We start from the raw sequence: 57,671 nt of genomic DNA, 5'->3' as shown, positions 1-57,671 counted from the left end.
AGACCACGCTGATCCTGCCGATGCTCAAGGACTACAGCATTCCGCTGGGCGCAGGCTTCATTGTCCTGACCTATTTCGTGATTGTCGGCTCGAGCAACGCGGTCAACCTGACCGACGGCCTCGACGGCCTGGCGATCATGCCGACGGTGATGGTTGGCGGCGGCCTGGGCATCTTCTGCTACCTGTCGGGTAACGTGAAGTTCGCCGAATACCTGCTGATCCCTTATGTACCGGGCGCTGGTGAACTGATCGTGTTCTGTGGCGCACTGATCGGAGCCGGCCTGGGTTTCCTCTGGTTCAACACCTATCCGGCACAAGTCTTCATGGGTGACGTCGGCGCACTGGCGCTGGGCGCAGCCCTGGGCACCATCGCGGTGATCGTCCGCCAGGAAATCGTCCTGTTCATCATGGGCGGCGTGTTCGTGATGGAAACCCTGTCAGTCGTAATTCAGGTCGCCTCTTTTAAACTGACCGGTCGCCGCGTGTTCCGCATGGCGCCCATTCACCACCACTTTGAACTCAAGGGCTGGCCCGAGCCACGTGTGATCGTCCGTTTCTGGATCATCACCGTGATTCTCGTGCTGATTGGCCTTGCCACCCTGAAGCTGAGGTAGAAACTCGTGTCTCTGATCGCTTCTGACCACTTCCGCATTGTTGTCGGCCTCGGCAAGAGCGGCATGTCCCTGGTTCGCTTCCTGGCGAACCGGGGCGTGGCGTTTGCCGTGGCCGATACGCGGGAAAATCCACCGGAACTGGCCACGCTCAAGCGTGACTATCCGCACGTGGAAGTGCGTTGTGGCGAGCTGGACGTCGAGTTCCTGTGTCGTGCCGACGAACTCTACGTCAGCCCCGGCCTGGCGCTGGCGACCCCGGCCCTGCAGGCCGCCGCTGCCCGTGGCGTGAAACTGTCCGGCGACATCGAGCTGTTCGCGCGTAACGCGAAGGCGCCGATCGTGGCCATCAGCGGTTCCAATGCGAAAAGCACCGTGACCACGCTGGTCGGCGAAATGGCGGCGGCGGCTGGCAAGCGTGTTGCCGTCGGCGGCAACCTCGGTACCCCGGCGCTGGATCTGCTGCGCGACGACGTCGAGTTGTACGTGATGGAGTTGTCGAGTTTCCAGCTGGAAACCACCGATCAACTCAACGCCGAAGTGGCGACCGTGCTCAACATCAGCGAAGACCACATGGACCGTTACAGCGGTCTGCCGGCCTATCACCTGGCCAAGCACCGGATTTTCCGTGGTGCCAAACAGTTCGTGGTCAATCGTCAGGATGCCCTGAGCCGGCCACTGATGGGCGAGGGCCAGCCGTGCTGGACCTTCGGTCTGAACAAGCCTGATTTCAAGGCATTCGGTCTGCGCGAAGAGAATGGCGAGAAGTACCTGGCCTTCGAATTCCAGAACCTGATGCCGGTGCGCGAATTGAAGATTCGCGGTGCTCATAACCAGTCCAACGCCCTGGCGGCCCTGGCCCTGGGCCATGCGGTCGGCCTGCCGTTCGATGCCATGCTGTCGAGCCTGCGCACCTTCGCCGGTCTCGAGCATCGCTGCCAATGGGTCCGCGACCTCGACGGCGTGGGCTATTACAACGACTCCAAGGCCACCAACGTCGGTGCTGCACTGGCGGCCATCGAAGGCCTGGGCGCGGACATCGACGGCAAGGTCGTGCTGATCGCCGGCGGCGACGGCAAGGGTGCCGAGTTCAAGGACCTGCGTGACCCGGTGGCGGCCAACTGCCGCGCCGTGATCCTGATGGGCCGCGACTCCGACAAGATCGGCGAGGCCATCGGCGATGCCGTACCGCTGATCCGCGCCGGCTCCCTGGTCGAAGCTGTCGAGCAATGCCGCGCAGCAGCCCAGCCGGGCGACGTGGTGCTGCTGTCGCCTGCCTGCGCCAGTTTCGACATGTTCAAGAACTACGAAGACCGTGGTCACCAGTTCGTCCAAGCCGTGGAGGATCTGGCATGAGCCTGAGAGGCATCATCAAGCCGTATCCATCGCCGCTCATCACCGGGCGCGGTATCGACCTTGATTTCCCGATGCTCGCCGGTTGCCTGACGCTGCTCGGCCTGGGGCTGATCATGATTGCCTCGGCATCGACCGAAGTGGCGGCCGTTCAGTCGGGCAGCGCCCTGTATTACATGATCCGTCACCTTATTTATGTGGTGCTGGGCCTGGGTGCCTGCATCGTCACCATGATGATCCCGATCGCCACCTGGCAACGCCTGGGCTGGCTGATGCTGCTGGGTGCATTCGGCTTGCTGGTGATGGTGATCATTCCGGGGATCGGCCGTGAGGTTAACGGCTCGATGCGCTGGATCGGCTTCAGTTTCTTCAACGTCCAGCCTTCCGAGATCGCCAAGGTGTTCGTGGTGATCTACCTCGCCGGTTATCTGGTACGTCGCCAGAAAGAAGTGCGCGAAAGCTGGATGGGCTTTTTCAAGCCGTTCATCGTGCTGCTGCCGATGGCGGGCCTGCTGCTGATGGAGCCGGACTTCGGTGCCACCGTCGTGATGATGGGGGCGGCGGCGGCGATGCTGTTCCTTGGCGGTGTCGGGCTGTTCCGTTTCTCCCTGATGGTGGTCCTGGCTGTCGGCGCGGTGGTGCTGTTGATTCAAATGCAGCCCTATCGAATGGCGCGTCTGACCAACTTTGCCGACCCGTGGGCCGACCAGTTCGGTGCCGGTTATCAGTTGTCCCAGGCATTGATCGCTTTCGGTCGCGGCGAATGGCTGGGCGTTGGCCTGGGCAACAGCGTGCAAAAACAGTTCTACCTGCCGGAAGCCCACACTGACTTCGTGTTCTCGGTCCTGGCCGAAGAGCTGGGTGCGGTGGGTTCGTTGTGCACCGTGGCACTGTTCGTATTTGTGTGTATTCGTGGCATGTACATCGGTTTGTGGGCTGAAAAGGCCAAGCAGTTTTTTGCAGCTTACGTGGCATACGGGCTGTCGTTCCTGTGGATCGGCCAGTTCCTGATCAACATTGGTGTAAACGTCGGCCTGCTGCCAACCAAGGGGCTGACCCTGCCGTTCCTCAGTTATGGCGGTAGTTCGTTGGTGATCTGCTGTGCCTGTCTCGGTTTGTTGCTGCGTATCGAGTGGGAAAGTCGAACCCACCTGGGCAGTGAAGAGATTGAGTTCCATGAAAGCGACTTCGCCGAGGAGCCGCACCATGGGCGCTAACGTCATGATCATGGCTGGCGGCACTGGTGGCCACGTGTTCCCGGCGCTGGCCTGTGCTCGCGAATTCCAGGCGCGCGGCTATACCGTGCACTGGCTCGGTACCCCGCGTGGTATCGAAAACGATCTGGTGCCGGCGGCCGGTATCGAGCTGCATCGGATCAACGCCAGCGGTCTGCGCGGCAAGGGCAAATTGTCCCTGCTCAAGGCTCCGTTCATGTTGTTCAAGTCGGTCTGGCAGGCGCGGGCGATCATTCGCCGTCTGCGACCGGTCTGCGTCGTGGGATTTGGTGGTTTTGTGACCGGTCCTGGAGGTGTCGCGGCCAAACTGGCTGGTGTGCCGGTAATCGTTCACGAGCAGAACGCCGTGGCCGGTACCGCCAATCGGTTGCTGGTGCCGTTGGCCGCCCGAGTCTGTGAAGCATTCCCCGACACCTTTACCCTGTCGAGCAGCCGTCGGACCACCGGTAATCCGGTGCGCACCGAACTGTTCCTCGAGACATCGCGACCCGCCCTGGCCGGTCGCAAGGCGCGTTTGCTGATCCTGGGCGGAAGCCTGGGCGCAGAGCCGTTGAACAAGTTGCTGCCTGAAGCCCTGTCGCAAGTCGCTGCCGACTTGCGTCCGGAAGTGTTCCATCAGGCCGGCAAAAACCACGATGAAGTGACTGCAGAGCGCTATCGCGCGGCTGGCGTCGAGGCGCAGGTGCAGCCCTTCATCAAAGACATGGCCCAAGCCTACAGCTGGGCCGACCTGGTGGTATGTCGCGCAGGCGCGCTGACCATCAGTGAACTGGCCGCTGCCGGTCTGCCCTCGATGCTGGTGCCTTTGCCTCACGCCATCGACGATCACCAGACCCGCAACGCCGAATATTTGGCCCGTGAAGGCGCAGCCTTCCTGATGCCGCAAAGAACGACTGGCGCAGCGGATCTTGCCGCTCGCCTGACAGAGGTCCTGATGCAACCACAACGACTCAACGAAATGGCTACCGCGGCACGCCGCCTGGCCAAACCCGATGCCACCCGTAACGTTGTCGATAGCTGCCTGGAGGTGGCCCATGGTTGAGAGTCAGAAAGCCATGCCACAACCGGAAATGCGCCGCATCCGTCGCATCCACTTCGTCGGTATCGGCGGTGTGGGCATGTGCGGGATTGCCGAAGTGTTGCTGAACCTGGGTTATGCCGTGTCCGGCTCCGACCTGAAGGCGTCCCCGGTCACCGAGCGCCTGGAGTCCTTCGGGGCGCAGATCTTTATCGGCCATCGCGCCGAGAACGCCGCTGCTGCCGACGTGCTGGTGGTGTCGAGCGCGGTGAACACGTCCAACCCGGAAGTCGCTACCGCGCTGGAACGCCGTATCCCGGTGGTGCCGCGTGCCGAAATGCTGGCTGAGCTGATGCGCTATCGCCACGGCATCGCCGTTGCCGGTACCCACGGCAAAACCACCACCACCAGCCTGATCGCTTCGGTGTTCGCCGCCGGTGGCCTGGACCCGACGTTCGTGATCGGTGGCCGCCTGAATGCCGCGGGCACCAATGCCCAGCTCGGCACCAGCCGCTACCTGATCGCCGAAGCCGACGAAAGCGATGCCAGCTTCCTGCACCTGCAGCCGCTGGTGGCCGTGGTCACCAACATCGACGCCGATCACATGGCGACCTATGACGGCGACTTCAACAAACTGAAGAAAACCTTCGTCGAGTTCCTGCACAACCTGCCGTTCTACGGTCTGGCGGTGGTGTGCCTGGACGATCCGGTGGTGCGTGAAATCCTCCCACAGGTCAAGCGCCCGACGGTCACCTATGGCTTCGGCGAAGACTGCGACGTGCGCGCCATCAACGTGCGCCAGCAAGGCATGCAGACCTTCTTCACCGTGCTGCGTCCTGACCGCGAGCCGCTTGATGTTTCGGTGAACATGCCGGGCAACCACAACGTATTGAACGCGCTGGCGACCATCTGCATCGCCACCGACGAAGGCGTCAGCGATGAGGCGATCGTCCAGGGCCTGTCCGGGTTCCAGGGTGTCGGTCGACGCTTCCAGGTCTACGGCGAACTGCCGGTGGACGGCGGTAACGTGATGCTGGTCGATGACTACGGTCACCACCCGACGGAAGTCGCGGCGGTGATCAAGGCCGTACGCGGTGGCTGGCCGGAGCGCCGTCTGGTGATGGTCTACCAGCCGCACCGCTACAGCCGCACCCGCGACCTGTACGACGATTTCGTCAATGTGCTGGCCGACGCCAACGTACTGCTGCTGATGGAAGTCTATCCGGCTGGCGAAGAGCCGATTCCGGGCGCCGACAGCCGCAAGCTGTGCAACAGCATCCGTCAGCGTGGCCAGCTCGACCCGATCTACATCGAGCGTGGTGTCGACCTCGCGCCAGTGGTCAAGCCGCTGCTGCGCGCCGGCGACATCCTGCTGTGCCAGGGCGCCGGTGATATCGGCGGTCTCGCACCAAAACTGTTGAAAAGTGAGTTGTTCGCCGGTGCTGTTGCCGCGCCGGTGAAGGGGACGTTGAAATGACTGCTGCCTACGCCAACCTGGTCTCAACGATCGCGCCGAAAGACTTCGGCCGCGTCGCCGTGTTGTTCGGCGGCAAGAGTGCCGAGCGCGAAGTGTCGCTGAAGTCAGGCAACGCCGTTCTCGATGCGCTGCAAAGCGCCGGTGTGGATGCGTTCGGTCTCGACGTGGGCGATGACCTTCTGCAGCGTCTGCTCAATGAAAAAATCGACCGTGCCTTCATCATCCTCCACGGTCGTGGCGGTGAAGACGGCAGCATGCAGGGCCTGCTCGAATGCCTGGGCATTCCGTACACCGGCAGCGGCATCCTGGCTTCGGCACTGGCCATGGACAAACTGCGCACCAAGCAGGTCTGGCACAGCCTGGGCATTCCGACGCCACGTCACGCGGTACTGAGCAGCGAGGCCGATTGTATTTCGGCAGCGACGGAACTGGGCTTCCCTTTGATCGTCAAACCGGCCCATGAAGGTTCAAGTATCGGGATGGCCAAAGTGAGTTCCGCGTCTGAATTGATCGACGCCTGGAAAGCGGCCAGTACCTACGATTCGCAAGTGTTGGTCGAGCAATGGATTCAAGGTCCGGAGTTCACCATCGCCACCCTGCGTGACCAGGTGTTGCCTCCGATTGCCCTGGGCACGACGCACAGCTTCTACGACTACGACGCCAAGTACATCGCCAACGATACCCAGTACCGCATTCCGTGCGGTCTGGACAGCGCCAAGGAAAAGGAACTCATGGACCTCACGGCGAAAGCCTGTGAAGCGCTGGGTATCGCCGGTTGGGGCAGGGCAGACGTGATGCAGGACGCCGAAGGGCAGTTCTGGTTCCTTGAAGTCAACACCGCACCGGGCATGACCGATCACAGCCTGGTGCCGATGGCGGCCCGTGCCGCCGGTCTGGATTTCCAGCAACTGGTTCTGGCCATTCTGGCCGAGAGCGTTGCCGGCAACACTGCCGGTAACCAAGAGTCGACGAGAGGTTAAGGCCATGCAAGGCGCTCAGCTCAGACATCAGCCTCCCGCACCCGGCCGCAAGCCGGTGCCACGGGGTGCCAGCCGAATGGTGGCCAAAGAGCCGATGTCCGTGCGCCTGCCGAAAGCCAACTTCGGTTTTCTCAAAGCATTGTTCTGGCCGGTGCTGCTGGTGGCTTTGGGGTTCGGTACTTACGAAGGCGCGACACGGTTGTTGCCGTATGCCGACAGGCCGATCACCAAAATCAACGTGCAGGGCGACCTGAGTTACATCAGCCAGCAAGCGGTGCAGCAGCGGATCGCCCCGTACGTGGCGTCGAGCTTCTTCACCATCGACCTGGCGAGCATGCGCACCGAGCTGGAAACGATGCCATGGATTGCCCACGCCGAAGTGCGCAGGGTGTGGCCGGATCAAGTGGTGATCCGCCTGGAAGAACAACTGCCGGTGGCCCGCTGGGGCGACGAGTCGCTGTTGAACAACCAGGGCCAGGCCTTCACTCCGCGTGAGCTGGCGAACTACGAACACTTGCCTCAGCTGTTCGGCCCGCAGCGGGCTCAGCAGCAAGTGATGCAGCAATACCAGGTGCTGAGCCAGATGCTCAGGCCGCTGGGCTTCTCGATTGCACGCCTCGAACTGCGTGATCGTGGCAGCTGGTTCCTGACCACCGGCCCCGGCAGTGCGGGTCCCGGGATCGAACTGCTGCTGGGACGCGGCAACCTGGTGGAAAAGATGCGCCGCTTCATCGCCATCTATGACAAGACGCTCAAAGAACAGATTACGAACATTGCGCGCATCGATCTGCGCTACGCCAACGGCCTTGCTGTTGGCTGGCGGGAACCTGTAGCGCCCACGGCAGCCCAACCCGCTGTCGCGAAGAATTAAGAAGAGGCAGGACCCATGGCAAACGTGCAAAGCGGCAAAATGATCGTCGGTCTCGATATCGGCACCTCCAAGGTGGTGGCGCTGGTAGGCGAGGTCGCGGACGACGGCACGCTGGAAATCGTCGGAATCGGCACCCATCCGTCCCGTGGCCTGAAAAAAGGCGTGGTGGTGAACATCGAGTCCACCGTGCAATCGATCCAGCGCGCCATCGAAGAAGCGCAGCTGATGGCTGGTTGCCGCATTCACTCGGCGTTCGTCGGCGTGGCTGGCAATCACATCCGCAGCCTGAACTCCCACGGCATCGTGGCGATTCGTGATCGCGAAGTCAGCTCGGCCGACCTTGAGCGTGTGCTCGACGCCGCCCAGGCCGTGGCAATCCCGGCTGACCAGCGCGTGCTGCACACCCTGCCGCAGGATTACGTGATCGATAACCAGGAAGGCGTCCGCGAGCCGCTGGGCATGTCCGGCGTGCGTCTGGAAGCCAAGGTCCACGTGGTCACTTGCGCCGTCAACGCCGCACAGAACATTGAAAAATGCGTGCGTCGCTGCGGCCTGGAAATCGACGACATCATTCTCGAACAACTGGCTTCCGCGTACTCGGTGCTGACCGATGACGAGAAAGAGCTGGGCGTGTGCCTGGTGGACATTGGTGGCGGCACCACCGACATCGCGATCTTCACCGAAGGCGCGATCCGTCACACCGCTGTGATCCCGATTGCCGGTGACCAGGTGACCAACGACATCGCCATGGCGTTGCGCACCCCGACCCAGTACGCCGAAGAAATCAAGATTCGCTACGCCTGCGCCCTGGCCAAACTGGCCGGTGCCGGTGAAACCATCAAGGTGCCAAGCGTTGGCGACCGTCCACCGCGCGAACTGTCCCGCCAGGCCCTGGCCGAAGTGGTCGAGCCGCGTTACGACGAGCTGTTCACGCTGATCCAGGCCGAACTGCGCCGCAGCGGCTACGAAGACCTGATCCCGGCCGGCATCGTGCTGACCGGCGGTACGTCGAAGATGGAAGGCGCGACCGAACTGGCCGAGGAAATCTTCCATATGCCGGTGCGCCTGGGCGTGCCGCATGGCGTGAAAGGTCTGGATGACGTAGTACGCAACCCGATCTATTCCACCGGCGTCGGCCTGTTGATGTACGGCCTGCAGAAGCAGTCCGACGGCATCTCGTTCTCGGGCATCGGCAGCCGCGACAGCTACAGCAACGAAGAGCCACAGGCTCCGCTGCTGGACCGCCTGAAGAAGTGGGTCCAGGGCAATTTCTGAAGATTTACCGCAACACCGTTACACCGAAGCACGCAGTAGGCGAAAAAACTAGAGAATGTAAAGGAGAGGGAAAATGTTCGAACTCGTAGACAACATCCCCGCAAGCCCGGTAATCAAAGTTATCGGTGTCGGCGGTGGCGGCGGCAACGCTGTCAACCACATGGTCAAGAGCAACATCGAAGGCGTCGAATTCATCTGCGCCAACACCGATGCTCAAGCGCTGAAAAACATCGGCGCGCGCACCATCCTGCAACTGGGCACCGGCGTGACCAAGGGCCTGGGCGCTGGCGCCAACCCTGAAGTCGGCCGTCAAGCCGCCCTGGAAGACCGTGAGCGCATTGCCGAAGTGCTGGCCGGCACCAACATGGTGTTCATCACCACTGGCATGGGCGGTGGTACCGGTACCGGTGCTGCGCCGATCATCGCCGAAGTGGCCAAGGAAATGGGCATCCTCACCGTTGCGGTGGTGACCCGTCCGTTCCCGTTCGAAGGCCGCAAGCGTATGCAGATCGCCGACGAAGGCATCCGCATGCTCTCCGAAAGCGTCGACTCGCTGATCACCATTCCCAACGAGAAGCTGCTGACCATCCTCGGTAAAGACGCAAGCCTGCTGTCGGCTTTCGCCAAGGCTGACGATGTACTGGCCGGTGCCGTTCGCGGTATCTCCGACATCATCAAGCGTCCGGGCATGATCAACGTCGACTTCGCCGACGTGCGTACCGTGATGAGTGAAATGGGCATGGCGATGATGGGCACTGGCTGCGCCAGCGGTCCGAACCGTGCACGCGAAGCCACCGAAGCGGCCATTCGCAACCCGTTGCTGGAAGACGTGAACCTGCAAGGCGCTCGCGGCATCCTGGTGAACATTACCGCCGGTCCGGATCTGTCCCTGGGTGAATACTCCGACGTGGGTAGCATCATCGAGGCATTCGCTTCCGAGCACGCGATGGTCAAGGTCGGTACCGTTATCGATCCGGACATGCGCGACGAGCTGCACGTGACTGTCGTCGCTACCGGTCTGGGCGCAAAAATCGAGAAGCCTGTGAAGGTCATCGACAACACCGTCCACACTTCGATGGCTTCGCAGCCACAACAACAGGCCCCTGTTCGTCAAGAAGCTCCAGCGGTGAACTACCGTGACCTGGACCGTCCGACCGTCATGCGCAACCAGGCCCAGGCCGGTGCTGCGACTGCCGCGAAGATGAATCCGCAAGATGACCTGGACTACCTGGACATCCCGGCATTCCTGCGTCGTCAGGCCGATTGATGAAATGTATCAGGGCTATGAAGGTGATTGGTGTTCAGCAAAGGCGTGGTCTGCTATCATCGCCAGCCTTTGTTGATACCAGTTCGCAATTTGCGCTGAAGCGGCCCATGCCATGATTAAACAACGCACCCTGAAGAATATTATCCGTGCCACAGGTGTCGGCCTGCACTCCGGGGAGAAGGTCTACCTGACCCTCAAGCCAGCGCCTGTCGACACCGGCATTGTGTTTTGTCGCGCCGACCTCGACCCCGTGGTGCAGATTCCTGCCCGCGCGGAAAACGTTGGTGAAACCACTATGTCGACCACGCTCGTTAACGGTGACGTCAAAGTGGACACGGTAGAGCACCTGCTCTCGGCCATGGCAGGCCTGGGCATCGATAACGCCTACGTCGAGCTCTCCGCGTCCGAAGTCCCGATCATGGATGGTAGCGCTGGACCTTTCGTATTCCTGATTCAATCGGCTGGCCTGGAAGAACAGGACGCCGCCAAGAAGTTCATCCGCATCCTGCGTGAAGTGACAGTGGAAGATGGCGACAAGCGCGCTACTTTCGTCCCTTTCGAAGGGTTCAAAGTGAGCTTCGAGATCGATTTCGATCACCCGGTTTTCCGTGACCGCACCCAAAGTGCAAGCGTGGATTTTTCCAGCACTTCGTTCGTAAAAGAAGTCAGCCGCGCCCGTACCTTTGGTTTCATGAGTGACATCGAGTACCTGCGCAAGCACAACCTCGCACTCGGCGGCAGTGTTGAAAACGCAATTGTGGTCGACGCCGATGGCGTACTGAACGAAGACGGCCTTCGCTATGAAGACGAATTCGTGAAGCACAAGATCCTCGATGCAATTGGTGACCTCTACCTGCTGGGCAATAGCCTGATTGGTGAGTTCAAGGGCTTCAAGTCCGGCCACGCACTGAACAACCAGCTGCTGCGCAAGTTGATTGAGCAGACAGATGCCTGGGAAGTCGTGACGTTCGAAGACGCCAGCACTGCACCGATCTCTTACATGCGCCCGGTTGCGGCCGTGTAAGCAAAAAACCTCTCTAGTTTTTTAAAGGCTACCTTCGGGTGGCCTTTTTTTATGTCCTGAAGTTTGTAGTGCTTGGGCTGGCGTCATCGCGAGCAAGCTCGCTCCCACAGTGGGCTGTATTCCCTTGTGGGAGCGAGCTTGCTCGCGATGACGCCCGTCCATCCAACAAAAAAATCAACTGGCCCACACCACCCGGTTACGCCCCCGCTCCTTGGCCTGATACAACGCCTTGTCCGCGTTGAACAGTAATTGCTCCAGTTTGATATCGCTGGCCGCCGTCCAGGTTGCAATACCGATACTCACGCTCATTGGCGACTCATCGGCGTCCACCAGTGACAGTTTTTGCACCGCCTCCCGGATATGTTCGGCGATCTGCTGCGCGCCTTCACTGCCAGTTTCGGCCAGGACTACCGAAAACTCTTCGCCACCATAGCGAGCCACCAGGTCCGCCGGGCGATGGACACTGGCGCGGATGACTTCGGCCAGTGCCCGCAAGGCTTCGTCACCCGCCTGATGCCCGTGCCGATCGTTGAAGGCCTTGAAGTGATCGGCATCGATCATCAGTAACGACAACGGCTTGCGGCTGCGCTGCGCACGAAACCATTCATGGCGCAGGGCCTGATCAAGGGATCGGCGGTTGGCCACGCCGGTCAAGGCATCGGTGGCCGCCAGTTGCGCCAGTTCCTGCTCGGCACATTGGCGCAGGCGCAGCTCGCGGCAAAGCAGCCAGGTCAGCCACAACAGACCGATGCACAAAACCCCGGTTGCGCCGCTGATCACATAGGCCGTGCGGTTCCAGGTGGCGAACACTTCATCGATGGAAAGGGCCACGATGACGGTCAGCGGCAGATTGCCGACCCGGGAGAAGGTGTACAGGCGCCGTTGATGGTCGACGCTCGACACGCTTTCGAAGGTGCCACTGCGCTCCTGCAGCATGCGTACGACGTTGGGGCGGCTGGAGAAGCTTTTGCCGATGGAATTTGGTTCCCGGTACGGTTTCTGCGCCAGGAGAACCCCGTCATTGTTGATGATGCCCAGCGTACTGCCGGTGCCGATGTCGAGGCTGTTGAACAACTGATCGAAGTAGCTCATGCGCATCGAAGCTACCGCGACCCCCTGAAACTCACCCGTGGGCGAAGAAATGCGCCGGCTGAAACTGATGCGCCATTCGTCGCGGTCATCGCAGTCGCAGCTCGGCTTGAACGGTCGGCTGATAAACATGCCGGTATCGCGATTGAAGACATGGGCCAGGAAATAATCGCGGTCAGCGAAGTTGCCCGGTTTCGGTTCGATCAGTGATGAGTCGGCCAGCACGTCGCCGTGCTTGTCCAGCAGCAGGATGTCGCCCTTGTAGCGCGCGGTGGCGGAGCGATCGAACAGCACCAGATGGCGGATCTGCGCAGAAACCTGTTTCAGATCGTCCCGTTGGGCGGCGGCGATCAGGCCTTGCAAGGTCAAGTCATAGAGCTCGACCGTACGCAGGACATCGGCATCGATCAGTTGTGCAATGGTGGTCGCACTGCGTGTAGCGGTTTGCTGGGCGTAGGCGTGTTCGCGGATCAGCAGAAAAGTGACGATGCACAGGATCGAGATGACTGTCAGGGTGCTGCCGACGATCACCATGATCTCCGGTCGCCCGGTTTTGCCTGAAAATTGTGGGGTTCGGCTTGCGGTCATAAGACAGACGTCTGCTGGAAGGACCTTGTAAGCGTAGTTCCATAAACGTAACAGCCGAATGATTCGTTCCGGTTGCTCAAACGATTAATCAATGGTGTGGGCGTCAGTGACTTTCGTTGCAAAAATTGCAAAGAAGGTTGAGTCGCCACTATAAAAAAAGCCGCTGAAAACAGCGGCTTTGAGGACAACTTTTCAAAGGGAAGAGCCGATGAAAAGTGTCGAGGGAAACAGGCGTGACAGGTACGGATCAGCTGTCATTCTCGGCCCGTGGCTGGGCCTGAGTGCTGGATGCTTGCGGGGCTTGGGTGTCTTGCGCAGCCTTGGCTGTCATCTCGATCTGATGCTCTTCGAGCGTTGCAGCGCGTGCGGCGTTATGCGCGACGAAGGTCTGCGATTCTTCCGCCATCGCCAATGGCGACAGGAACAAAGAGGACAAAACGAAAGCGCTGGCAATACCCATACTGTTGGACATCTTTAAAACCTTCTTGCTTGGCAAGTGCTGTTTGGTGCGGGCAAAGATAAGGATATGGGGCGAGGGGAAAAAGAGCGGATTCATGAAAGGACTGTTGCTGTTATGGCAACAGTTGGTTGGCCGCACACTTGTGTTCAACCCGGAATCAATGTGGGAGCGAGCTTGCTCGCGATAGCATCACCTCGGTTCAGAAGTTGCACCGAGTCGCCTGCATCGCGAGCAAGCTCGCTCCCACAAAGGAAGAAGAGGGTCAGACGGGCAGGTGTATGCCGAAGGTGTTCATCCCATGGTCACTGCGCACGAACACATCGCCGCCATGCATCAACGCAATCGCCTTGACGATGGCCAGACCCAGGCCGTGATTGTTGCCGCTGTTGCTGCGCGAAGCATCGACCCGGTAGAAGCGTTCGAACAGCCGTGGCAGGTGTTCACGGGCAATTGGCGAACCGGGGTTGGCTACGCCGATGCTGACTTGATGCTCCCGGGCTTCGATCCGCACTTGAATCACCTGCCCGGGCGCGGTGTGCTGCACCGCGTTGTTCAGCAGGTTGATCAATGCCCGGCGCAAATGGGCAATCTCGATGCGTACTTGCGCGTCACCACTGACCTCAACCCGGACCTGAGCGTCTTCGAGAATGAAATCCAGATATTCCAGGGTCGTGGCCACTTCGTCCGCCAGCGATGTGGACGTCAGTTTGGTCGCCTTGCTGCCCTGATCGGCACTGGCGAGGAATAGCATGTCGTTGATGATCGACCGCAGTCGCTCAAGCTCTTCGAGGTTCGATTGCAGTACTTCGAAGTAGTGCTCGGCGGAGCGTCCGCGGGTCAATGCGACCTGGGTCTGGCCGATCAGGTTGGTCAGCGGCGAGCGCAGTTCGTGGGCGACGTCGGCGTTGAACGATTCAAGGCGCGAGTAGGCCTGCTCGACCCGTTCCAGGGTCGAGTTGAACGAGCTGACGAACTGATCAAGCTCCGGCGGCAACGGTGACAATCGCAAGCGCCCCGAGCGCAGCGGCGGGGCCAGGCGTTGGGCTTCCTGGGACAGTTTGATCAGCGGCTTGAGCCCGATCCGCGCCACCCAGTAACCCAGTGCCGAGGCCAGTAACACGCCGACAATCGCCAGGCTGATCAGCGCGATCAACAGTTGATGCTGGGTCTGGAAAAACGTTTCGGTATCGATGGCGATCATGAAGCGCAGTGGGGGGCGCTGGTCTTTGGCGGGGAATTCGCTGACCAGCACTTTCAGCGGATACGGGTGATCCGGCAGTTGCATGTCGCGCGTGCCCAGCGGCCCTTGGGCAAAGGCACGGATCGCCGGTGTCAGGTTGCCGTATTCGTAGTGCGGATCGCCGCTGATGATCCAGAAACTGATGCGCTTGTCTTCTTCGCTCAGTAGATTGAGCTTGTTGTTGATCTTCACCCAATGCTCGGGCGTGCCGTATCGGCCGACCGTGGATTCGAGCACGCTGTAGCGCGCGTCCAGCTCGGCTTCGGGCAACAGGCCCAAGCCTTTGTCGACCTGCTGGTACAGCGCCCAGCCAATCAACAAAAACACCAACAGCGCCACCAGCGTGAACATGCCGCTGAGGCGCAGGGCGATGGAGTTACTGGACACCGCGGCTCTCCAGCACATAACCCATGCCGCGGATGGTGTGCAGCAGTTTCTCTTCGAACGGCCCGTCGAGCTTGGCCCGCAGGCGTTTGATCGCGACTTCTACGACGTTGGCGTCGCTGTCGAAATTGATGTCCCAGACCATCTCGGCAATGGCGGTTTTCGAGAGGATTTCACCCTGGCGCCGGGCCAGTACGCTGAGCAGCGAGAATTCCTTGGCGGTCAGGTCCAGCCGTGCACCGCCTCGGGTCGCCTTGCGGCTGATCAAATCTATCCACAGGTCGGCAATGCTCACTTGCACCGGTTCATGGCCACCACTGCGTCGGGTCAGCGCTTGCAGGCGTGCCACCAGTTCAAGGAAGGAAAACGGTTTGCCCAGGTAATCATCGGCACCGTCACGCAGGCCTTTGATGCGATCTTCCACACGCTCGCGGGCGGTCAGCATGATCACTGGGGTTTGCTTGCGCGCACGCAGGGCGCGCAGCACGCCGAAGCCGTCGAGGCCCGGCAACATCACGTCGAGGACGATCACCGCGTAGTCGCTCTCCAGCGCCAGGTGCAGGCCTTCGACCCCGTCCCGCGCCAGATCCACGGTGTAACCCTGTTCCGTCAGGCCGCGGTGCAGATAATCCGCGGTTTTTTCCTCGTCTTCGATAATCAGAACGCGCATGACCCCGCCTCAGTCTGTAGTCGCCAGCGCCGGTACTGGCGAGGGTTTTGGCCGATGGAACAGCCGCTCCAGCCACAAGTATATGACCGGTGTGGTGAACAGCGTCAGCGCCTGGCTCACCAGCAAGCCGCCGACCACCGCGATCCCCAGGGGCTGGCGCAACTCGGCGCCGGTGCCGTAGCCGAGCATCAGCGGCAGGGCACCGAGCAGGGCGGCGAGAGTGGTCATGATGATCGGCCGGAACCGCGTGATACAGGCCTTGAAGATCGCTTCTTCAGGCGACAGTCCGCCATTGCGCTGCGCTTCGAGGGCGAAGTCGATCATCAGGATGCCGTTTTTCTTGACGATACCGATCAACAGCACCAGCCCGATCAAGGCCATGATCGAAAAGTCCTGACCGCAAATCCACAGCATGATCACCGCGCCGAGGCCCGCCGAAGGCAAGGTCGAAATGATTGTCAGCGGGTGCACGAAGCTCTCGTAGAGCACGCCAAGAATGATGTACACCGCCACCAGCGCCGCCAGGATCAACCACGGCTGGCTGGCCAGCGAACTCTGGAACGCCTGGGCTGCGCCCTGGAAATTGCCGCTGATGGCGCTCGGCATGCCGATGTCGACCTTGGCCTGGTTGAGCATGATCACCGCATCGCCCAACGCCACGCCGGGCGCCAGGTTGAACGACAGGTTGGCGGCCGGGAACATGCCGTCATGGGCAATGGACAGCGGGCCGATGGTCGGTGCATCGAACCTGGCCAGGGCCGACAGCGGCACCATTGCCCCGCTCAGGGGCGAGCGCAGGTAAAAATAGTTGAGGCTTTCGGCCTTGCCGCGCTGCTGGGTGTCCAGTTCCAGGATCACGTTGTACTGGTTGATCTGGGTCTGGAATTCATTGATCTGGCGCTGGCCGAATGCATCGTACAGCGCTTCGTCGACATCGCTCGCGGTCAGGCCGAAACGCGCCGCCGCGCTACGGTCGATGCTGATGTGAGTGATGCTGCCGCCCAGTTGCAGGTCGTTGGAAATGTCGCGGAAGGCCGGGTTGGCGCGCAGTTTTTCCGTCAGGCGCTGGGTCCAGGTGCTGAGTGTGCCGCCGTCATTGCTCTTGAGTACGTATTGATACTGGGCACGACTCGGGCCGGAGCTGAGGTTGATGTCCTGGCCAGCACGCAAATACAGCACGATGCCCGGCACTTTCATCAGTTGCGGGCGAATCCGGTCGATGAACTGGCTGGCCGAGACGTCGCGGTCTCCGCGTTTTTTCAGGGTGATCCAGAACCGGCCGTTGGCGATGGTCTGGTTGCTGCCGGAAACCCCGACCGAGTGCGAGAACGTTTCCACGGCAGGGTCGGCGGCGACGATTTCCGCCATTGCCAGGTGTTTTTTCACCATGTCGCCGTAGGAAATGTCCGCAGCCGCTTCGGTGGTACCGAGGACGAAACCGGTGTCCTGAATCGGGAAGAAGCCCTTGGGGATAAAGATGTAACCGGCGACGGCCAGGCCGAGGGACAGGCCGAACACACCGATCATCAACTTCTGGTGGGCGAGAGCGTGGCGCAGGGCTTTTTCATAGAGCGCCAGCAGGCGTTCGCCGAAGCCCGGTTTAGCGTGGGCGTGATGTACCGGCGCGCGCATGAACAGCGCAGCGAGGGTCGGCGCCAACGTCAGGGACACCACCACCGAAATCATGATGGTCGAGGTGGCGGTCAGGGCGAACTCCTTGAACAACCGCCCGACCACGCCGCCCATGAACAGCAGCGGAATGAACGCCGCCACCAGCGAGAAACTGATCGACACCACGGTGAAGCCGATTTCCCCGGCACCTTTGATCGCTGCTTCGCGCATGCCGTCGCCGGCCTCCAGATGGCGGTGAATGTTCTCCACCACCACGATTGCATCGTCGACCACGAACCCCACGGCGACCACAATCGCCACAAGAGTCAGGTTGTTCAGGCTGAAACCCATGATGTACATCAAGGCGAAACTGGCGATCAGCGACACGCCGAGTACCGCCGAGACAATCAGCGTGGCCGACAGTTGGCGCAGGAACAGTGCCATCACCGCCACCACCAGCATGATCGCGATCAGCAGGGTGATTTCCACTTCATGCAGCGAGGCACGAATGGTCTGGGTGCGGTCGATCAGCGTCTTGACCTGCACCGAGGCGGGCAGCATCGCTTCCAGCACCGGCAGCGCTGCCTGAATACGGTCCACGGTCTCGACGATGTTGGCCCCTGGCTGGCGGAAGATCACCAGGTTCACCCCCGGTTTCGAGCCCGCCCAGGCCTGGACATAGGCATCTTCCGAGCCGTTGACGACTTTGGCCACGTCCTTGAGGTGGACCGGTGCACCGTTCTTGTAGGAAACAATCAACTGACTGTAATCCTCGGGGTGGAACAACTGATCGTTGGTGGACAGGGTTGAAATGCTCGATTCCCCGTACAACGCACCTTTAGCCAGGTTGAGGCTGGTTTGCTGGATCGCCAGGCGGATATCGGCGAGGGTCAGGCCGATGGCCGCGAGTTTGTCCGCCGAGACCTGGACGCGGATCGCCGGACGTTGCTGACCGGTGATGACGACTTGGCCTACACCGTCAATCTGGCTGATCTGACGCGACAGCAGGGTTTCCGTCAGGTCACTGAGTGCCGGGCCGGGCATCAGCGACGAGTTGACGCTAAGAATCAGCACTGGGCTGTCAGCCGGGTTGACCTTGCGCCAGGTCGGCAGGTTTGGCATGTCCTTGGGCAGCTTACCGGCGGCGGTGTTGATCGCGGCCTGCACTTCCTGGGCGGCGGTGTCGATGCTCTTGTTGAGGGTGAATTGCAGGGTCAGGTTGGTCGAACCGAGGGCGCTGCTCGACGTCATCTGGGTCACACCGGGGATGGCGCTGAACTGCACTTCCAGGGGCGTGGCCACCGATGAGGCCATGGTTTCCGGGCTGGCACCGGGCAGTTGCGCCGCCACCTGGATAGTCGGGAATTCCGCCTCGGGCAAAGGCGCCACCGGCAGGCGTGGAAAGGCGATGGCGCCCAGCAGTACCAGGGCAAACGTCAACAGGACCGTCGCCACCGGGTGGTCGATGCACCAAGCGGATATTGAGCCATGGCCTTTCATTGCGCGGCCTCCGATTGCACCACTTGCGGCGGCTCGGTCACCACCTGCACCGTCGACCCCGGCTTGAGCCGCGACTGACCATCGCTGACCAGCACATCACCCGGCTTCACGCCTTTAATGATGTCCTGGCCGCTGCCTTGATAGACCATCTGCACCTGCACGGCTTCGACTTTGTCGCCGTTGACCCGGTACACGAAGTGCTGATCGAGGCCGCGTTGCACGACTGTCGGTGGCACCACCAGCGCATCTTTCTCCAGCGCTGTCTGAATCTTTACCGTCACCAGCAGGCCCGGCCAGAGTTTCTGCCCCGGATTGTCGAATTCGGCCTTGGCGCGGATGGTGCCGGTGTTGGCGTTGATCTGGTTGTCGATCAGGGTCAGGTGGCCTTCGCCGAGCAGGTTGCCGGTTTCGCCGTCGGTGTCGGCACCGATGTAGGCCTTTACCTGAGCGTGTTGCGGGTCGTTGATCAGGCCTTGCAGGGTCGGCAGCATTTGCTGCGGCAGGGAGAACTCCACGGCGATCGGGTCGATCTGGGTCACGGTGAACAGGCCCTGGGTGTCGGTCATGCGCAGGAAATTGCCTTCGTCCACGGTGCGAATGCCGACGCGACCGGTCACAGGGGAACGAATCTGTGTGTAGGAAAGTTGTACCTGAGCTGCGTCGATTGAAGCCTGATTGCCTTGGGCGGTGGCTTTGAGTTGGTTCACCAGCGCCTGTTGCTGGTCGTAGGTCTGCTTGGAAACGCCGTCGTCAACACTCAGCAGTTTGTAGCGTTTAAGGTTGACCAGCGCCACTTGCAGCTGCGCCTGGCTTTCGCCCAGCTGTGCCCGGGCCTGGTCGAGGCTGGCGCGGATCGAGCGGTCGTCGATGGTGGCCAAAAGGTCGCCTTTTTTCACCAATTGGCCTTCCTTGACCATGATTTTGGTGAGGATGCCGTCGATTTGCGGGCGAACCACGACGCTGTGCAGGGACAACACCGAACCGATGCCGCTGACATAGCGGGGCACGTCTTTTTCGGCGACGGCGACCACGCGCACGGGGATGGCGGTGGGGCTGGCGAGTTTGGCCTTGGCCGGTTTGGCTGCATACCACAGGCCCAGCGCTGCCAGGACGATCAGAAGGGCGACGAGCAGGGCGGGTTTGGTCTGGATTCGCATGCGAGTGGGGCGCCGGGGCTGGGTGGTCGGTAGGTCGGTAGGTCGGTAAGGTATTTTCCTTTATAAACCTGTTTGGCGGTCAGGAGGGTGACGGCTAACTGACGGCATTGTCAGTTTGGGGGGACTTGGCGGCCTTTCAGCCGACCATGTTCTTGGTTGACCGAGTACATATCCGTTTCTTTGGTAATGGCGGCTTATGGTTCCGCCCTTTCGGCGGGTTACTTGGAAGAGCCTGTAGGAGCGAGCTTGCTCGCGATGGAGGTCAACGATGATGCGGGGAGCCTGACACCCCGCGGTGCTCTCAGGTTTTTCGTCGGAACGCCGCCCGGAGCAAGCTCGCTCCTACAGAGCCCGCCGCCATCGGCCATCCATGGCCGGGGGCGGCTAACCCGGCATCCATGCCGGGTTGCCCACTACGCAGAACCTCCACTCGGCCTCTCGAGGGGGCGTGCACCGCAAAAGCAAAAGCGAGGCGGCCTACCGGCCGGCCTGATTGTCTGGTTCGGTGTACACAGTACCTGTGGGAGCGGGCTTGGTCCGGGCGGCGTTCCGACGAAGGCGGCCTGACAGCCGACCAATCTCTTGCAGATGTACTCGATTCTTGTGGGAGCGGGCTTGCTCGCGAAAGCGGCCTGCCATACGACCAATTTTTGGCAGATTTATACAAATCCAATTGTGGGAGCGAGCCTGCTCGCGAAAGCGGTGTATCTGCTCACAGTGATGTTGAAGGTGAGAACGCTATCGTGAGCAAGCTCGCTCCCACAAAGGATCAATCTGTGAGCTGAGAGATTTTCAGTTCGCCACCCGAACCCCACCCAGGCTCCCGCTCAATTCATACGCCGCCAACTCCGCCTGATGCGCCGCCAGCAATTCCGGCAACGATCCGCGCAAGTACTCGACCCAGGTCTTGATCTTCGCATCCAGGTACTGGCGCGAAGGGTAGATCGCATACAGGTTCAGTTCCTGCGAGCGGTATTTGGGCATCACCCTCACCAAGGTGCCATTGCGCAGGCCTTCTATCGCGGCGTACAGCGGCAGGACACCAACGCCCATGCCGCTGATGATCGCGGATTTCATCGCGTCGGCGGAGTTCACCAGAAACGGCGAGCTGTTGATGGTGACCATTTCCTGGCCATCAGGGCCGTCGAAGGCCCATTTTTCCAGCGGAATCACCGGGCTGACCAGGCGCAGGCAGGCGTGGTTGAGCAGGTCGCTGGGTTTTTGTGCGCAGCCGTTGGCTTTGACGTAGGCCGGCGAGGCGCAAACGATGCTGTAGGTGATGCCCAGGCGCTGGGAGACGAAGCCCGAGTCCGGCAGTTCGCGGGCAAGGACGATGGACACGTCGTAGCCTTCGTCGAGCAGGTCCGGCACGCGGTTGGCCATGGTCAGGTCGAAGGTCACGTCCGGGTGCGTCTTGCGGTAGCGGGCGATGGCGTCGATCACGAAGTGCTGGCCGATGCCGGTCATGGTGTGCACTTTCAGTTGCCCGGCCGGGCGTGCGTGGGCGTCGCTGGCCTCGGCTTCGGCTTCTTCGACGTAGGCCAGGATCTGTTCGCAGCGCAACAGGTAACGCTTGCCGGCTTCGGTCAGGGCGATGCGACGGGTCGTTCGGTTGAGCAGACGGGTTTGCAGGTGGGCTTCCAGGTTGGAGACCGCGCGCGAGACGTTAGCCGTGGTGGTGTCCAGTTGTACGGCGGCGGCGGTGAAGCTGCCGGCTTCGGCCACGTAACTGAAGGCGCGCATGTTTTGCAAAGTGTCCATGGGGTGCTCTCGGGTGCGATGGCAAATTGTGACACGAAGTTTCGGGGGCGGTGACCCCTACCTACGGATTATCTCGTTAACGGTAACAAAGATTCACAGGAATCCCAGCTTATCGCCCTTCTGGCCGCCCCATAGAATTGCGCAACTTGGGCAACCGGGGCTCGACCTACCGCATAACCTGTGGGAGCGGGCTTGCTCGCGAAGAGGGCATCACATTCAACAGCGATGTTGACTGACAGACCGCTTTCGCGAGCAAGCCCGCTCCCACAAAAGCGGATCTCCGGTTTCCAGAAAATCTCATGCCTCCCCCTATTTCAGGAAATCGCAGCAGTGCCGCGTCGCATCAGCAGAGCGCTTCAGCCGCTCAGTGTTTTGGCTTTAACCCTGGCAATCAGCGGCTGCATCGGAACCGGAGGTATTGCCCCGCAGGACAAGGCGCTGGAGGCCAATTCACTGGCCACCGACGAAGCGATCCAGAGCGCCGCGCAAGATGCGCACTGGCCCACTGCGCAATGGTGGCAAGCCTATGGCGACCCGCAACTGAATCGCTGGATCGACCTCGCCCTGCAAGGCAGCCCGACCCTGGCCATGGCCGCCGCCCGGGTGCGTCAGGCCAGGTCCATGGCCGGCGTGGCCGAAGCAGCCGAGTCGCTGCAGATCAATGGCGATGCCACCCTCAAGCGCCACAACTGGCCCACCGACCAGTTCTACGGGCCGGGTGAGTTGGCCAACTCCACGACCTGGGACAACAACGCCGCACTGGGTTTCAGTTATGCCCTCGACCTCTGGGGTCGCGAAAGCAATGCCACCGAGCGTGCGGTGGACATGGCACACATGACGGTCGCCGAAGCGCGTCAGGCCCAGCTCGAATTGCAGGACAACATCGTGCGTGTCTACATCGAGTTGTCGTTGCATTACGCCCAGCGGGATATCGTCGAAGCGACCTTGAAGCAGCAACAGCAGATTCTTGAGCTGGCGCAAAAGCGCCTGAACGGTGGCATCGGCACCCATTTCGAAGTCAGCCAGGCCGAGACGCCGCTGCCGGAAACCCATCGCCAGATCGATGCCCTCGACGAAGAAATCGCCTTGAGCCGCAATCAGCTCGCGGCCCTCGCCGGTAAGGGCCCGGGGGAAGGCGCACAGCTGCAGCGGCCAACGCTGTCGCTGGGCGCGCCACTGAAACTGCCGTCTTCGCTGCCGGCGCAATTGCTCGGTCAACGCCCGGACGTGGTCGCCAGTCGCTGGCAAGTGGCGGCGCAGGCGCGGGGTATCGATGTCGCCCATGCAGGGTTTTATCCCAACGTCGATCTGGTCGGCAGCCTCGGCTACATGGCCACCGGCGGTGGGGCCCTGGAGTTTTTGACCGGCAAGAAACTCAACTACAGCGTAGGTCCGGCGATTTCGTTGCCGATTTTCGATGGCGGGCGTTTGCGCTCGGAACTGGGTGAAGCCTCGGCCGGCTATGACATCGCGGTGGCCAAGTACAACCAGACCCTGATCAACGCGCTGAAAAACATCTCCGACCAGTTGATCCGCCGCGAGTCCATGGACAAGCAACAGGCTTTCGCCGCCGAGTCGGTGGCCACCGCGCAGAAGACCTACGACATCGCGATGATCGCCTACCAGCGCGGCCTGACCGACTACCTCAACGTGCTCAACGCCCAGACCCTGCTGTTCAAGCAGCAGCAAGTGCAGCAGCAGGTTCAGGCGGCGCGTTTGAGCGCCCATGCCGAACTGGTGACGGCGTTGGGCGGTGGCCTCGGTGCCGGCAACGATGTGCCGAACACCGAACAGACTCAAGTGCCGAAAACCCCGAGCCTTTTACGTTGAACACAAAACCAGTAGGAGTGAGCCTGCTCGCGATGAGGGCGGCACATCCAACATTGATGTCGACTGATACTCCGCTATCGCGAGCAGGCTCGCTCCTACAGAGGACTTCATGACTCCCTTGCCCGCACCCTTGCGCTGGCTGTACTCCCTTGAATGGCGCCGGGGTTTCTTCGACTGGGCACGCAGCGATGGCGTGACTTGGGTCTACATTTTCAAGGTGTTGTTCGCGGCATTCCTGACGCTGTGGCTGGCCATGCGCCTGGAGCTGCCGCAACCGCGCACGGCGATGATCACCGTGTTCATTGTCATGCAACCGCAAAGCGGCCAGGTGTTCGCCAAGAGTTTCTATCGTTTTCTCGGCACCCTGGCCGGGTCTGCGGTGATGGTCGCGCTGATTGCCCTGTTTGCACAGAACACTGAGCTGTTCCTCGGTTCGCTGGCGATCTGGGTCGGTATCTGCACCGCAGGTGCCGCCCGCTGCCGCAACTTTCGCGCCTACGGTTTCGTACTCGCCGGATACACCGCAGCGATGGTCGGCTTGCCCGCGCTGGCTCATCCGGATGGCGCGTTCATGGCCGCGGTCTGGCGGGTGCTGGAAATCTCGTTGGGCATTCTTTGCTCGACACTGATCAGTGCCGCCATCCTGCCGCAATCGGCCAGCGCGGCGATGCGCAATGCGTTGTATCAGCGCTTTGGCGTGTTCGCCTTGTTCGTCACCGACGGTTTGCGCGGCCGCAGTCAGCGCGAGGCGTTCGAGGCCGGCAACGTGCGTTTCATCGCTGAAGCGGTGGGCCTGGAAGGCTTGCGCAGCGTCACGGTTTTTGAAGACCCGCACATGCGTCGGCGCAATGGCCGGCTCAGTCGCTTGAACAGCGAGTTCATGAGCATCACCACGCGCTTCAACGCCTTGCATCAATTGCTCGAACGCTTGCGTAGCAGCGCGGCGGACCAGGTGGTGGCGGCGATCAAGCCGGGCTTGCAGGACCTCGCCGAGTTGCTCGACGGCTTCAGCGGTCGAGCCCTGACCAGCGCCGATGCGGCGCGTCTGGTCGCGGTGCTTACCGCCTACAAGGAAGGTCTGCCGGCGCGGGTGCGCAGTCTTCGGGCGACGTTCCAGCAGAGCAATCCGGGCGATGCCGAGCAACTGGATTTCCACACCGCGTACGAGCTGCTCTATCGCTTCGTCGACGACCTGTACGGTTATGCGCAGACCCACGCGTCCCTGGCCGATCACAGTCACGAACGGGAGCGCTGGGACGAGCCGTACACCCCGCAAACCAACTGGCTGGCCGCTGCGGCGTCGGGTATTCGTGCGTCATTCATTCTGGTGGTGCTGGGCAGCTATTGGGTGGCCACGGCCTGGCCGAGCGGGGCGACCATGACCCTGATTGCCGCCGCTACCGTTGGCCTGGCCGCAGCGACACCGAACCCGAAACGCATGGCCTTCCAGATGGCTTGCGGGACACTGCTCGGGGCATTGATCGGCTTCGTCGAGATGTTCTTCATCTATCCGTGGATCGACGGTTTCCCATTGCTGTGCATGGTGTTGGCCCCGGTGATCGTGCTCGGTTCGTTCCTCAGTTCACGGCCACAATACGCCGGGGTTGGCCTGGGGCTGCTGATCTTCTTCAGCACCGGTTCGGTGCCGGACAACCTTACGGTCTACAACCCCTACACCTTCATCAACGACTACATCGCGATGGTGATGGGCATGCTGGTGTGCGCAGCGGCAGGGGCGATCATTCTGCCGCCCAACAGTCGCTGGCTGTGGCGCCGGCTGGAGCAGGATTTGCGCGGTCAGGTGGTGTACGCCATCAGCGGCAAGCTCAAGGGGCTGGCGTCGGGTTTCGAAAGCCGTACCCGCGATCTGGTGCACCAGGCCTACGGCTTTGCGGCGGGTCAACCGCAAGTGCAGCGGGACTTGTTGCGCTGGATGTTCGTGGTGCTGGAAGTCGGCCACGCGATCATCGAGTTGCGTAAGGAACAGGCGATTCTGCCGGTGCATCCGGCCTATGCCGAATCCCGGCCGTGGCGCCAGGCGATCCGGGTGATGGGGCGCGCACTGGTGCGGTTGTTCCTGCAACCGAACAGCAGCAACCTCGAACGCGCACTGATCGCCGTCGATCACGCGATCAGCCGTGTGCAGTCCACCGACGAACCCTTCGCCCCGCACTTCGATACCTCGGCGTTGCGCCGGGTGAAGAGCTACCTGCACTTCATCCGCACCTCTCTGCTCGATCCGCAATCACCGCTCGCCGCCTTCGCAAGCAGCCAGCCCCAAGGACTTGAACATGCCTCGTGAAATCGCCTTCCACGGCGTGTACATGCCGACCATGACCCTGATGTTTTTCATTGCGGCTCTGCTTGCCTGGGCGCTGGACCGGTTCCTGTCCGGGTTCGACCTGTACCGCTTCTTCTGGCACCCGGCGTTACTGCGCCTGAGTCTGTTTACCTGTCTGTTCGGCGCCATGGCGCTGACTGTCTACCGTTGACTCTCTATCACTGAGAATGCCCCGATGAAAAAGTTTTTCAGCCTGCTCGCGACCTTGCTGGTGCTGGCCCTCGCGCTGTGGGTCGGCCGCTCCTTGTGGGAGCACTACATGAACACGCCGTGGACCCGTGACGGCCGCGTGCGTGCTGACATCATCAACGTCGCCGCCGACGTCACCGGCGAAGTGGTGGACGTGCCGGTGCGCGACAACCAACTGGTGAAGAAGGGCGATTTGCTGATGCGGATCGACCCCGAGCACTACCGCCTGGCGGTGAAACAGGCGCAAAGCCTGGTTGCCTCGCGCAAGGCGACGTGGGAGATGCGCAAGGTCAACGCCCATCGTCGTGCCGATATGGACAACCTGGTGATCTCCAGGGAAAACCGCGACGACGCCAGCAACCTCGCTGACTCTGCCCTGGCCGATTACCAGCAGGCCCAGGCGCAACTGGAAGCCGCCGAACTCAACCTCAAGCGTACTGAAGTCCGTGCGGCAGTGGACGGTTATGTGACCAACCTCAACGTGCATCGCGGCGACTACGCGCGCATCGGCGAGGCGAAAATGGCCGTGGTCGACATGAACTCGTTCTGGGTCTACGGCTTCTTCGAAGAAACCAAACTGCCCCATGTGCGCGTCGGCGATAAGGCCGACATGCAACTGATGAGCGGTGAAGTGCTCACGGGGCACGTGGAAAGTATCTCGCGTGGCATCTACGACCGCGACAACCCGGAGAGTCGCGAATTGATCGCCGACGTCAACCCGACCTTCAACTGGGTGCGCCTGGCGCAGCGGGTGCCGGTGCGCATTCACATCGATGAAGTGCCGGAGGGTGTGGTGTTGGCGGCCGGGATTACTTGTACGGTGGTGGTGAAGCAAGGTGATGGGGCATAACCGATAGACCGAGTCGCCTGCTTCGCGAGCAAGTCGGATCGCCGCACCGCCGCTCCCACATTTTGGAATGCATCCCTCTGTAGGAGCGAGCCTGCTCGCGATGAACCAGAGCGCGCCGCGTGTATTCAGAATGCACGCGTTATCGTTGACGTCCATCGCGAGCAGGCTCGCTCCTACAGTTGATCGTCGTCGTGTTCAGCAGAAGGTCTCTTGCAGATGCCGCCAAAGAATTCTGCCTTCCACCTTCTCGAACACCACGGTTGAGCGACGATCCGAGTGCAGTCCGGTCGCATCGGTCTGTTGCTCGCGGTAACTCACGGTCGCGCCGCCGTCGTACAACGCAATACCACGCAACTCGCTGAGCTCGATCCGGAACCCGAGCTTCTTGCCGCCCGCCAACGTGAACAACTCGTTCAGCGCGTCAAAATCCAGTACCCGACCGAGCGGCGAGATCATGGAAAACTGCGGCGAAAAACGGGTCAGCAGTTTTTCGAGTTCGGATACGCCCTGTTCTTCGGCCAGCCATTGTTCGATGGCCACGTGGGCCTGGATCACTTCGTCGAAGTACTCGGTGTAGTCGGTCATCAACTCATTCCTGAAATTTGCAGTGTCTGTTCCGGCGTCATCGCGAGCAAGCTTGCTCCCACAGGGTTCTGCTGGATGGCATAAATAGCATTCACACCAAAAATTCTTGTGGGAGCGAGCTTGCTCGCGATGGCAGGCGACTCGGTATCAGAGCTGTCCACGCAGTCCGAATCGCCTCATCAACCCCGCTTCCAATAAGCCTTTAGGTAGGAGCCCTGCCATCAGCGGCAACGCACGGCTGCCATTGCCCAGGCGGATCAGTCGCGGCGGTTTGGCTTGCTGCGCGGCCTTGAGCAATCCGGCGGCAAATTCACTGGCCGGGGTCGGTTTGTCCTGGGAAGCCCTGGCCCGGGCGCGTATGCCTTCTCGCAGCGGGAACCATGGCGATTGCTCACTGATCAGTTGCTCGGCTTCGTGGCCGGCATTTTTGGCAAAACTGGAAGCGATGGCCCCCGGCTGGACTTCCATGACCCGTACGCCGAACGGCGCCAGTTCCATGCGCAAGGCATCGCTCAAGGCATGCACGGCGGCTTTTGAGGCGCAGTAGGCGCCGGCGAATGGCGTGACTAAAACACCGGACACGCTACCGATATTCACCACCAGTCCTTTGGCCCGACGCAGCACCGGGAACAAGGCGCGGGTGACGCCGACGATGGCGAACACGTTGGTTTCGAACTGGCGTTGCATGGCCGGTACACCACCATCAAGCAGCGGCCCCATGGCGCCATATCCTGCGTTGTTGATCAGCACATCGAGGCCGCCGGTTTGTTGGTTGATTCGCTCGCTCAAGGCTTCGAGCGCAGCAGCGTCGTTCACATCCAGTTGCACGGCGGTGAACCCCGCGGCGGTGAGTGCCGCGACATCGTCCGGCTTGCGCGCACTGGCCCAGACTTCATAGCCGGCACCCTTGAACGCATCGGCAAGGGCGCGGCCAATGCCGCTGGAACAACCGGTAATCAACGCGACGGGCATGGCGCATTCCTTGTGCAAAAAAATGGAGGAGGGATCAGTCGGAAAAACTACCCTGCAATCGCTCGGCGCGAAACTCCAGGGTTTCCGGACGGTAGCCAGGGCGCAGTGGTGGCAGCGGCAAGCAATCTTCCCAGTTGCCACCGGCCTGCAATTCGCCGGGGCCACGATAGCGCGGGGCGGTGTATTGATTGTCGGCCAGGTTCACCGTATCGCCCGGCGCATAGGCCGCGACCCGCCAGCGCAGCTCGGTCAACGGCACGTCATTGCCATTGTTCAGGGTCAATTGCAGTGGCCGGTCGGCGGGACACTGCTGCGGCGCGTAACTGATGCGCAACTCCAGGCGTTGCAGCTGCTTGAGTTCGCGGTGGTCCATCCAGATAACCCAGGTGGCGACGATGCCCAGCCCCACGGCAGCGGCCATGGAAACGGGCAAGGCCTTGGCCGGGTAGCGCAACAACAGGATCAGCCAGGTGATGACCAGCAGGACGCCGATGAACATGTTGCGCAACCTCGGGAATAGAGAAGGCCATCCTACCTAAGCGTAGGTGGGATTGGCGATGGTCGAGGCGTAGCGATGGTACAGAAGGCCGTCTGTCGGCCCTGTAATTTCTGACAGTAGCCAGGCACTTGATCGACAGGCTTAGATGAGGGGAGTGATTCCGGAGCGCCTACTGTGCCAGCGACCCTTTCAATCCACTGCCACACCCCGAGCCTTACTGTAAGTGATCCTCGTGGACTACCAGTACGCAGCTTGGGTTACTGGCGTGACGACGATGGTGTGCGCCCTCAGGCGCGGGTCAACCGTACGGTTAATGATTGGGCTGGGCGCGCGGTTGCGCAGTGGGACCCACGACTGTTTCTGGACGCTTCGGCACCAGCCAATCTGCAAACGATTCATGCCCTGTCCGGTGCGGTGTTGAGTACGAACAGCGTCGATGCCGGGTTGCGTGTTGCGCTGTTGGGCGAGGCGGGGCAACCGCTCCACTACTGGGATGGCCGGGGCTCGCAGCGCTGGATGCAATACGACATACAGTTGCGCCCGGTATCGGTGTTCGAACAGGCAGTGGACGGCGAAGCGGTTTGTGTTGAGCGCTTGAGTTATGGCGCAAGCGATCAGGCTGCAGCCGGGCACAACCAATGCGGCCAATTGATTCGCCACGATGACCCGGCAGGCACTCAGCGGATGAGCGAGTTCGGATTGCATGGCACGGTGCTGGAGCAGACACGGCATTTTCTGAGAGCGTTGTCGCTGCCGGACTGGCCCGAGCCGGTAGCGCATCGTGATTTGCTGCTGGAGGCGGGCGAGGGCGCAACTTCCCGATCACACTTCAACGCGGCGGGCGAGATCTCCGATCAAACCGATGCCAAAGGTCACCGCCAGCTATTCCATCAAACCCTCGATGGGCAGTTGCGCGAAGTTCACCTGCAACTCAACGGCGCATCAACCCCGAAAACGCTGGTCAGCGCCATCGACTACAACGCTCATGGCCAGACCGAACGGGAAGTCGCCGGCAATGGTGTGATCACTTCGCTGGAATACGACGCGCAGAATGGGCGTCTGACCCGGCTTCACGCCCAGCGCGGTAACGACCCCCTGCAAGACCTGCGCTACGAATACGACCCAGTGGGCAATGTGCGGAGCATCGAGGATGCCGCACTGCCGATCCGCTACTTCGCCAACCAGCGGATCGAGCCGATCAGTCGCTACTTCTACGACAGTCTTTATCAATTGATCGAAGCCCTCGGTTGGGAAGCGGGCTGCACCAGTAAAGGTCCACAGTTTTCGGCCCTCGATGATCCCGCGCCCCGCGCGAATTACCGCCAGACCTATCACTACGACGCGGGTGGCAATCTGCTGGATTTGATCCACGAAGGTCCGCAAAGTCATGGACATCGAATGGTCGCGGCTGCACGCAGCAACCGCTGCCTGCCGGTACTGGAGGATGTGGAACCGGGTGAGGAGGACTTCCGCCGAGGCTTTGACGCCAATGGCAACTTGCTCCACCTGCAACCGGGACAAGCCTTGGTATGGGACCTGCGCAACCAGTTGGGCGAAGTGCGGCCGGTGGAGCGCGATTCGGGCCTCAATGACTGCGAACGTTATGTCTACGGCGCCGATGGGATGCGTCTGCGCAAAGTCCGCGAGACGCTCGCCCATGCCCGGACGCTGGTCGCTGAAACCCGCTATCTGCCGAACCTGGAGCTGCGCAATTACAGCGGCACGGGCGAGGTGTTGCAGGTGATCAGTGTCCAGGCCGGGCGCAGCAGTGTGCGGGTGTTGCATTGGGAGTCAGAACTACCCAAGGACAGCGCCAATGACCAATACCGTTACAGCCTGAATGATCATCTGGGTTCCTGCACCCTGGAGCTTGACGACGACGGTGAAGCGATCAGCCAGGAGCGATATCACCCGTTTGGCACCACCGCGTGGTTTGCCGGGCATGGGGAGGTGGAGGCGAGTTATAGAACGGTACGTTATTCGGGGAAGGAACGGGATGCGACGGGGCTTTATTATTATGGGTTCAGGTATTACGTGGTGTGGTGGCAACGGTGGATTAATCCGGACCCAGGAGGAAGTATAGATGGAACTAACTTGTTTAGAATGCTAAGAAATTCTCCAGTTAATCATTGCGATCAGGACGGGTGGCAAAGTTATGATGTGATGAATGATGAGGAGGCAATAAGTGAGGAGCGCTATGGAGTTAAGCTGAACGTTCGTGGACTTGGTAACTTTCCTGATAGTTTAAAACAAAAAGTGCAGAGGTCGATCTCTCTTGCAAATGGTTGGGTTGGTGAACAAATATCTGCGCTTCAACAAGAGAAACTTGATCCGTATTCTAGTAGAATTATGGAGTTTACTTTTGGTGATGATTATTCGCTGGAGGGAAATGACCCTGTAGGCCTCAAAAAGCAATTGTTAGGGACGATGAATGCACTAAAAACGTTTTTGACTAAGATTAGTGGTGATGAAAGTTGGAGGATTTCCCTAGTCGAGCGTGACAATCGTACCGCAGCAAGCGTTGTCCATTCCTCTGTTCAGGGTAATTTAATATGGTTAAATCGTTCTTTCGTGGAGGTTGAACATCCGGTCGGGCTTGCATCGACGTTATTACATGAAGGGTTACACACATTGGTGAAGCAGGGGAGTGCTAATTTTATTAGCGATTTTTGGTATGTGAGAACGGGGGAGCCTGCTGCAGATGCGACGTCAGATGAGGTAGACAATTATATTTATCAGGCAATGAATCTGTCTTTCAGTCGTGTTGCAAACTCTTCTGGAAATATAACCGCACCATCTGAAGCCGATATGGCAGAAGCACCTCGCAGTGACTATATTAATTTTATAAATGAGTTTTTGCGTCTTGCGGGTGAAGAGCCTGCTACATCCAGCGAAGAACGAGCGGAACTCTATCGTGACTTTGCTAGCGTGCGTCAAGCTGTTGTGTTACGAAACGCCGACTCCTTGGCAGCTATGTTGATGGCCAGACATCGTGTCTGATCAAGCCGTGTCAGTGGAAATGAGGGAAAATAGTTAGCGTTGATTAGGTAAGTCACTACCCAGCCTGCGGAGAAGGTCCGCCGCAGGCTGGGTAGAGTTTTTTCTATTGCTTACTGCGCGATCGTCTTCACCGCAACCCCACGCTCAACCGGCGTCGAGCGCCCGTAGATATCTTCAAACCGCTCGATATCGTCCTCACCCAGATAACTTCCCGACTGCACCTCAATGATCTCCAACGGAATCTTCCCCGGATTACGCAGGCGATGAACCGAAGCAATCGGAATATAGGTCGACTGGTTCTCGGTCAGCAGGAACACGTTTTCATCGCAAGTCACCTCGGCGGTGCCGCTGACCACGATCCAGTGCTCGGCGCGGTGGTGGTGCATCTGCAGCGACAGGCAAGCGCCCGGTTTGACCGAGATGTGCTTGACCTGGAAGCGGCCGCCCATGTCCACCGAGTCGTAGGAACCCCACGGACGGTAGACCTCGCAGTGGTTCTGGGTTTCGCTGCGGCCCTGTTCGTTGAGGGTGTTGACCATCTGTTTCACGCCTTGGACCTTGTCCTTGTGGGCGATCATCATGGCGTCCTTGGTTTCGACCACGACGATGTTTTCCAGGCCGATCACCGACACCAGTTTGCCGTTGCCGTGGATCATGCAGTTTTTGCTGTCCTGGATCACCACGTCGCCCTTGGTGACGTTGCCGTTGGCGTCTTTTGCATTCACTTCCCACAGCGACGACCAGCAGCCGACATCGCTCCAGCCGGCGGTCAGCGGCACGACGCAGGCGCGTTGGGTTTTTTCCATCACCGAGTAGTCGATGGAATTGTCCGGGCAGCAGGCGAAGGTGGCTTCGTCGAAGGTGATGGTATCGGCATCCTGCTTGCTGCGTTCCAGAGTCAGCAGGCAAGTGTCATAGATGTCCGGATCGTGCTTTTTCAGCTCCTCCAGGAAGCGGCTGGCGCGGAACAGGAACATGCCGCTGTTCCAGAAGTAACCACCGGACTGGACGAACTCGGTGGCGCGCTTCACGTCGGGTTTTTCGACGAAGTGCGAGACGCGGCTGACGCCTTCGGGCAGCAGCGAATCGTTGGTCGACTTGATGTAGCCATAACCGGTTTCCGGCTTGGTGGCCGGTACGCCGAACAGCACCATTTCACCGTTTTCGGCGGCGACGGTGGCCAGGGCCAGCGCGCGTTGCAGGGCTTTCTGGTCTTCCAGTACGTGGTCGGCCGGCAGTACCAGCATCAGTTCGTCGCGACCTTCGTTGACCAGCATCATCGCAGTCAGGGCCACGGCCGGCGCGGTGTTGCGACCGAACGGTTCCATCAGGATGCGTTGGGTTTCCAGTTTGCGCGCGGCCAACTGCTCGTTGACGATGAAACGGTGGTCCTTGTTGCAGACCACGATGGGCGTGTCCATGCCTTCGAACACCAAGCGTTCCAGGGTTTGCTGGAAGAGGGTGTGTTCGCCGGTCAGGGCCAGGAACTGCTTAGGGAACTGTTTACGGGAAAGCGGCCAAAGACGTGAGCCACTACCACCTGACAAGATCACCGGAATCATGTTGTTACTCCTTGAATATCGATTGGTTAGAGCTACTGCGTTCTGTCGTTTCACTCTTGTTTTTGTTTCGTATCCGGATTGACGCCTCGGTCTCTTGTAGGAGCGAGCTTGCTCGCGATGGACGTTAACGAAAACGCGCGCTATCTGAGTAAACGCGTTGCCCTTACGTTTTTCGCGAGCAAGCTCGCTCCTACAGGGGGACGTGGGTCAATCTGGCAAATGTGTTAGCGCGTCGATACCGGGCGTTTCACCCAGACCGGCGACAGGCTGCTGCCGCTGCCGGTGACGTACAGCACTGCGGCTTCACCGCGTTCCAGGGCGACCGGTTTCACGTCGCCGACTTTGGTGGCGCCGTCATAGAGGGCCAGGCTGACCTTCACCGGGTTGATTTCACGCTCGCCGCGACCCTTGGGCGCAACGTTCGGGACCACGTCGGTCTTGCCGTCGGCGGTCTTCAGGGTCAGCGCCTTGTCGCTGAGGTTTTGCACGCGTACCAGGGACTTCTGCTTGTTCTTGAACGGCGGCTCCTCGATCAGTTGCGGTGCACCGCTGGCGTTGTTGACCAGGGTGTAATAGTGGTCGCCGGCCAGTTTCACCGGCAGGGACTGGCTACCGACCTTGGCGCTGTAGTCGCCGCCCGGCATGAAGCTGAAGTCACTGCTGGACAGCGGCGCGACATCGCTCAGGTTGGTGCTGCCGACGGTGGCGCTGACTTCGGCGTTGCTGGCGTTGTAGATACGCACGAAGGTCGAGCCTTTCGGCGCGGTCGGGCCGTACAGGGCGGCGTCGCCACCGGCGAAAGCCTGCACCGACAGCACACTGAGGCCGGCAACCAGGGCAAAGCGTTTAGCGAGACGACGCGGAGTTGTAGTGAAAGTCATGGTGTACCTCTCTTTCAGTTTTGCGCCCGGTCGGGCGTCTCGGATTTGTTGTTGATGGCTACGTTTTGTTGGCGCGCGCCGGCTTGTTTAAGCTCTGCGACCCACTGCGGGTCGGCGTCGCCGATTTCGTTGTTCACAGGCAGATATCGTTCAGGAAACTCCCAGATCAGCACCTGTGGCGGGCTGTTCTTGAAGGCGTCGCTTTTGAGGTAGCTGAGCATCGGCAGAATCGGGCCGTGGCCGTCTTCGGCGTAATTGACCACGTCGCTGTGCAGCGCTTGCTTGAGCGCACCGACGAAGTTCCAGTTGGGGTTGGCGCTGTAACTGGTGCCGATCAGGGCTACCGGCACTTCGGTGTTGGCGAACAGGGCGTCGTCACCGGCCGGCTGGTCGTCCGCCGCCACGGTGTTGCGCTTTTGCAGTGGCTCTTGCGCCGGCATCAGGTTTTCGAACAGTGGGTCGAGCGGCAGGAACAACTGCAAGTCACCCTTGTGTGTCACGGTTTCCGCAGGTTCGGTCACGAAGCGCTGCGGCTCGCCGCTCAGCGGGTACTTGTCGGCGATGGTTTTGGCCAGGCGGTCGGCGGCGATCTCGGCGCCTTCCGGGGTCCAGTGGGTGTCGGTGCGCAGGAACACTTGCTGGCCGTTCTGTTTGGCCTGTTGCAGCGGGCCGAGCAGGTCCGGGGCCGGAATCCGGTCGGCGGCCAGGCGCTGGTGGAAGTCCTTGTAGAGGTTGGCGTGGATGCTCGCCGGTTTCACCTCACCCAAGTGCTCCGGGTACAGGCGTACCTTGGCCGGGACCACCGCCATCACCAGTTGCACGCCTTTCTCTTTCAGGGTCTGACGCACGCCTTCGACCAGCGCGTAGTTGCCTTGCAGGTTCAGTTCTTCGTTGACCACCGGGTGGAATTCTTCATCGCTGTACAACCACTGGTCGCGACCGAGCACCACGCCCGGACGACCTTCGTTGAACAGTTTGAAATCCAGTGCGGCCCAAAGATTGGTGCCCAGGCGCTTGATCGGAAACTCGTCGTCGTAGTGGGTTTCCACGGCCTTGGTCCAGCGGCCGTTGAGTACCGTCGCATCGGCGTTGGTGCTGAAGCCGAAGAAGCTGCGCACCGACCACAGACCGAGCACCAGCAGGGTCACCAGGAACAGCGCGATGTAGAAGATGCGTAATGAGCGGGTCATGGTCAGATCCCTCAGAACTGGAAATAAAGGAACGGCGAGAAGCTTTGCGCCGAGAGTTTGAGAATCGAGGCGATGAACAACAGCAGCACCAGTGCACGCATCACGTAGCGCGACCAGTCAGCAGTCCAATAAGCTGGTTGCACCTGGGCTTCGACGCCGACGGTGTAGCCGGGCTGATGGATGCTCGCCGGGTTATCCCCAGGCACGGCCTTGATCGTTCCCGGTGTCGCAGCGGCCGGGCCGTCGGCGTCGACGTTTACTGCAGGCTTGGTCTTTACCGGAGGCTGATTGGTGTAGAAGTCGCGCAGGCCGAAGAACGCCAGGGTCACGTAAGCCACGATCAGGGTCGCCACTTGCAGGCCGGTGAGGTTGGCCTGGTTGAGTTCCGACAGCGACCAGTCACCGAAGCTGAACATCGCGCCGTACATGCGCCCGGCGACGTGCAGGTTTTCCGCGCGGAAGATCACCCAGCCCATCACCACCAGCAGGAAGGTCATTACCCAGCGGATCGGGTTGAAGCTGCGTGGCGAGGTGTTCAGGCCGATGGCTTTTTCAATCGCCAGCCACATGCCGTGCCACGCACCCCAGACGATGTAGGTGATGTTCGCGCCGTGCCACAGACCACCGAGCAGCATGGTCAGGAACAGGTTGCGATAGGTCATCAGCGTGCCTTTGCGATTGCCGCCCAGCGTGATGTACAGATAGTCACGCAGCCAGGTCGACAGGCTGATGTGCCAGCGCCGCCAGAACTCGGTGATCGACTGGCTGACATACGGCTGCTTGAAGTTTTCCATGAAGCGGAAACCCATCATCAAGCCCAGTCCGATGGCCATGTCGCTGTACCCGGAAAAGTCGAAATACAGCTGCGCGGTGTAGGCCAGCGCACCAAGCCAGGCATCGCCCGTGGTCGGGTTTTGCAGGGCGAAGCAATGGTCGGCCACCACTGCAAGGGTGTCGGCGATGAAGACTTTCTTGATGAAGCCCTGCATGAACCGCGTGCAGCCCTCGGAGAATTTGTCGAGGGTGTGGGTGCGATTGTTGAACTGGTCGGCCAGGTCGCGAAAACGCAACACGGGACCGGCGATCAAGTGCGGGAAGATCGCCACGAACGCCGCGAAGTCGATCAGGTTGCGGGTCGCCGGAGTGTCGCCACGGTAGACGTCGATGATGTAGCTGATGGACTCGAAGATGTAGAACGAGATCCCGATCGGCAGCAGCACGTGGGTCAGGATGAATGGTTCCAGGCCCACTGACGTCATCATTGCGTTGATGCTGTCGACGCCGAAGTTGGCGTACTTGAAGTAGCCGAGGATGCACAGGTCGACCGCCACGCCGAGCAGCAGCCAGCGCTGCGCCGGTTTGGTCTTGACCCCGGCGGCACCGACTTTCAGGCCGATCCAGTAGTTCCACAGCGTGACGCCGGCGAACAGCGCGAGGAAGTCCACACGCCACCAGGCGTAGAACACGTAACTGGCAATCAGCAGCAGCAAATTGCGATAGCGTTGCCCGCTCAGGTAGTACAAGCCGAGAAAGATCGGCAAGAACAAAAACAGGAACACGTTGGACGAAAAAACCATCCCGATCTCTCCTTGTTTGAACCAACAGTCAAGGGCCAACGGCCCCCCCAAACCCCCCAAGAAAATCTGGAGGGCAACACACAAAAACTCATGTCCTGCACTAACCCTGTGGGAGCGAGCTTGCTCGCGATGAGGGAGTGTCAGTCGACATCGATGTTGAATGTCAGACCGCTATCGCGAGCAAGCTCGCTCCCACAGGTTTGGTGTGTGTCTTCAAGAACCCTTGCTGCCCTTTTCATTGGCCGGGTCGTAGACCTTGGTCAGGTCACCGCCGAGGCGGAAGGTCTTGAACGGTTGCATCTTGTGCTTCTTCGCCAGCACCTCGGGCGAGCAGGTGTAAAGCGAGCAGTACGGTTCGAGCCAGGCAAATTTCATGTCCTCTTTCAGGTCGGTCATGTCCTGTTCCTTGCCGTTCTTTTTCTCGAATTGGTCCGGATCCTTCACCCCGGACAACACCCGGTCACCCAGGCGTTTGAGCGCGGCATTGTTTTCCTGACGCAGATCCACACCGTTGACCTGGGCGAAACTGGCGATCATCGCCAGCGGCGGCAGGGCGTAGTTGTGGTAGGCCAGCGCCCGTTGCTGACGCTTGAGTTCGTTGGGCAGGTAGCCGTCGGCGTCGACCTGACTGGCGCCGACCTTGTATTCCTTGATCGCCCAGTCGAACAGGTCGCGGCGGTTGGTGGCGACGGAAGTGGCCATCACCGACCACGCCGCCCAGTACGAGTGGTTGTTGGTCTGGTCGAGCGGCAGGTTGTCCCAGTCGCTGACCACCTGGTCGGCCATCTTGCTGAACCAGGCTTCGATCACTTGCGCTTCCTGTTGATGGGTGGCCAGCGGGTGGGAGTCGGAAAACTTCAGGCGGATATACGCCGAAGCCATGCTGCCCAACGCCCATTTGCGCATCGACTTGCCGGTGTGGTTGAAGTCCTTGGACATCAGCGCGTCGGCCTGTGCCCAGGCCGTCAGCCAGCTCAACGTGCATTCCAGCTGTTCCGGGCGACCGTCACGCATGAATTGCATCACGCGCTTGCTGGTGCCGCGCTCGATCTTGGTGATGTCGGCGGTGCTCTCGCGGAAGGCTTTTTCCGACTGCACGTTCAGGGTCGCGCGGGCCTTGTCCGAACCTTCGTACTTGCTGCGAAATTGCAACGAGCCGGTGTACGGCGTCGGCATCGCATCGCAGCCTTCGCTGTTGTCGCCCGTCTTGAATTTATCCACAGGCGCAAAATAACCCTGGGGTGGACGCAGTGGCGCCGCCGCTTGCGTGGCCCCGGCGAACATCGCCAGGCTCAAGAGCGTTGGTGCCAACAGTGTTGAAAATTTCGGATAGCGCATAGCAGACCTCATTGCCCGACCGAAGCAGTACGCTGTTCGGCGCCCGGGAATACGTTGCGTTTGCAGATTTTCGCTTCGACTTTCTGTGGTGCGGCACCGGCTTCGGGGCCCTGGACTTCAACGGCCAGCAGGTTCTGCGAGGCCCAGTCTTCGTCCGTGCGCAACTCGAAAGCGAAACGCCCGTCAGTTTCGGAGGTTTCCGGTTTGTCGATCTTGATGTCCTCGTGGCGACCGTTCATGTACCAGAGGGTGGCTTGCAGGGTTTTCACCGACGTATCGGCGAAGCGGATGTCGACCTGGTGGCTGCTGTTGCGCAGGTCCATGTTCTTGCTGTTGACCATCAACTCGTTTTTGCCCGGCTTGAGCGTGGCGCTGCCGGACATCTGCGCATCCTTGCCTTCGCAACCGTTGTCCAGCAGCGCCATCATCTGGCGGTAGATGGTTTCCTGGTCGAGGCGGTACAGCGGCGAGAATTCCCAGATGAGAATCTTCGGCGGGTTCTTCTGGAACTCGTCGCTGCCCAGGTACTGCAGCATCGAACCTTCGAGGCCGCCGCCGGGGAACGCCACGTTGAGAATGTCGGCGCCGATGGCCTCTTCGAGGAAACCGGCGAAGTTGTAGTTCTTGCCACTGTGGGACGTGCCCACCAAGGTGATCTGCGGATTGCCGGAGTCGCCGAACAGATCGCCATCGCCCGCTTCGCCCTTCGGCTCGGTGGTGAACTGATCCATGTACTGGATCGCGTAGCTGGTGCCACAGAGTTGACCGGCCATGTTGTGCAACGTTCCGGTCTTGCCCATGCGCCCCGACTTTTTGGTCTCGAATTCGCGCTTGGGAATGTCGGCGAATTCAGGCAATTGCTTGACTTTCTCGGCGACGATTTTCGCCGTGCGCTGGGCACCGTATGGGGTCCAGTGCTGGTCGCCACGGAAGTAGAAATCGTGGGCGGGCAGGGTGTCGGGCAACGACTCGTTGGTCAGCGGTGACAGGTCCGGAACGACGTAGCCCATCTGCGCGAAACGGCCCAGCATGGACTTGTAGTTCTTCAGCGCCTTGTCGAAGTCGAAGCTGGCTTTCTCCGCCGGGTTGAGCTTGTTGCGGTTCACCAGGCCACGGGTCGGTTGATAAACCACAACCAGCTCCACGCCTTTGCTCTTGAACGCATCGTGCAGTTGTTTCATGCGTTTGTAGCCGGCGGGGGTGGTGTCGAACTCGGTGCGCAAGTCTTCTTGCGTACGGAACAACCAGTCGCCCTGGGCCTGTACCAGCGTGGTGAAGTTCTGCTGATAACGGGTGGTGTAGTTCTTCGGATCATGGGCGGCCGGGCACAGGCTGCAGCACGGTTCGGCGCTGAACTTGGGCGCTTGAACTTCATCGGCACGCGCGCCAGTGCTGGCCGCGAGAATGCCGGCGGTCAGGGCCGACAGGCTGAGTAATTTGATCAAGTGTGGGTGCATAAGATTATCCTCAGTCCCGCATTTCGGTCTGGCGTTCGACGGGGTCGATCAGCACGGCTTTCTGCTGGCGCACCAGCAGGTCGAGAATTTCATCCTGACGATCGCCGAGGATGCCGGTGAAGCTGATGCCGCTGGATTTGGTCGGCGCGAGCATCGACACGCGATACAGCTCGACACTCAGCGGCGAGTCGATGGACAGCGGTCCGCTGCCGTTGGCTGCCAGTTCACCACCGACCACGATCAGCGACACCTGGGCGTCGAACGGGTCGAGCTTGATGTCACGGTCGGTGTTGCTCAGGTCCTTGATGTGGCCGTAGACACCGGTCAGGCCGTTGGCCATGGCGACGTTTTCGTACAGGCGAATGTTCACGCTGTTACGAATGCGGATGCCGTGGCGCTTGTTGCTCAGCACGCGATTGCCCCACAGCAGGTTGTCGGCACTCTCGTAGAGGGTGATGCCGTCGGTGTGGTTCTGGTAGATCTCGTTGTGGGCGATCAGGTTGTTCACGCTGTTACGGTCGATCACCAGCCCCGAGAGGTGGTTGTCGTAGCTGCGGTTGTTGAAGATGAAGCTGTCGTTGACCTCACGGGAAATAATGATCCCGTGTTTCTTCTTGGTCCCGTACACCGTGTTGTCGGCAATGATCAGACCGTGGGAACGGTCGTGCGGGTCGATGCCGTAGACGATGTTGTCTTTGTAGGTGTTGCCCTTGACCACGAAGTCGCGGGTTTCGTAGCAGTAGAAGCCGTACCACATGTCCGAGAACTCGGAACCGACGATCCAGCCGGTCGGTTCAGGGCGCTTGAGTACCTTGGCCATGTTCGGCGTGTACTGGGAAATACTCACGCCGTAGGACTTACTGTTGGCGTAACCGAAACTGGCGATCTTGCTGTTGGCGATGTAGGTCTCGGTGCCGCCCCAGGACAGCAGGAACGGGCGGAATTCCTTCGGCGAATTGAATGTCGCCGGGCCGTTGTCCTTCTCGCGCCAACCAGTGATTTTGGTGTCACGCACGAACAACTGGCCGTCGTTGACCAGGAACGCACCGCCCTCCTGGGACAGGCGCAGTTCCTGGGTCTGCTTGTCGATTTCGAGGATGCCGTGACGACCGACCACGATCGGCAACCGGGACAGGAACACCCCCGGCGAGGTTTCGCTGAAGTACTGCTTGGGGACTTTTTTCGCCAGGTCCTTGAGGTTCATGTAGCCGTCGTCGACGAAGATCGCCTGGGGGATGCCGTGCTGACGCACCACCCATTCGGCCATCTTGTTGTCACCGCCGATGAAGTCCTTCAGGGCGTCTTCCTGCATCATCCGGCGCAGGCTGATCTTGCCCGGTTTGCTGCGCACGATTTTTGCCGCGATGGCCTCGGCTGTGTAGCCGGAAATGTCCGGCAATTTCGGCTTTTCAAGCTCCAGCGGTGCGGTCGGTGCGCTGCTGACGGTGTAGGTCTTGGCCTGTTGCAGTTCCTTGGCGACGGTGGCCGCATGTGCCGGTTTGGCAGGCGCTGCCGGCTCCACGTTGGCGAAGGCGACCGAGCTTGCCAGCAGCATCGCGCCGGTCAGCAAGGTGAGCGAACCTCGCTTCGAATTGTTCATGTCGGGCACTCCCTTCGCGGTTTGCATCAGAAGCGCCAGATCACGTCGATGAACGCACGGTGCATGTACGAATCGACCTGACTGCCATAGGCATCGCCCGGCTTGAACACGCCGCCACGGAAGCGCACCAGGGCCGAAGGCTCGTCGATCGACTGGCTCAGTGCTGCCGGCAACAGGCCTTGCTTGAAGTACTTGGTGACCACCAGGTCCATCTCCTGACCGAGGTCTTTTTCGCCATCGTTCAGCGGCAGGGAAGTGGTGGAAAGAATTGCGCCGGTGGCGTCGTCGGTGTTGTTTTCGACCGCGTTGATGCCATTGCTGCCGATCGGCTTGTTGCCGTCGACGCGCCAGAATTTGTGGTAGATCAGGCTGGCGTCGTATTCGTCGTTGAGCATCCACGAGCCGAACAAAGTCGCGGTCTGCATGTTTTGCATTTCGCCACGGAAGGCTTCGCCGAAACGGTGAACCCGCGAGCGCGTACCGGTGTAGTTCGAGCGGTTGCTTTCCAGACCGTTCTGTTCGTACTCGGCGCTGGCTCGGGCATAGGCGGCACCAACTTGCCATTGCGGGTCGAGGCGCAGGCGCACGCCGATATCGGTGGCCCAGCCGTTGAGGTTTTCACCGCGCTTGGCTTCGGCCGGTGACGTACCATCGGCGTTCAGCGGGTTGACCTTGTCGATGTCACCGCTCATGCCGGTGATGCTGCCCCAGTAATTGACCGTGTTGGTATTGCGCCAGTTATAGGCGTCGCTGTCGGCGGTCAGGCCGATCCAGCTGATGTCACCGTTCTGTTTCTTGTCCAGCGAATCGGCCGGCACACCCGGCTCCGGGAAGTCGAGCTTGCCGTTGTCATGGGTGTGATGACCGCGAATGCCGACCCAGTTGCCCGGTGTCCACTGATACGAAGCATCGGCGTAGGCGTGCAGGCGGTCCTTGTCTTTCGGGGCGAGTTCCGTGAGGTCGGTGCGGTACTCGCTGAAACGTTCGGCGACCCCGACGTTGGCGCGCAAGAGGGTTGTGTCGAACGTCCAGTTCAGGGCTTCGATGTTGGTGTCGCGCCATTGGCCGTCGGCGTTGTGCAGACGTTGGCGACCGAGCTTCAACTGCTCGCCCGGATACGGCGTGAGTCCGCTGTAGCCGACCCAGAATTCGCGCATGGCCAGGTAGTTTTTCTTGGTCTTGCGATCACCGTTGTCGGTGGGCGTGGTGCCATCACTGGCGGTCCCTTGCAAGGTGTCCGTCTCGATGATGTCGGTGGCCGTCACGGCTTGCCCCATGGCATAGGCGCTCCACGCGCCGCTTTCGCCATAGATCCATGGGCGCAGGTCGAGGCCGACGCCGTTGACGTCGCCACCGCTCTGGGTACCGAGGTCACTGTCGTCTTCGGATTGGCCGGTAACCTTCACTTCCAGACCAAAGTTCTTGGTTTCAGTCATCGCAGCAAGCGTCGGGCAAGACCAGATCAGCGCGAATGTCAGGCCGATGCCGGCCTTCATGAATGGATTCAACTTCATTGGGATTCCTCGCTGACTTCTTCTTGCAGGGTGTGCAGTTCCGGCGTGTTCGGGCTCAGGGCACCGCGCACGGACTGTTCTTGTTTCAACAGGCGTTGGGCCTCGGCCAGCCGGTCGGGCGGCAGTTGCGTTTGGATTGTTTGCGCAAGCTCGGTGGCTTGCGGGGTGTTCTGGGCCAGGGCCAATTGACTGAAGACATACGCATTGACCGGGTCAGGCCTGGTGCCCTTGCCTTGGGAAAACAGTTGGGCAATGGCGAAGTCGGCGCTGTTCTGGCCGTTGCGCGCAGCGGTCAACAGGTGGTCGAGGGCCTTCTGTGGATAGACCTTGCCCAGGTAGCCACGGCGATAGATCTGGCCGAGGTAGTAATCGGCAGCGACTTCGCGGCCGACGGCTTTCTGGAAGTGCGCTTCGGCGACCTTGGCGTCAGCCGGCACCAGTTTGCCTTCGAAGTAGAGCTTGCCCAGCAACAGCTCGGCGCGGGGCTGGTCGGCGGCGCGGCCGTTGTCCAGGTACTTCATCATCTGGTCGACGTCGCCCAGTTCAGGGAAGTCGTAGAGCAGCTGCGCGAGGCTGACCCACGACGCCGGGTAGCCCGGGGCGATCGGTTCGAGCAGCGACTGCGCGGTTTTTTCGTCGGTCTTGCCCAGGGTCGAATCGGCGAGCACACGGGCGACGCTGTCGACACGCTGTGCCGAAACGCTGCCGCGAGCATGAGCCGCTTGCATCTGCTTGATCAGCTCGGCCTGTTGCTCTGGCTTGGCCTGTTTCTGGTAGACCGTGGCCAGTTCGACGTAGCAGATGTCGCTGGTGTTGAGCGCGCCTTTGCAGATTTTTTCCACGTCTTCCAGATGCTGGTCGTAGGTGCCCTGGGTGCGATAGAGCAGCACTTGCGCCAAACCGGCTTCCGGTTTGTTTTCGGCACGCCATTGGCTGATCTGCTGCTGCGCATTCACGTTGGGAAAGCTGTGCGGGTATTGCAGGTACAGCATCGCCAACGGGATCAGCGTGTTGCCTTCGCCTGCAGCGGCAGCTTTTTTCAGCAGGGTTTCGGCTTCGTGTTGCTCGGCTTCAGTGGAGCCGGGCTTGGCCACCAGCAAGCGCCCGAGGCGCGCCTGGGCACGCGGCGAAACGCTGGCCGCGGCACGGTAAGTCGCCTCGGCCTGTTTCATCTGCGCCGGGTCGCGACTGTCGACCTGGATATCGGCCAGACCGACCTGGGCTTCGCTGTAGCCCAGGTCTGCCAGTTGCCGGTAGTTCGCCGCGGCGGTGGCGGTATCGCCGCGCTTGAGAGCTTCGTTGGCCAGGCGCTGGTCGGGGAGGCCGGCGCAACCGGCCAGGCTCACCGCCAATGCAATGGCACACAGCGGACCCATGTGGGAGCGAGCTTGCTCGCGATGCGGCTGGCTCGGTGCATCAGACAGACCGCGTCGATCCCATCGCGAGCAGGCTCGCTCCCACAGGGTCGGCGGCGTGTTGAGGGTTGGAGTAGTCACAGGCATGTCCTCGACTTAAAGACCGACAGCCATGGCTTTGTCGATCAGCCAGTTCAGGTTCGGGCCACGGTCGCTGCTCACTTCCGCCGGGCGGCCGGCGAGGGAGCTGTCCAGGGTTTCGTCCGGCTGGATCAGGACGCGGATGTCCGAGGACAGGTCGGCGCTTTTCAGGCTGGTGCTGCTGACGATTTTGCCGGTGCGGGACTTGTCCTCGCCGGCGATCTGGAAACGCACCGAAGTGCCCGGGCGCACGTCGCCGAACTGGCGATAGGAGAAGCGTGCTTCAACATTGGCTTCGCTGTTGCGCGGCACCAGTTGGAAGATCACGTCGCCCTTGCTGGCGTACTGACCGTTGGCGACCATTTGCTGGGCCACGGTGCAATCGCAAGGCGAGGTCAGGGTACCGGTCATTTGCTTGCCGAACAGTTCTGCAACCTTGGCCGGTTGCAGTTGGTCTTCGTCCAGATGGCCCTTGAGCACGTCGAGCATGCTGGTGCTGAAGGTCGCCAGCGGTGCGCCTTTGGCGGCCACGCCGTCGGCTTTCACCAGGCTCTGCACGGTACCGTCGCGAGGCATGGTGATGTTCACGCCCGGCACGCTGACCAGACCGGCCTGGGCGTGGCTGACGAAGTACATGCCGTACACCGATTTGAAAACGAAGCCGAAGGCAGCCACACCAACCACGAAGACCCCCAGGCTGAAGGTCACGGCTTTCAGGCGTCCGAACGCGGACATGCCGTGGCCGCCGTCCTTGACCTTGCGCGCCTTGGTGAAGTTGTCGCGCTGCAGGGTCGCCAGCATTTCACCCACGCTGACGATGTCGCCCGCCAGGTGCGAGGTGATCAGGTGGCGCAGGGTCGAGATGTCCCGTGGTTCCAGGTTCTGGAACTGGCAGCCGGCGCGTCCGGTCTCGCGATCGAAGGAGCGGACTTGCAACTCGACGTCCATGGCCAGGCCGAGGTTGTCGATGACGAATTGCAGGCGGGCCTTGTACACATCGCCAATTTTCAGCGGCAACTGACCGGCGTTGAACGCCAGGCCACCGGCGGACAGGTCGATCACCCGGGCTTCGACCGGTGTCCGGTCAGGGCCGAAGAAACGCAACTTGGCCGGGATTTTCACGCGGGCGTGTTGGCGCTGGGCTTCGGATTCGTGCACTACGTTGGCGTTGACGGCGGTATTCATAAAGGCGATTTCCTGGTTAATTCAATAAGGGGGCGGTCAGACCATCAACAGCAGCACGGCGACAAAAATGCTGCCGGCAGAGAAGGTCATGGTCCGAGACGACCAGGTGTTGAACCAACGCTGAAAGCTGGCGAGGTCACGGGTCAGGTGGGTGGGCTGGCGGGTCCAGGACTGTTGGTCGAGGCGGAAGAACACGTAGATCTTCACCAGCGCGCCGACGATCTGGTTGTAATAGAGAATCGCCGGGTAGGCCGGGCCGATCCGGTGTCCGGAGCACGACAGCAACAAGGTCAGGATGAACCGGGTGATACCGATCCACAGCAGGTACACCAGGATGAACGCGGTGCCGTACTTGAAGCTGGCGATCAACGCCACGGTCAGGCCCAGCAGCGAGGTCCACATCGACACGCGCTGGTCGAACAGCACCACCGAAGTGAACACGCCGAGGCGTTTGATCCCCAGGCCCAGGGCCCGGGAGTTCTGCCGCAGGTTGTTGCCGTACCAGCGGAACATCAGTTTGCGGCTGGCCTTGATGAAGCTCTTTTCCGGCGGGTGTTCAACGGTGTTGATCGCCGCGTCGGGCACGTAGAACGTGTCGTAGCCCAGACGCATCAGGCTGAACCAGCTCGACTTGTCATCGCCGGTAAGGAACTTGAAGCGACCCAGGCGCCAGTGTTGCAGCGAGTCGCTTTCCACGTCGGCGATGAAGTCCGGGTTGGTGACCACGGTGGCGCGGAACACCGACATGCGACCGGTCATGGTCAGTACGCGCTTGGACAGGGCCATCGAGCACATGTTGATGTGGCGCTGGGCGAAACGCAGCTTGTGCCATTCGCTCATGATGTAGCCGCCGCGCACTTCGCAGAATTCGTTGGTGGTCAGGCCGCCGACGTTGCCGAACAGCTGGAACCACGGCACGGTCTTGAGCACCACGCCTTCGCCGAGCACGGTGTCGCCATCGATCACTGCGACCACGGCGCGATCATCCGGCAGGTGCCGGGAGATGGCGCGGAAGCCGTAGGCCAGGCCATCGCGTTTGCCGGTGCCGGGAATGCGCACGAAGTCGAGCTTCACCCGGGACGGCGGGTTCATCCGGTTCCACAGGCTTTTCACCAGCAGCTCATCGGACATTTCCACGATGGAGCAGACCACGGTGGTCGGCAGGCCGCAGTCGATGGCTTCGCGGATCACCGAGCTGTAGACCTGCGCAGTGGTCAGGGCGTCGATGCGGAAACTGGTGACCATCAGGAACACGTGGGACGGGTCAGCCGCTTTGCCCAGCTTGCGCACTTTGCGCCGCAGGTGCGGGTAGACGATGTACAGAAAAATCATGCCGCGCACAAAGTGCGTGGCACCCATCGAATAGCGCCAGATACCCACGGCGCCAATCAGGAAAATGAAGTCCTTCGACTCGGAGTCGAACGTGGACACGGGCAACGCCATGGCGAGGCCCATCAGTAAACTCAGGTAGAACAGCCAACCGGCGGCCTGGAGTAGGCCGTGTTTTAGCCTGTGCATAATCGGAATCCTAAAGTCAGTTGCAAGCCCCAAGCTTCAAGCCCCAAGCGAGGAGCTTTGAACTTGCGGCTTGGAGCTTGAAGCTTGCGGCTGCCTTACCAGCAGATACCTTCGGCCCGGCTATTGGTGCTGGTGGCCTTGGACATGAAGCCAACCAGGTCAATTACCTGCTTGCCGTGTGGAACGTCCTGCACCAGAGCGCGGAACTTCTCGTCGCGGTTGCCGAGGATGATCACGTCGGAGTTGTTGATCACTGCGTCGAAGTCGGCGTTGAGCAAGGACGAGACGTGAGGGATCTTCGACTCGATGTAGTCCTTGTTCGCGCCGTGAACGCGGGCGTACTCGACGTTGCTGTCGTAGATGCTCAGGTCATAGCCTTTGCCGATCAGCATTTCCGCCAGGTCGACCAGCGGGCTTTCGCGCAGGTCGTCGGTGCCGGCCTTGAAGCTCAAGCCCAGCAGGGCGACTTTGCGTTTGTCGTGGCTGGAAACGATGTCGAAAGCGTTCTGCACCTGGGATTCGTTGCTGCGCATCAGCGAGTTGAGCAACGGGGCCTCCACGTCCAGGGAACCGGCGCGGTAGGTCAGGGCACGCACGTCCTTTGGCAGGCACGAGCCGCCGAAGGCGAAGCCTGGGCGCATGTAGTACTGGGACAGGTTGAGGGTCTTGTCCTGGCAGACCACGTCCATCACTTCGCGACCGTCGACGCCGACCGCCTTGGCGATGTTGCCGATTTCATTGGCGAAAGTGACCTTGGTGGCGTGCCACACGTTGCAGGTGTACTTGATCATCTCGGCGACCGCGATGTCCTTGCGGATGATCGGTGCGTCGAGCTCTTCGTACAGCGATTGCAGAACGTCGCCGGACGCTTTGTCGAATTCGCCGATGACGGTCATTGGCGGCTGGTCGTAGTCGGCGATCGCGGTGCTTTCGCGCAGGAACTCCGGGTTCACGGCCACGCCGAAATCAACACCGGCCTTCTTGCCGGAGCAGTCTTCGAGAATCGGGATGACCACGTTGGCCACGGTGCCCGGCAGTACGGTGCTGCGCACGACGATGGTGTGGCGGGTAGATTTGTCACGCAGGACAAAACCGATTTCGCGGCACACCGCCTCGATGTAGTTCAGCTCCAGATCGCCGTTCTTTTTGCTCGGCGTGCCCACGCAGATCATCGACAGATCGGTGTCGCGAATCGCCTCGGCGAAGTTGGTGGTACCACGCAGACGACCGGTCTGGATGCCCTGGGACAGAAGTTCGCCCAGGCCCGGTTCAACGATCGGCGATTTGCCGGCATTGATCATATCGATCTTGTCTTTGGCCACATCGACGCCGACGACGTCATGACCCCGTGCAGACAGGCAACCGGCACATACTGCGCCGACGTAACCCAAACCAAAAATGCTGATGCGCATCGCAATTACCTCTCTGTTATCAAGCTTGTATTCATCAAGCCATTAGATGGCCGGAGTTAATGGTGTTCAGCGGTGATAGTGCACTCGCAAGTACGCCTTACAGGCGCAACGATGCCACGTGCTGGCATATAAGTTACGAGTGTCTAAATAAATGCACTCAAGGTGTGCGCAACTAGGTCTTGTAATTATTATTTGCCCTGTTATGCAGCCGATCCTCCTTTCAGGGGATGCAGGTGCAAAAAGGTGCTGCACGCTTGATCTCAGGCCGAAAGCCCGTGGATCAAGCGGTTGGGTGCTCGGGTGAGCACGTTTATAGGGGCGCTGCCGTGGCCTTGTAGGGGATAGTCATACCGCTTTATCTCCTGTCCGCTTGCTGTTGTCCAAATCAGTGATTAGTCAGCGCAAGTTAGTATTACAACTTCGCTACAAGAATCGCTTATCTGCGTAAGTTATCTCGTACACGCTCGGCGAGAATCGTTACGGGTGGTATGAGCGGCGCGTTTGGACATAGTTCCAGTCCGCTCATCGTGAAATCTGAAATTTTTTGAAATATTGAGAAAGATGGCACTGCTCTCAAACTGATAGCACTTGCCGTTTCGCCCTTTATATATAGGCGGATAATTGAGGTGGATAGTTTTTTGCCACTACTGTTAAAAAAAATCAGTGCCACTACGCAAAAAAATGATTGAAGTCGAGTGAAACTAAAGTTAAAAAACCAGGTGGTGTATTTTTGGCGCCATAAAAATGGCGTAAGTGGCGGGAAAGTCTGAAGTGAATCCAAGGTCGGCGCACGAGGGTTGTGGGAGTCGTGCGCCGACTGGATGCATCACTCTGGTGCGTGATCGCGCAGGAACACCAGATTGTCCGGTTTGGACTGTTCGGCGCTGTAGCGATAGCCCTGAATATCGAATTGCTTGAGGGCGGCCGGATCGTTGATGCGTTCTTCGATGACGAAGCGGCTCATCAAGCCACGGGCCTTTTTCGCGTAGAAGCTGATGATCTTGTACTGGCCGTTCTTCAGGTCCTTGAATTCGGTATTGATGATGCGCGCGTTCAACGCGTTGCGTTTGACCGCCGAAAAGTACTCGTTTGACGCCAGATTGAGCAGCACGTCATCGCCTTGATCGGCCAGGGCTTCGTTCAGCCATTCGCTGATGCGTGTACCCCAGAACGCATACAAGTCCTTGCCCCGGGCGTTAGCCAGTCGGGTACCCATTTCCAGGCGATAGGGTTGCATCAGGTCCAGCGGGCGCAGCAATCCGTACAGGCCGGACAACATGCGCAAATGCTGCTGGGCATAGTCGAAATCGGCTTCGCTGAACGTTTGCGCATTCAGGCCGGTGTACACGTCGCCCTTGAAGGCCAGCAACGCCTGCTTGGCGTTTTCCGGGGTGAACGCGGGGGTCCAGCTGCCGAATCGCGCGGCGTTGAGCCCGCCGATCTTGTCGGAGGCGTGCATCAACTCGCTGATTTGCGCCGGCGTCAGTTCGCGCAATTGCAGGATCAACTCCTGGGAGTGGTCGAGGTACTGCGGCTGGGTGAAGCGCTGGGTCGCCGGCGGTGTTTCATAGTCGAGGGTCTTGGCGGGTGAAATCACCATCAGCATGAAGTCGTCTCCTTTAATCGTGGCGGCGATTCTAGGGGGTTGTCCTCGTTGACTCCAGCTATCGCGTCCATAGGTGATGATCGGTGGCTTTGCACAAATCCCTGTAGGAGCGAGCTTGCTCGCGATAGCGGTCTGACATTCGGAAAAGATGTTGGCTGATGCACCGTCATCGCGAGCAAGCTTGCTCCCACAGGAGATTGGGGTTGCTGCGGGAATGAGGGCCGCGATCAGCTATAGTGCCGCGCGGGTTTTGTTATGGAGACATCCCATTGCGTATCGCTTTACTCATCTCGATCTGGCTACTGAGCGTCACTGCCATCGCGGCACCGGGCGATGTGGCGACGCTCGATCGCAGCACCTGGCCAGAAAAACTCGACAACCCGACGCTGTTCGACGTGGCGTCGAGGGCTGAGATCCTGATGTTTTCCAGTGTACTGTTGGCCAGCGAGTCGCTGGATGAACCCGCCCTGGCCCAGCGCCTGGGCCTGCGCACGATCAATCTGGAGTCGGTCAACCGGGTTCGCCAGCGCATGTGGCAACGGCTGCTGGCCAGCTACAACTTCGCCCAACAGAGTTGCGACCAGGATGCCTCCTTCTGTTTTCTGGTCGAAGACATGCCCACTTTGCGCGAGCAAGCTGCCAGGTTTCAGGTCAGTGCAGACAGCTATTACATCAAGTGGGCCGAGCCGAGCCGTGTGTTTCACACCCAGTATCTGGACGAACAGTTGCGCAAAGCCGCGCTGTTCCCGCAAACCAGCAGCGAAGTCGATCGTTTTGGCGACTATGAGCGCACCGGCGACGAGATGCATGACCGGCTGTTTCTGCTGACCTTCGACAGCTCCGCCAACGCTGTGCCGGATAACACCGCCTGGGTCACCGAGTACCTGCGCAAGTCGAACATGAGCGGGACGTTCTTCGTCCTCGGCAAGGACATCCAGGCCCGATTGGCCGAGCGTTCGGTGAGTGACCTGCAAGCGACCTATTCAACCCAGTGCATCGGCGTACAAGGCTGGGAGTTTCGCTCCCACAGCCACTGGCAGGACTGGCAGGACTCGGTGCGCCGCAGCTCCGAACTGGTCAAAAGCAAACTGCCGGAGAACTACGTGCCGCTGTTCCGTCCGCCCGATGGCCAGCGCCGTTCCGATGCCGAAGGTTTCTTCAAGGCTCAGGGTTTGCAGGTCGCGCTGTGGGACATCGACGCCCAGGACGGCGCCGGCAAACTCAAGGGCAACCCGAGCGCGCAACGGGTGCTGACCCTGATGCTGCTGTGGCGGCACGGCGTGATCAATTTCAATGTGAAGCAGGACGGGGTGAAAACGGCATTGCCGTGGCTGGTTACGCAAACGGCGCCTGTCGGGATCGGCTGGGAGGATTGCCAGGATGCGCTTCGCTGAAAACGACAAAAGCCCGTAGATATTGGGTTTTTGGCGATTTTGGAAGGAGATTCGTTGCAGGTGGACTTCCGACTGTAAACGGGTGATGGCAGTCCGCCAAGTGCTATTGGTCATTCTGAAAAATAAACTTCAAAAAAGCGTCAAAGTGCTTTTTTCTGTCACACGTTTTGGAGTATTACGAAGACAGACCGCCGAAACCTGCAACACAGGTGGCGTCTCCCAAGACCCAGCTATGTAGGCAGAACACTTGAGTCCCCGCAGGTGTATTCGGCAGTCACTTCGAGGCGCAGCACCGCCAAGGTATTGCGTCGACTGGCTCCCACAAAGGTGACCGAGTATGGATGATCACGGACGTAGCTCTTCTTCCAACCAGCCAATCCTTTATGTACTCGATACCAACGTATTGATTCACGATCCAAACGCGCTGCTTAACTTCGAAGAACACCACGTCGCGATCCCGATGACCGTGCTTGAGGAGCTCGACAAGCTCAAGAGCGGGCATCACAGCGTTGCTGCCGAATGCCGCCAGGCCATCCGCCTGATCGACAAGACCCTGGGCGATGCCTCACCCGAGGACGTCGAGCAGGGTGTGCCGATCCAGCGTGGCAAAAGCGGACCCAAGGGTTTGCTGTCAATTCTGATGAGCAAGCATGCCGAGCCGAACCTGATTCTGCCCGAGCACCTGAATGACAACAAAATCATCAATCAACTGATCGATCTGCACGCGCGCGACCCGAAGAAGCCCGTGGTGCTGGTCACCAAAGACATCAACATGCGCCTCAAGGCGCGCGCCTGCGGGATCGCGGCCGAGGACTACAGCACCGACCAACTGGTCGATGACGTATCCTTGCTGCCCAACGGCTACCACAACATGACCGGCTCCTTCTGGGACCGCGTGAGCAAGGTCGAAACCCGCCAGGACCACGGCCGCACCTGGCATCAGGTGCAGTTGATCGACAACCTGCCGGCAGTGCACGTCAACGAGTTCATCATCGATGAACAGGGCTTTGTCGGCTGGATCAAGGAGATCGAAGAGGACCGGTTGCTGATCCTCGACCTGCACCAGGAACCGCTGCTGCACCAGGAAGCCTGGGGCCTGAAGCCGCGTGATATCTATCAGAGCCTGGCGTTGTACGCCTTGCTCGACCCGGACATCCACCTGGTCAACCTGTCGGGTGCCGCGGGCTCGGGTAAAACCATCCTGGCGCTGGCCGCTGCGATCGAGCAGACCATGGTCAGCAAACGTTATCGCCGCATCATCGCCACCCGCAGCGTGCAGGGCCTGGACCAGGAAATCGGCTTCCTGCCCGGCACCGAGGCGGAAAAAATGGAGCCGTGGCTGGGCGCCATCACCGACAACCTCGAAGCCTTGCACATGGATGACGAAAGCACCCATGGCAGCGTCGACTACATCCTCAGCAAAGTGCCTTTGCAGTTCAAATCCCTCAACTACATCCGGGGCCGCAGCTTCCAGCAGAGCCTGATTTTGATCGACGAATGCCAGAACCTCACGCCGCACCAGATGAAAACCATCATCACCCGTGCCGGCGCCGGTTCCAAAGTGGTGTGCCTGGGCAACCTGGCACAGATCGACACCCCTTACCTGTCCGCGACCAGCTCCGGGCTGACCTACCTCACTGAACGCTTCAAGGACTTCCCGAACGGGGTGCACATCACCCTGCAAGGGGTACCACGTTCGATCCTGGCCGAATACGCCGAATCGCATCTGTAACTGTCCACCGAAACCGGGCGGCCGCGAGGTCGCCCGGTTTTTTATGCCCAACACAAATCCAAATGTAGGAGCGAGCCTGCTCGCGATGGACGTCAACGAAAATGCGTGCTGCCTGAATGGCCGCATTGTCCCTACATTTTTCGCGAGCAGGCTCGCTCCTACAGGGGATGTGTGACCCGACAATCGTGCGTGCGAAAAATTGACCCACAGGTTTACAATCGATGCTCCTGATCAGGAGTAAATCCGTGCTGACTCATCTCGATTCCCAAGGTCGCGCCAACATGGTCGACGTCACCGAAAAAGCCGTGACGTTCCGTGAGGCGACGGCCCAAGCGCTGGTGCGCATGCTGCCCGAAACCCTGCAGATGATCGTCAGCGGCGGTCACCCCAAGGGTGATGTGTTTGCCGTGGCGCGCATTGCCGGCATTCAGGCGGCGAAGAAAACCAGCGATCTGATTCCCCTGTGCCATCCGCTGATGCTGACCGGCGTCAAGGTCGAGCTCAGTGCCGAAGGTGACGATTCGGTGCGCATCGTGGCGCGCTGCAAGCTGTCCGGGCAGACCGGCGTCGAGATGGAGGCCCTGACCGCCGCCAGCGTCGCCGCGCTGACGATCTACGACATGTGCAAGGCCGTGGACCGTGGCATGACTATCGAAAGCGTGCGTCTGCTGGAGAAGGTTGGCGGCAAGAGCGGTCATTTCCAGGCGGAGCAGCCATGAACGTTACCGTGAAGTTTTTCGCTCGTTATCGTGAAGCGCTGGGGCTGGACTCGGTGAAGGTTCAAGGCGATTTCGCCACTGTTGACGACGTCCGCGCACTGTTGGCTCAGCGTGACGGTGCCGAGGTGTTGAGCGAGCAAAACCTGATGTGCGCCCGCAACGAAGACTTGTGCCAGCTCGACGAGCCGGTGAGCGAGGGTGATGAAGTGGCGTTCTTTCCGACTGTGACCGGAGGCTGAGCCATGGCCATTCGCGTGCAGTCCACAGCGTTCGATCCGGGTGCTGAAGTCAACGCCATGCACGACGCCAATGTCGGTGTGGGTGCCGTGGTGAGTTTTGTCGGCTACGTGCGCGATTTCAATGACGGCCTGGACGTCGCCGGGATGTTCCTCGAACACTATCCTGGCATGACCGAAAAAGCCCTGGGCAAGATCGCCACCGAGGCTGAACAGCGCTGGCCCTTGCTCAAGCTGGAAGTGCTGCACCGCATCGGCGCCCTGGAGCCGGGCGAGCCGATTGTCTTCGTCGGCGCGGCCAGCGCCCATCGTCAGGCGGCATTCGACGCCTGCGCCTTTGTCATGGATTACCTGAAAACCCGTGCGCCGTTCTGGAAGAAAGAAAACACCAGCGATGGACCACGGTGGGTCGAGGGGCGTGACAGTGATCATGCGGCGGCGGATCGCTGGAAGCAGTAACTCCTGCGGCGTTCTCAAGTCAGCCTTCGCGAGCAAGCCCGCTCCCACAATGGATCTGGTTGAATACAAATTTTGTGTACGACACAGAACCTTGTGGGAGCGGGCTTGCTCGCGAAGGGGCCATCTGACTCACCCAATACCTTGCAGAACCACCGCCCGACCATCGGCCGGCACGGGCTGCATTTGCCTGATTGACGACCAATACATAAAAGTCCAAGATGGAATTATAAGTACAAAAAATTTCCACCCGTTTCAGCTTTTTCTTCTGTCTTGCCAAACCAACAACAACCGCGAGAAAACGAACATGAAGAAGTTCCCCCTCATCACCGGTCTGGCCTTGAGCCTGTTGGCGTGCAGCGCTGTGTTCGCCGCCGAGAAAACCTTGCGCATCGGTATCGAAGCGGCGTATCCACCGTTCGCCTCGAAAACCGACAAAGGCGAAATCGTCGGTTTCGACTACGACATCGGCAATGCGCTGTGCGCGCAGATGAAGGTCAAGTGTGTGTGGGTCGAAGGCGAGTTCGACGGTCTGATTCCTTCCCTGAAAGTGAAGAAAATCGACATGGCGCTGTCGTCCATGACCATCAATGAAGACCGCAAGAAGTCGGTGGACTTCACCCACAAGTACTATTTCACTTCGTCGCGCCTGGTGATGAAGGACGGCGCGGTGGTGGATGACCAGTACGCCAGCCTCAAGGGCAAGACCGTTGGCGTGCAGCGCGCCACCACCACCGACCGTTACGCCACCGAGGTGTTCGAGCCCAAGGGCATCAACGTCAAGCGCTATAGCAACAACGAAGAAATCTACATGGATCTGGCAGCCGGTCGCCTTGATGCGATTTTTGCCGACACCATTCCGCTCAATGACTTCCTGTCGATGCCGCGTGGCCAGGGTTACGCCTTTGTCGGGCCGGAGCTGAAAGACCCGAAGTATGTGGGCGAGGGTGCCGGGATTGCCGTGCGCAAGGGCAACACCGAGTTGGTCAGCGAGCTGAACACGGCCATTGATGGCATTCGCAGCAGTGGCGAGTACCAGAAGATTTCGGACAAGTACTTCAAGTCGGACATCTACGGCGACTGATAGTCCGCTATCGCGGGCAAGCTCGCTCCCACAGGTTCAGTGGTGTACATATCTCTTGCGCACGACTCGGACACTGTGGGAGCGAGCTTGCTCGCGATGAGGCCCTGCCAGCCAATACATCTCTTGGGGCTCAGCCCTTCAATTCCTTCAAATGCTTGTACACCGTCGCCCGCCCCATGTTCAGCACATTCGCCACATAGTTCGACGCACTTTTGCCCTTGAACGCGCCTTCGGCGTGCAACGCCAGCACCAGTTCACGCTTGTGGTCGCGGGTCAGCAGATTCAGGCTCAACTGACGTTCGCGCAGCCAGGCGTGGAGGAAGGTGTTGATCCGTTCCTGCCAGTCATCGCGGAACAGTGAGTCCGGTTGCGGGATCAGCTTGGTCGGCGACAGGAACAGATCCAGAGCGGCCTTGGCATTCTCGAACAGCGAAATATTCAGGTTGATGCACAGCACCGTCAGCGGATGTCCCTCGCTGTCGCGTAGCACCGTGCTGAGGCTGCGAATCTTCTGACCATCCCAGTTGAGCTTTTCGTACGGTCCGATGTTTCGTTCGCTGACATCGTCGCTGAGCATGTCTTCCAGCGCCGAGTCGTCGCCGATTTCCCGCTTGGACAGGTTGTTGGCGATGTAGTCGACCTTTTGCGTGCGCAGGTCGTGCAGCACCACTTCGGCGTGGGGAAAGAACAGCGTGGCGATGGCATCGGCGATCGCCCGGTAGTTATCCAGCGACGTGGTGTCCGGGGTGGAGTCTTTTTCGGGGGCGTTCATACAGTGGAACTCCAGGCAGCGTCAGCGCCCCATCAAAGGGGCGCTGAAAGTGTGCCGTAATCGTGGGGGCTCGTCACCTGAGGATCAGGATCAGCCGAGGCGGGCGGGGGAGAGCATTTCGGCACTCAGGCCGAAGCGGCCGAGCGACTCGGGCAATGCTGCGCCGCGTACCAGTGCCGCGCTGGCCTGGCCCATGGCGGGTGAAGTCTGGATTCCATAACCGCCTTGTGCCGCGACCCAGAACAGCCCCGGCACCTGTGGATCGAAGCCGGACAGCAAGTCGCCGTCGCTGACGAAGCTGCGCAGGCCGGCCCAGGTCCGGGTCGGGCGGCGAATGGTCAGGGTGGTGGCTTCTTCGATCTGGTAGATGCCCATGGCAATGTCCAGCTCTTCGGGTTGCACGTCGTGGGGCTCCACCGGGTCGGCGTTGGCCGGCGAGCCGAGGAACATCCCGGCGTCGGGTTTCATGTAGAAGGATTCGTCGAGGCTGACCATCATCGGCCAATGGTGGATGTCCACGCCTTCGGGGCCGGCGAAGATGAACGCGGCACGGCGTTTTGGTTGCAGCCCCAGCGGCTTCGCGCCGGCCAGTTCGCCGATCTTGTCGGCCCAGGCGCCGGCGGCGTTGATGATGATCGGCGCGCTGAACGTCTGGGTGCCGGTCTGGACGTGCCATGTACCTTGGTCATCGCGGCTGAGGCTGACGACTTCGCTGTCGGTGTGTACTTCGCCCTGATTGCGGCGGATGCCGCGCAAATAGCCCTGGTGCAGGGCGTCGGTGTCGATGTCGCTGGCGGTCGGATCGTAGATCGCGCCGTGGACTTTTTCCCGGCGCAGGATCGGCACCAACGCGCAGGCCTCGTCGACGCCGAGCAATTGCATCTCCGGCACCGTGGTTTTTGCGCTCTGGTATTGCCTGTTCAGTTCTTCCGGGTCACCGGTCAAGTCCACGGTCATTTCGCCGCGCGGGGTCAGCAGCGGGTGTTCGCAGAAACCGCTGGGCGGGTTGTCGAAAAAGTCCCGGCTGGCCAGGGTCAACGCCCGCACTTGCGGGGTGCCGTAGGCTGCGGTGTACAGCGCAGCCGAACGGCCGGTGGAGTGATAG

Annotated in this window: 46 protein-coding genes (2 of these 46 only partly in view); 21 read left to right on the top strand and 25 right to left on the bottom strand. The window is 60.3% G+C overall.

Annotation, left to right across the window (positions count from 1 at the left end):
- The 10 genes from mraY to lpxC form a co-directional block, all read left to right on the top strand.
- Positions 1-614: the 3' portion of a phospho-N-acetylmuramoyl-pentapeptide-transferase gene (gene mraY, locus ACEN8Z_RS26830; RefSeq protein ID WP_007998264.1), read on the top strand. It extends 469 nt beyond the left edge of the window; 614 of the gene's 1,083 nt are visible here — the last part of the coding sequence; its start codon lies beyond the left edge, outside the window; it ends in the stop codon at positions 612-614.
- 6 nt (positions 615-620) lie between these two features.
- Complete coding sequence (gene murD / locus ACEN8Z_RS26825; protein WP_277531635.1) at positions 621-1,967, top strand: UDP-N-acetylmuramoyl-L-alanine--D-glutamate ligase; 1,347 nt, start codon at positions 621-623, stop codon at positions 1,965-1,967.
- Positions 1,964-3,181 (top strand): putative lipid II flippase FtsW, encoded by a 1,218-nt coding sequence (gene ftsW, locus ACEN8Z_RS26820; RefSeq protein ID WP_442097100.1) that lies wholly within the window; start codon positions 1,964-1,966, stop codon positions 3,179-3,181. Before murD ends, ftsW begins: the two co-directional genes overlap by 4 nt.
- Positions 3,171-4,241 carry an undecaprenyldiphospho-muramoylpentapeptide beta-N-acetylglucosaminyltransferase gene (gene murG / locus ACEN8Z_RS26815; RefSeq protein WP_495596205.1) on the top strand — a complete coding sequence of 357 codons (1,071 nt, stop codon included), beginning with the start codon at positions 3,171-3,173 and terminating at the stop codon, positions 4,239-4,241. The genes ftsW and murG overlap by 11 nt, the downstream gene beginning before the upstream one ends.
- Complete coding sequence (gene murC / locus ACEN8Z_RS26810; protein ID WP_495596204.1) at positions 4,234-5,694, top strand: UDP-N-acetylmuramate--L-alanine ligase; 1,461 nt, start codon at positions 4,234-4,236, stop codon at positions 5,692-5,694. Before murG ends, murC begins: the two co-directional genes overlap by 8 nt.
- On the top strand, positions 5,691-6,674 hold the full coding sequence (locus tag ACEN8Z_RS26805) for a D-alanine--D-alanine ligase (RefSeq protein ID WP_495596203.1): 984 nt from the start codon (positions 5,691-5,693) through the stop codon (positions 6,672-6,674). Before murC ends, ACEN8Z_RS26805 begins: the two co-directional genes overlap by 4 nt.
- A 4-nt stretch (positions 6,675-6,678) precedes the next feature.
- Positions 6,679-7,545: a cell division protein FtsQ/DivIB gene (locus ACEN8Z_RS26800; RefSeq protein WP_495596202.1), complete on the top strand. Its 867-nt coding sequence runs from the start codon at positions 6,679-6,681 to the stop codon at positions 7,543-7,545.
- A 15-nt stretch (positions 7,546-7,560) separates the two neighbouring features.
- Positions 7,561-8,820, top strand: a complete 1,260-nt coding sequence (gene ftsA / locus ACEN8Z_RS26795; protein WP_007989901.1) for a cell division protein FtsA — start codon at positions 7,561-7,563, stop codon at positions 8,818-8,820.
- Between the two features lie 73 nt (positions 8,821-8,893).
- Positions 8,894-10,087: a cell division protein FtsZ gene (gene ftsZ / locus ACEN8Z_RS26790; RefSeq protein WP_007989903.1), complete on the top strand. Its 1,194-nt coding sequence runs from the start codon at positions 8,894-8,896 to the stop codon at positions 10,085-10,087.
- A 112-nt stretch (positions 10,088-10,199) separates the two neighbouring features.
- Positions 10,200-11,111, top strand: a complete 912-nt coding sequence (gene lpxC / locus ACEN8Z_RS26785; RefSeq protein ID WP_007939852.1) for a UDP-3-O-acyl-N-acetylglucosamine deacetylase — start codon at positions 10,200-10,202, stop codon at positions 11,109-11,111.
- Between the two features lie 174 nt (positions 11,112-11,285).
- Here lpxC and ACEN8Z_RS26780 read toward each other — a convergent pair whose 3' ends face one another.
- The 7 genes from ACEN8Z_RS26780 to ACEN8Z_RS26750 form a co-directional block, all read right to left on the bottom strand.
- A complete protein-coding gene (locus tag ACEN8Z_RS26780) occupies positions 11,286-12,788 on the bottom strand; it encodes a GGDEF domain-containing protein (protein ID WP_495596201.1) in 1,503 nt (500 codons plus the stop codon).
- Positions 12,789-13,035: 247 nt separating this feature from the next.
- Positions 13,036-13,260: a hypothetical protein gene (locus ACEN8Z_RS26775; protein WP_495598198.1), complete on the bottom strand. Its 225-nt coding sequence runs from the start codon at positions 13,258-13,260 to the stop codon at positions 13,036-13,038.
- A 250-nt stretch (positions 13,261-13,510) separates the two neighbouring features.
- A complete protein-coding gene (locus ACEN8Z_RS26770) occupies positions 13,511-14,875 on the bottom strand; it encodes a heavy metal sensor histidine kinase (protein ID WP_495596200.1) in 1,365 nt (454 codons plus the stop codon).
- Positions 14,865-15,542 (bottom strand): heavy metal response regulator transcription factor, encoded by a 678-nt coding sequence (locus ACEN8Z_RS26765; protein ID WP_007989910.1) that lies wholly within the window; start codon positions 15,540-15,542, stop codon positions 14,865-14,867. The genes ACEN8Z_RS26770 and ACEN8Z_RS26765 overlap by 11 nt, the downstream gene beginning before the upstream one ends.
- Before the next feature lie 9 nt (positions 15,543-15,551).
- Positions 15,552-18,653: a multidrug efflux RND transporter permease subunit gene (locus ACEN8Z_RS26760; RefSeq protein WP_495596199.1), complete on the bottom strand. Its 3,102-nt coding sequence runs from the start codon at positions 18,651-18,653 to the stop codon at positions 15,552-15,554.
- Positions 18,650-19,810: an efflux RND transporter periplasmic adaptor subunit gene (locus tag ACEN8Z_RS26755; protein WP_495596198.1), complete on the bottom strand. Its 1,161-nt coding sequence runs from the start codon at positions 19,808-19,810 to the stop codon at positions 18,650-18,652. Before ACEN8Z_RS26755 ends, ACEN8Z_RS26760 begins: the two co-directional genes overlap by 4 nt.
- Positions 19,811-20,602: 792 nt before the next feature.
- Positions 20,603-21,571 carry a LysR family transcriptional regulator gene (locus tag ACEN8Z_RS26750; RefSeq protein ID WP_007972623.1) on the bottom strand — a complete coding sequence of 323 codons (969 nt, stop codon included), beginning with the start codon at positions 21,569-21,571 and terminating at the stop codon, positions 20,603-20,605.
- Positions 21,572-21,901: 330 nt separating this feature from the next.
- Between ACEN8Z_RS26750 and ACEN8Z_RS26745 the strand changes: the two genes are divergently transcribed.
- The 4 genes from ACEN8Z_RS26745 (at position 21,902) to ACEN8Z_RS26730 (ending at position 26,781) form a co-directional block, all read left to right on the top strand.
- On the top strand, positions 21,902-23,401 hold the full coding sequence (locus ACEN8Z_RS26745; RefSeq protein ID WP_495596197.1) for an efflux transporter outer membrane subunit: 1,500 nt from the start codon (positions 21,902-21,904) through the stop codon (positions 23,399-23,401).
- A 109-nt stretch (positions 23,402-23,510) separates the two neighbouring features.
- The gene (locus ACEN8Z_RS26740; protein ID WP_495596196.1) at positions 23,511-25,703 is read left to right on the top strand and encodes an FUSC family protein; all 2,193 of its coding nucleotides are present in this window, start codon (positions 23,511-23,513) and stop codon (positions 25,701-25,703) included.
- Positions 25,693-25,893, top strand: coding sequence for a DUF1656 domain-containing protein (locus tag ACEN8Z_RS26735; RefSeq protein WP_007989920.1), 201 nt, complete (start codon positions 25,693-25,695; stop codon positions 25,891-25,893). The genes ACEN8Z_RS26740 and ACEN8Z_RS26735 overlap by 11 nt, the downstream gene beginning before the upstream one ends.
- Before the next feature lie 24 nt (positions 25,894-25,917).
- Positions 25,918-26,781: an efflux RND transporter periplasmic adaptor subunit gene (locus ACEN8Z_RS26730; protein ID WP_495596195.1), complete on the top strand. Its 864-nt coding sequence runs from the start codon at positions 25,918-25,920 to the stop codon at positions 26,779-26,781.
- 195 nt (positions 26,782-26,976) lie between these two features.
- Here ACEN8Z_RS26730 and ACEN8Z_RS26725 read toward each other — a convergent pair whose 3' ends face one another.
- The 3 genes from ACEN8Z_RS26725 to ACEN8Z_RS26715 form a co-directional block, all read right to left on the bottom strand.
- A complete protein-coding gene (locus ACEN8Z_RS26725) occupies positions 26,977-27,366 on the bottom strand; it encodes a DUF4440 domain-containing protein (RefSeq protein WP_495596194.1) in 390 nt (129 codons plus the stop codon).
- Between the two features lie 147 nt (positions 27,367-27,513).
- Positions 27,514-28,338, bottom strand: a complete 825-nt coding sequence (locus tag ACEN8Z_RS26720) for an SDR family oxidoreductase (RefSeq protein ID WP_495596193.1) — start codon at positions 28,336-28,338, stop codon at positions 27,514-27,516.
- A 34-nt stretch (positions 28,339-28,372) separates the two neighbouring features.
- Positions 28,373-28,837 carry a hypothetical protein gene (locus ACEN8Z_RS26715; protein ID WP_007998302.1) on the bottom strand — a complete coding sequence of 155 codons (465 nt, stop codon included), beginning with the start codon at positions 28,835-28,837 and terminating at the stop codon, positions 28,373-28,375.
- 252 nt (positions 28,838-29,089) lie between these two features.
- Here ACEN8Z_RS26715 and ACEN8Z_RS26710 point away from each other — a divergent pair, with 252 nt between their 5' ends.
- Positions 29,090-31,837 carry an RHS repeat domain-containing protein gene (locus ACEN8Z_RS26710; protein ID WP_495596192.1) on the top strand — a complete coding sequence of 916 codons (2,748 nt, stop codon included), beginning with the start codon at positions 29,090-29,092 and terminating at the stop codon, positions 31,835-31,837.
- Positions 31,838-31,947: 110 nt separating this feature from the next.
- Here the strand turns inward: ACEN8Z_RS26710 and ACEN8Z_RS26705 are convergent, their stop codons facing one another.
- The 13 genes from ACEN8Z_RS26705 to yaaA form a co-directional block, all read right to left on the bottom strand.
- The gene (locus ACEN8Z_RS26705) at positions 31,948-33,399 is read right to left on the bottom strand and encodes a mannose-1-phosphate guanylyltransferase/mannose-6-phosphate isomerase (protein ID WP_007998306.1); all 1,452 of its coding nucleotides are present in this window, start codon (positions 33,397-33,399) and stop codon (positions 31,948-31,950) included.
- Between the two features lie 224 nt (positions 33,400-33,623).
- The gene (locus tag ACEN8Z_RS26700) at positions 33,624-34,280 is read right to left on the bottom strand and encodes an alginate O-acetyltransferase AlgF (protein WP_477776993.1); all 657 of its coding nucleotides are present in this window, start codon (positions 34,278-34,280) and stop codon (positions 33,624-33,626) included.
- A 14-nt stretch (positions 34,281-34,294) separates the two neighbouring features.
- Complete coding sequence (locus ACEN8Z_RS26695; RefSeq protein ID WP_442098227.1) at positions 34,295-35,470, bottom strand: alginate O-acetyltransferase; 1,176 nt, start codon at positions 35,468-35,470, stop codon at positions 34,295-34,297.
- 11 nt (positions 35,471-35,481) lie between these two features.
- Positions 35,482-37,047: an MBOAT family O-acyltransferase gene (locus ACEN8Z_RS26690; RefSeq protein WP_495596191.1), complete on the bottom strand. Its 1,566-nt coding sequence runs from the start codon at positions 37,045-37,047 to the stop codon at positions 35,482-35,484.
- 213 nt (positions 37,048-37,260) lie between these two features.
- Positions 37,261-38,385, bottom strand: a complete 1,125-nt coding sequence (locus ACEN8Z_RS26685; protein WP_495596190.1) for a mannuronate-specific alginate lyase — start codon at positions 38,383-38,385, stop codon at positions 37,261-37,263.
- Positions 38,386-38,393: 8 nt separating this feature from the next.
- A complete protein-coding gene (locus ACEN8Z_RS26680) occupies positions 38,394-39,842 on the bottom strand; it encodes an alginate O-acetyltransferase (protein WP_007989937.1) in 1,449 nt (482 codons plus the stop codon).
- 10 nt (positions 39,843-39,852) lie between these two features.
- A complete protein-coding gene (algG, locus tag ACEN8Z_RS26675; RefSeq protein WP_495596189.1) occupies positions 39,853-41,442 on the bottom strand; it encodes a mannuronan 5-epimerase AlgG in 1,590 nt (529 codons plus the stop codon).
- 26 nt (positions 41,443-41,468) lie between these two features.
- Positions 41,469-42,956, bottom strand: a complete 1,488-nt coding sequence (locus ACEN8Z_RS26670) for an alginate export family protein (protein WP_495596188.1) — start codon at positions 42,954-42,956, stop codon at positions 41,469-41,471.
- The gene (algK, locus tag ACEN8Z_RS26665) at positions 42,953-44,452 is read right to left on the bottom strand and encodes an alginate biosynthesis TPR repeat lipoprotein AlgK (protein WP_495596187.1); all 1,500 of its coding nucleotides are present in this window, start codon (positions 44,450-44,452) and stop codon (positions 42,953-42,955) included. The genes ACEN8Z_RS26670 and algK overlap by 4 nt, the downstream gene beginning before the upstream one ends.
- Positions 44,453-44,467: 15 nt before the next feature.
- Entirely contained in the window at positions 44,468-45,637 is a 1,170-nt protein-coding gene (locus ACEN8Z_RS26660) for a PilZ domain-containing protein (protein ID WP_495596186.1), read from the bottom strand.
- A gap of 36 nt (positions 45,638-45,673) precedes the next feature.
- Positions 45,674-47,155, bottom strand: coding sequence for a mannuronan synthase (gene alg8 / locus ACEN8Z_RS26655; protein ID WP_007994047.1), 1,482 nt, complete (start codon positions 47,153-47,155; stop codon positions 45,674-45,676).
- A 95-nt stretch (positions 47,156-47,250) separates the two neighbouring features.
- Positions 47,251-48,567, bottom strand: a complete 1,317-nt coding sequence (locus ACEN8Z_RS26650) for a nucleotide sugar dehydrogenase (protein WP_007994045.1) — start codon at positions 48,565-48,567, stop codon at positions 47,251-47,253.
- Between the two features lie 826 nt (positions 48,568-49,393).
- The gene (yaaA, locus tag ACEN8Z_RS26645; protein WP_495596185.1) at positions 49,394-50,173 is read right to left on the bottom strand and encodes a peroxide stress protein YaaA; all 780 of its coding nucleotides are present in this window, start codon (positions 50,171-50,173) and stop codon (positions 49,394-49,396) included.
- Positions 50,174-50,442: 269 nt separating this feature from the next.
- Here yaaA and ACEN8Z_RS26640 point away from each other — a divergent pair, with 269 nt between their 5' ends.
- The 6 genes from ACEN8Z_RS26640 to ACEN8Z_RS26615 all read left to right on the top strand — a co-directional run bounded on the left by ACEN8Z_RS26640 (position 50,443) and on the right by ACEN8Z_RS26615 (position 55,794).
- The gene (locus tag ACEN8Z_RS26640) at positions 50,443-51,567 is read left to right on the top strand and encodes a polysaccharide deacetylase family protein (RefSeq protein WP_495596184.1); all 1,125 of its coding nucleotides are present in this window, start codon (positions 50,443-50,445) and stop codon (positions 51,565-51,567) included.
- 337 nt (positions 51,568-51,904) lie between these two features.
- Positions 51,905-53,299: a PhoH family protein gene (locus ACEN8Z_RS26635; RefSeq protein ID WP_007993255.1), complete on the top strand. Its 1,395-nt coding sequence runs from the start codon at positions 51,905-51,907 to the stop codon at positions 53,297-53,299.
- 245 nt (positions 53,300-53,544) lie between these two features.
- Positions 53,545-54,018, top strand: coding sequence for a cyclic pyranopterin monophosphate synthase MoaC (gene moaC / locus ACEN8Z_RS26630; RefSeq protein WP_007972660.1), 474 nt, complete (start codon positions 53,545-53,547; stop codon positions 54,016-54,018).
- Positions 54,015-54,257, top strand: coding sequence for a molybdopterin converting factor subunit 1 (moaD, locus tag ACEN8Z_RS26625; protein WP_007989957.1), 243 nt, complete (start codon positions 54,015-54,017; stop codon positions 54,255-54,257). Before moaC ends, moaD begins: the two co-directional genes overlap by 4 nt.
- A gap of 3 nt (positions 54,258-54,260) precedes the next feature.
- Positions 54,261-54,713, top strand: a complete 453-nt coding sequence (gene moaE / locus ACEN8Z_RS26620; protein ID WP_033042207.1) for a molybdopterin synthase catalytic subunit MoaE — start codon at positions 54,261-54,263, stop codon at positions 54,711-54,713.
- A gap of 304 nt (positions 54,714-55,017) precedes the next feature.
- The gene (locus tag ACEN8Z_RS26615; RefSeq protein ID WP_495596183.1) at positions 55,018-55,794 is read left to right on the top strand and encodes an ABC transporter substrate-binding protein; all 777 of its coding nucleotides are present in this window, start codon (positions 55,018-55,020) and stop codon (positions 55,792-55,794) included.
- 130 nt (positions 55,795-55,924) lie between these two features.
- Here ACEN8Z_RS26615 and ACEN8Z_RS26610 read toward each other — a convergent pair whose 3' ends face one another.
- Positions 55,925-56,566 carry a helix-turn-helix transcriptional regulator gene (locus ACEN8Z_RS26610; RefSeq protein WP_495596182.1) on the bottom strand — a complete coding sequence of 214 codons (642 nt, stop codon included), beginning with the start codon at positions 56,564-56,566 and terminating at the stop codon, positions 55,925-55,927.
- Positions 56,567-56,656: 90 nt separating this feature from the next.
- Positions 56,657-57,671, bottom strand: partial view of an NAD(P)/FAD-dependent oxidoreductase gene (locus ACEN8Z_RS26605; RefSeq protein ID WP_495596181.1) — the 3' portion only. Its footprint extends 113 nt past the window's final position; the window shows 1,015 of its 1,128 coding nt (coding positions 114-1,128); its start codon lies beyond the right edge, outside the window; the stop codon is at positions 56,657-56,659.

The organism is Pseudomonas sp. Pseusp10, from assembly GCF_059492225.1.
The sequence above is the reverse complement of the archived record's forward strand: the minus strand, read 5'-3'. Positions and strand labels throughout refer to the sequence as shown.

Bases quoted from the DNA above. Each gene is read 5' to 3' on its own strand.
- ftsW (WP_442097100.1), top strand. From the start codon at position 1,964: ATGAGCCTGAGAGGCATCATCAAGCCGTATCCATCGCCGCTCATCACC.
- murG (WP_495596205.1), top strand. From the start codon at position 3,171: ATGGGCGCTAACGTCATGATCATGGCTGGCGGCACTGGTGGCCACGTG.
- murC (WP_495596204.1), top strand. From the start codon at position 4,234: ATGGTTGAGAGTCAGAAAGCCATGCCACAACCGGAAATGCGCCGCATC.
- ACEN8Z_RS26805 (WP_495596203.1), top strand. From the start codon at position 5,691: ATGACTGCTGCCTACGCCAACCTGGTCTCAACGATCGCGCCGAAAGAC.
- ACEN8Z_RS26800 (WP_495596202.1), top strand. From the start codon at position 6,679: ATGCAAGGCGCTCAGCTCAGACATCAGCCTCCCGCACCCGGCCGCAAG.
- ftsA (WP_007989901.1), top strand. From the start codon at position 7,561: ATGGCAAACGTGCAAAGCGGCAAAATGATCGTCGGTCTCGATATCGGC.
- ftsZ (WP_007989903.1), top strand. From the start codon at position 8,894: ATGTTCGAACTCGTAGACAACATCCCCGCAAGCCCGGTAATCAAAGTT.
- lpxC (WP_007939852.1), top strand. From the start codon at position 10,200: ATGATTAAACAACGCACCCTGAAGAATATTATCCGTGCCACAGGTGTC.
- ACEN8Z_RS26780 (WP_495596201.1), bottom strand. From the start codon at position 12,788: ATGACCGCAAGCCGAACCCCACAATTTTCAGGCAAAACCGGGCGACCG.
- ACEN8Z_RS26775 (WP_495598198.1), bottom strand. From the start codon at position 13,260: ATGTCCAACAGTATGGGTATTGCCAGCGCTTTCGTTTTGTCCTCTTTG.
- ACEN8Z_RS26765 (WP_007989910.1), bottom strand. From the start codon at position 15,542: ATGCGCGTTCTGATTATCGAAGACGAGGAAAAAACCGCGGATTATCTG.
- ACEN8Z_RS26760 (WP_495596199.1), bottom strand. From the start codon at position 18,653: ATGAAAGGCCATGGCTCAATATCCGCTTGGTGCATCGACCACCCGGTG.
- ACEN8Z_RS26755 (WP_495596198.1), bottom strand. From the start codon at position 19,810: ATGCGAATCCAGACCAAACCCGCCCTGCTCGTCGCCCTTCTGATCGTC.
- ACEN8Z_RS26750 (WP_007972623.1), bottom strand. From the start codon at position 21,571: ATGGACACTTTGCAAAACATGCGCGCCTTCAGTTACGTGGCCGAAGCC.
- ACEN8Z_RS26740 (WP_495596196.1), top strand. From the start codon at position 23,511: ATGACTCCCTTGCCCGCACCCTTGCGCTGGCTGTACTCCCTTGAATGG.
- ACEN8Z_RS26735 (WP_007989920.1), top strand. From the start codon at position 25,693: ATGCCTCGTGAAATCGCCTTCCACGGCGTGTACATGCCGACCATGACC.
- ACEN8Z_RS26730 (WP_495596195.1), top strand. From the start codon at position 25,918: ATGAAAAAGTTTTTCAGCCTGCTCGCGACCTTGCTGGTGCTGGCCCTC.
- ACEN8Z_RS26725 (WP_495596194.1), bottom strand. From the start codon at position 27,366: ATGACCGACTACACCGAGTACTTCGACGAAGTGATCCAGGCCCACGTG.
- ACEN8Z_RS26720 (WP_495596193.1), bottom strand. From the start codon at position 28,338: ATGCCCGTCGCGTTGATTACCGGTTGTTCCAGCGGCATTGGCCGCGCC.
- ACEN8Z_RS26715 (WP_007998302.1), bottom strand. From the start codon at position 28,837: ATGTTCATCGGCGTCCTGCTGGTCATCACCTGGCTGATCCTGTTGTTG.
- ACEN8Z_RS26705 (WP_007998306.1), bottom strand. From the start codon at position 33,399: ATGATTCCGGTGATCTTGTCAGGTGGTAGTGGCTCACGTCTTTGGCCG.
- ACEN8Z_RS26700 (WP_477776993.1), bottom strand. From the start codon at position 34,280: ATGACTTTCACTACAACTCCGCGTCGTCTCGCTAAACGCTTTGCCCTG.
- ACEN8Z_RS26695 (WP_442098227.1), bottom strand. From the start codon at position 35,470: ATGACCCGCTCATTACGCATCTTCTACATCGCGCTGTTCCTGGTGACC.
- ACEN8Z_RS26690 (WP_495596191.1), bottom strand. From the start codon at position 37,047: ATGGTTTTTTCGTCCAACGTGTTCCTGTTTTTGTTCTTGCCGATCTTT.
- ACEN8Z_RS26685 (WP_495596190.1), bottom strand. From the start codon at position 38,385: ATGCGCTATCCGAAATTTTCAACACTGTTGGCACCAACGCTCTTGAGC.
- ACEN8Z_RS26680 (WP_007989937.1), bottom strand. From the start codon at position 39,842: ATGCACCCACACTTGATCAAATTACTCAGCCTGTCGGCCCTGACCGCC.
- algG (WP_495596189.1), bottom strand. From the start codon at position 41,442: ATGAACAATTCGAAGCGAGGTTCGCTCACCTTGCTGACCGGCGCGATG.
- ACEN8Z_RS26670 (WP_495596188.1), bottom strand. From the start codon at position 42,956: ATGAAGTTGAATCCATTCATGAAGGCCGGCATCGGCCTGACATTCGCG.
- ACEN8Z_RS26660 (WP_495596186.1), bottom strand. From the start codon at position 45,637: ATGAATACCGCCGTCAACGCCAACGTAGTGCACGAATCCGAAGCCCAG.
- alg8 (WP_007994047.1), bottom strand. From the start codon at position 47,155: ATGCACAGGCTAAAACACGGCCTACTCCAGGCCGCCGGTTGGCTGTTC.
- ACEN8Z_RS26650 (WP_007994045.1), bottom strand. From the start codon at position 48,567: ATGCGCATCAGCATTTTTGGTTTGGGTTACGTCGGCGCAGTATGTGCC.
- yaaA (WP_495596185.1), bottom strand. From the start codon at position 50,173: ATGCTGATGGTGATTTCACCCGCCAAGACCCTCGACTATGAAACACCG.
- ACEN8Z_RS26635 (WP_007993255.1), top strand. From the start codon at position 51,905: ATGGATGATCACGGACGTAGCTCTTCTTCCAACCAGCCAATCCTTTAT.
- moaD (WP_007989957.1), top strand. From the start codon at position 54,015: ATGAACGTTACCGTGAAGTTTTTCGCTCGTTATCGTGAAGCGCTGGGG.
- moaE (WP_033042207.1), top strand. From the start codon at position 54,261: ATGGCCATTCGCGTGCAGTCCACAGCGTTCGATCCGGGTGCTGAAGTC.
- ACEN8Z_RS26615 (WP_495596183.1), top strand. From the start codon at position 55,018: ATGAAGAAGTTCCCCCTCATCACCGGTCTGGCCTTGAGCCTGTTGGCG.
- ACEN8Z_RS26610 (WP_495596182.1), bottom strand. From the start codon at position 56,566: ATGAACGCCCCCGAAAAAGACTCCACCCCGGACACCACGTCGCTGGAT.